Here is a 55,343-nt window from a genome sequence, read left to right as displayed (position 1 = left end):
ACCATGACCTCTCTGAGGGTCGACCAGCAGCACGAGGCCTCCGACGAGGTCACGGGCGAGGGTTACCACCGGGCACTCGGCGCCCGCCAGATCCAGATGATCGCCATCGGCGGAGCCATCGGCACCGGCCTCTTCCTGGGTGCCGGCAAGGGCATCTCCATCGCGGGACCGAGCCTCATCCTCGCGTACGCCGTCGCCGGTCTCGTCATCTTCTTCATCATGCGGGCGCTCGGCGAGCTCCTCATGTACCGCCCGGTCTCGGGCTCCTTCTCCGAGTACGCCCGCGAGTTCATGGGCCCCTTCGCCGGCTTCGTGACCGGATGGACGTACTGGCTCTTCTGGGTCGTCACCGGCATCACCGAGGTCACCGCCGCGGCCACGTACATGACCTACTGGTGGGACATCCCGCAGTGGCTCTCGGCCCTGGTCTTCACGGTCATCCTCTACGGCGCCAACCTGATCTCGGTGAAGCTCTTCGGTGAGCTGGAGTTCTGGTTCTCGATGGTCAAGGTCACCGCGATCATCGGCATGATCCTCATCTGCGCCGGCATCCTGACCTTCGGCTTCTCCGACGCGGGCGACACCGCCTCCGTCACCCACCTGTGGGACCTCGGCGGCTTCTTCGCCGGCAAGGACGGCATCCTCTCCACCCTCATGACCCTCCAGATGGTCATGTTCGCCTTCCTCGCCGTCGAGCTCGTCGGCGTCACCGCGGGCGAGTCCAAGGACCCGAAGACGGTCCTGCCGAAGGCCATCAACACCGTGCCGTGGCGCATCGCCGTCTTCTACGTCGGCGCGCTGATCATGATCCTGTCGGTCGTCCCGTGGACCGAGTTCCAGCCGGGCGTCTCCCCGTTCGTCGCGGCCTTCGAGAAGATGGGCCTGAGCGTCGGCGCCGCCATCGTCAACTTCGTCGTCCTGACGGCCGCGCTCTCCTCCTGCAACTCGGGCATGTACTCCACCGGCCGCATGCTGCGCGACCTCGCGCTCAACGGCCAGGGCCCGAAGGTCTTCACGAAGCTGACCCGCTCCGGCACCCCGCTCATCGGCACCACGGTCTCGGCCGCGCTGATGATGGTCGGCGTCTGGATCAACTACCAGTGGCCGGGCGACGCCTTCAACTACGTCGTCTCCTTCGCGACCATCTCCGGCATGTGGGCCTGGATCGCCATCCTCGTCTGCCACATCCGCTACCGCACCAAGGCCGACCGCGGCGAGCTGCCCGAGTCCTCCTTCAAGGCGCCCGGCGGCATCTGGCTCAGCGCCTTCGCCCTGGCCTTCCTCGCCATGGTGATCGTGACCATGGGCATGGACGCCGGCAACCGGGTCGCGCTGTACGGCGCGCCGGTCTGGGGCCTGGTCCTCGCCGTCTCCTACCTGGTGCTCAAGGCCCGCAACCCCGAGGGCGCCGCCTTCGCCAAGCGCTCCTGACGCTCCTGACACTCCGCTGACCTGCAAGGTCTCAGCATCCGGGCCGCCTTGTACCGATCCTCGGTACGAGGCGGCCCGTCTGCTTATCCTGTCGGCATGCTGACCATCACCCGGGCCCTGTTCGACCAGATCGTGGAACACTCCCGCGCCGACCACCCCGACGAGGCCTGCGGCGTGGTCGCGGGTCCGGTCGGCAGCGGCCGCCCCGAGCGTTTCATCCCCATGCTCAACGCCGCCCGCTCGCCCACCTTCTACGAGTTCGACTCCGCGGACCTGCTCAAGCTCTACCGCGACATGGACGACCGGGACGAGGAGCCCGTGATCGTCTACCACTCGCACACCGCCACCGAGGCGTACCCGTCGCGCACGGACATCACGTACGCCAACGAGCCCCAGGCCCACTACGTCCTGGTCTCCACCGCCGACACCGACGGCGCCGGACCCTTCCAGTTCCGCTCCTTCTCGATCGTCGACGGCGTGGTCACCGAGGAGGAGGTCAAGGTCGTCGAGGCGTACGAGTAGACGTACGAGCAGACGTACGAGCAGACGTACGGGGAGCCGGGCGTCCGGCAGGCGGTCGCCGTCCTTCCATCATGTGAGATCACATTCCGGAACCCGGACCGGGAATCGATACGATGAGCCCATGGTTTCCCACGACGTGAGCGAACAGATGCCGAGCAGCGCCCTGCTCGTGGCGCGCCTCCACGTCGACCTGGGCCGCCTCGCCAGCGCGATGTGTCCCTCTCGCGCTGCGCTCTGAGCGACCCGCGGAGCGCCCCTCACCGTACGACCCCCTCCGCGCGGGGCCACAGCAGCGCGCCCATCACGCCACTTCCCTTCAGGAGCCCACGTCATGGCCATCGAGGTCCGCATCCCGACCATCCTCCGCACCTACACCGACGGCGAGAAGGCCGTCCAGGGCAGCGGCGGCACACTCGCCGAGCTCTTCGCCGACCTGGAGTCCCGCCACAACGGGATCGAGGCCCGCATCGTCGACGACGGCAAGCTCCGCCGCTTCGTCAACGTCTACCTGAACGACGAGGACGTCCGCTTCCTCGACGGCATCGAGACGAAGCTCTCCGACGGCGACAGCGTCACGATCCTGCCGGCCGTCGCCGGTGGCATGGTCTGATCCACATGCGCTACGACTCCCCGCTGGCGGCGGTCGGCAACACCCCGCTGGTCCGGCTTCCCCGGCTCTCGCCCTCGGACGACGTCCGGATCTGGGCGAAGCTGGAGGACCGCAACCCGACCGGCTCGGTCAAGGACCGCCCCGCGCTCCACATGATCGAGCAGGCCGAGAAGGACGGCCGGCTCACCCCCGGCTGCACCATCCTGGAGCCGACCAGCGGCAACACCGGCATCTCGCTGGCCATGGCCGCCAAGCTCAAGGGCTACCGCATCGTCTGCGTCATGCCCGAGAACACCAGCGAGGAGCGGCGCCAGCTGCTCGCCATGTGGGGAGCCGAGATCATCTCGTCCCCCGCGGCGGGCGGGTCGAACACGGCGGTACGGGTCGCCAAGGAGCTCTCCGCGGAGCACCCGGACTGGGTGATGCTCTACCAGTACGGCAACCCGGACAACGCGGGCGCCCACTACGCCACCACGGGCCCCGAACTCCTCGCCGACCTCCCGTCGATCACCCACTTCGTCGCCGGTCTCGGCACGACGGGGACACTCATGGGCGTCGGCCGGTACCTGCGCGAGCAGAAGCCGGACGTGAAGATCGTCGCCGCCGAACCGCGCTACGACGACCTCGTGTACGGCCTGCGGAACCTCGACGAGGGCTTCGTGCCGGAGCTGTACGACCCCTCGGTCCTCACGACCCGCTTCTCGGTCGGCTCGGCCGACGCGGTCACCCGTACCCGCGAACTCCTCCAGCAGGAGGGCATCTTCGCGGGCGTCTCCACCGGCGCGGCCCTGCACGCGGCCATCGGCGTCGGCAACAAGGCGGTCAAGGCGGGGGAGAGCGCGGACATCGCGTTCGTCGTCGCCGACGGCGGCTGGAAGTACCTGTCGACCGGCCTCTACACGGCGGCGACCACGGAGGAAGCGATCGCGGCGGTTCAGGACCAGCTCTGGGCCTGACCGCCTAGGGCTGACGGCTCACCGCGCGAGATGGCGGACCTGGTCCCACACGACCGGGTCCGCCTCTCCCACTCTCCGGCGGAAATCCGCCACGGGAACCTCCCGCAGCTCGTCCGTCTCCAGGAAGCTCGGCCGCCCCTGCGCGTCACCGACCGCGCCCGGCGGCAGCGGGATCACGCCCGGCCGTTCGTCGTGGTACTTGCTGGTGATCTTGGCGACGAGCGCGTTGCCGCCGTGCAGCGACAGGACCAGGCACGGCCGGTCCTTCGACCCCGGCCCGTCCTCGAAGGGCACGTCCGCCCACCAGATCTCGCCCGCCTTCGGCTGCCGCCCGGGCCGAGCGGGCTTCCGCGGTCCGGCCGGTCCGCGCGGCGGCCGGGCGGGCGGCCGGGTCCGGCCCGAGGGGCGGCGGCGCGAGGACCGCTTCCAACCGTCGGCGACCGCCACCACCAGCGCGATCACCACGACCGCGACCAGCGCGGGCCACCATGACGTGTCCATACCGCAAGACGGTACCCGCGCACGGCCCACTTCGCCGTGACGCCTCGCCATCCATCCGAACCGGTGACAGAGCCCGTGAGTTCGCCCACAACGGGCCGCCACGAAGGAGCGACAGGCCCGAGTGCGCCTTACGCTCGACTGACCGCACAGCCTCCCCCTCCCTCAGCGCGTTTCCCGCACCCGTCCCGGAGGTTCACGCTCCATGAAGCTCACCGTCGTCGGTTGCTCCGGGTCGTTCCCGTCCGCGGATTCGGCCTGCTCGAGCTACCTCGTCGAGGCCGACGGCTTCCGGTTGCTCCTCGACATGGGCAATGGCGCCCTCGGCGAGCTGCAACGGCACATCGGTCTGTACGACCTCGACGCGATCTTCCTCAGCCATCTGCACGCGGACCACTGCATCGACATGTGCGGGTACTTCGTCGCCCGTTACTACCGCCACGAGGGCGGACGCTGCCCGGCGATCCCGGTGTACGCACCCGAGGGCGCCGAGCAGCGGCTGACCACCGCGTACGCGGACACGCCGTCACCGTCCTCGATGGGCGAGGTCTTCGACTTCCGCACGCTGACCTCGGGTTCCTTCGAGATCGGCCCGTTCTCGGTCCGTACGCAGAAGGTCGCGCACCCCGTGGAGGCGTACGGCATCCGCGTCGAGCACGGCGGGCGCTCGCTCACGTACTCCGGGGACACCGGGGTCTGCGAGGCGCTCGACGACCTCGCCGAGGGCACCGACCTCTTCCTCTGCGAGGCCTCCTTCACCCACGGCAAGGAGGACATCCCGGACCTCCACCTCAACGGCCGCGAGGCCGGGGCGCAGGCGGAGCGGTCGGGGGCGGGGCGGCTCGTCCTCACCCACATCCCGCCGTGGACGGACGGCGAGCGGAACCTGGAGGACGCGCGCGAGGTGTACGCGGGACCGGCGGAGCTGGCGCGGCCGGGCGCGGTGTACGAGATCTGAGCGCCGCGCCCGTACACGTACGGGAAAAAGGGGGAAGGCCCCGGAACCCTGACGGTTCCGGGGCCTTCCCCCTTGCTGCGGGCGAGGCTCACGCCTTGGTGAGGTCCTCGATCTCCTCCTCGGGCTCGCGGCCCGGGGTGGTGAGGTTGAACTTGGTGATCGCGAAGCGGAAGACCACGTAGTAGATCGCCGCGAAGACGAGACCGATCGGGATGATCAGCCAGGGCTTGGTCGCGAGGTTCCAGTTGAGCAGGTAGTCGATCGCACCGGCGGAGAAGGTGAAGCCGGTGTGGACACCGAACGCCCAGGTGACGGCCATCGAGACGGCGGTCAGGACCGCGTGGATCACGTAGAGGACCGGCGCGATGAACATGAAGGTGAACTCGATCGGCTCGGTGATACCGGTGACGAAGGAGGTCAGCGCGAGCGAGAGCATCATGCCGAGGACGGCCTTGCGGCGCTCGGGGCGAGCGGCGTGGGCGATGGCCAGGGCGGCGGCCGGGAGGCCGAACATCATGATCGGGAAGAAGCCGGTCATGAACATTCCGGCGCTCGGGTCACCGGCGAAGAAGCGGGTCAGGTCGCCGTGGACGACGTCGCCGGCCGCGTTGGTGAAGTCGCCGATCTGGAACCAGGCGACGGAGTTCACGAACTGGTGCATGCCGACGGGGAGCAGACCGCGGTTGATGAGGCCGAAGAGGCCGGCGCCACCGGAGCCGAGGCCGGTCATCCACTCGCCGAAGCTGGAGATGCCGTCGCCGATGGGCTCCCAGACCAGACCGAAGACGACACCGACGGCGGTGCCGACGAAGGCCATGATGATCGGGACGAGACGGCGGCCGTTGAAGAAGCCGAGCCAGTCGACGAGCTTGGTGCGGTGGAACTTCTGCCACAGGACCGCGGAGAGCAGACCCATGATGATGCCGCCGAGGACACCGGGGTTGTTGTACGTCGCGGCGACGTCGACACCCTTGTTGGCGGTCGTGTTGATGACCGCCTCGGTGACCGGGAACGCCTTCAGCACGTTGCTGTAGACCAGGAAGCCGACGAGCGCGGCCAGGGCGGTGGAGCCGTCCGCCTTCTTGGCGAAGCCGATGGCGACACCGATGCAGAAGAGCAGGGGCAGGTTGTCGAAGACCGCGCCACCGGCGGTGGCGAAGACCGACGCGACCTTGCCCCAGGCGAGGCCGTCGGCGCCGAAGACGTCGGGCTGGCCGAGACGGAGCAGAATACCCGCGGCCGGCAGTACGGCGATCGGCAGCTGCAGGCTGCGACCGACCTTCTGCAGGCCCTGGAACAGGCCGGATCCACGCTTCTTCGCGGGAGCCGCGGCCTGGGCGGTGGCCGTACTCATCAACTTCCTCCAGTAAGGCAAGGCGCCGCCAGGGACATGAACACGGGGGGAGGCGACGTCTCAGGGGAACGCGGTGGTCTGGACCGCGTGGTCTACACCAATCAGTGGTGTAGACCAGTTTTAGCACGTGAGACTTAGATAAGGAACCTGCGAATTTTGTGGTCCGAGCCATAGCCGGAAATGCACGACATAAGGCCCCCGGACCGTCAGGTCCAGGGGCCTCAAGAGGGGCTTACGGAGGGGTCTAAAGCCCCGAATCGGACAGGGCCGCAGACCTCGCGGACGGGGTTACGGGACCCGCCGACGCCGCTACTTCACGTTGTCGCGCTCGATCTCCGCCTCCAGTTCGTCGGGCTCGCGGCCCGGGGTCTGGAGATTGAACTTCCTGATCGCGAACGTGAAGATCAGGTAGTAGACGACCGCGAAGGCGAGGCCGATCGGAATGATCATCCAGGGCTTCGTCGCGAGGCTCCAGTTGATCACGTAGTCGATCAGACCGGCCGAGAAGCTGAAGCCGTCCTTGACGCCCAACCCCCAGGTCACCGCCATCGAGACACCGGTGAGCAGCGCGTGGATGCCGTACAGGACCGGGGCGATGAAGAGGAACGAGTACTCGATCGGCTCGGTGATGCCGGTGACGAACGAGGTCAGACCGACCGACAGCATCATGCCGCCGACCGCCTTCTTCCGGTGCGGCTTCGCGCAGTGGTAGATCGCGAGCGCCGCCGCCGGGAGGGCGAACATCATGATCGGGAAGAAGCCCGAGGTGAACTGGCCGGCCGTCGGGTCGCCCGCGAGGAAACGGTTGATGTCACCGTGGACGATCGTGCCGTCCGGCTTCGTGAAGTCGCCGAACTGGAACCAGACGAAGGTGTTCAGGAACTGGTGCAGGCCGACCACGAGCAGCGCGCGGTTGGCGATGCCGAAGATGCCCGAACCCAGGTAGTTGAGGTCGACCAGCCACTCCGAGAAGCTGGTGAGGGCGTCACCGATGGGCGGCCAGATCCAGACGCAGAGCCCGGCGAAGATCAGGCCGACGAAGGACATGATGATCGGGACGAGACGGCGGCCGTTGAAGAAGCCGAGCCAGTCCACCAGCTTGACGCGGTGGTACCGCTGCCAGAACCAGGCGGACAGCAGGCCCATCACGATGCCGCCGAAGACGCCGGGATTCTGGTACGCCGCCTGACTGGACGTCCCGTCCTCCGCCACGCACAGACCGCTCCACATGCCGGCGCCGGAGAAGTTCGCCCCGGGCACGCAGTCCTCGGGGAAGGCGCGCAGCACCGCGTAGTAGACGAGGAAGCCCGCGACCGCGGCGAGCGCCGTCGAGCCGTCCGACTTCTTCGCCATGCCGATCGCGACACCGATGCAGAAGAGCAGCGGCAGACCGAGCGAGGAGTCGAGCAGCGCGCCACCCGCCGCCGCGAACACCTTGGCGAGGTTGTTCCACCCCAGGCCGTCGGCGCCGAAGACGTCTGGCTGGCCCAGCCGGTTCAGGATGCCGGCGGCCGGTAGCACGGCAATGGGGAGCTGGAGGCTGCGCCCCATCTTCTGCAGGCCCTGGAAGAGTCCGTTCCACACGGATTTCTTCGGCGCTGCCGCGGCGCTGCTGGTACTCATCGGCGTCCTCCCTGCCCGGAACAAGCCGGGTCCGCGTTCCGTTGCACACTGGTGTAGACCAGTTGCGGTAGCCTTCGGAGGCCCGCTGAGGACAGGCCGCCGGTGATCGTCATCATTCGCCAGAACGGCGGCAGTCGCGCGCATAGTTGGGCCAACCGTGGGTTACGGTGACAAAGCGGACCTCAGGTGCGCCGAGATTCGCGCCCGCGCGAACAGAACGGACAGGGAGAAACACATGGCCAGCAAGGCTGAGAAGATCATCGCCGGGCTCGGCGGCATCGACAACATCGAAGAGGTCGAGGGCTGCATCACCCGTCTGCGCACCGAGGTCGTCGACGCGTCTCTCGTCGACGAGGCCGCCCTCAAGGCCGCCGGTGCCCACGGCGTCGTGAAGATGGGCACGGCCATCCAGGTCGTCATCGGCACCGACGCCGACCCGATCGCCGCGGAGATCGAAGACCTCATGTGAGCGCGGGCGGCACGACCGCCCCGCTCGCTTCCCGACAAGGGCCCGTTCCGGCAGGGGAACGGGCCCTTCGTCGTACGGCCGCCCGCCCCCTCCCGTACAGATACGCTCGTGACATGTCTCGAATCGACGGCCGTACCCCCGAACAGCTCCGCCCCGTCACCATCGAACGCGGATGGAGCAAGCACGCCGAGGGCTCCGTCCTCATCTCCTTCGGCGACACCAAGGTCTTCTGCACCGCCTCCGTCACCGAAGGCGTCCCGCGCTGGCGCAAGGGCAGCGGCGAAGGCTGGGTGACCGGCGAGTACTCGATGCTCCCCCGCGCCACCAACACCCGCGGCGACCGCGAGTCCGTCCGCGGCAAGATCGGCGGCCGGACCCACGAGATCTCCCGCCTCATCGGCCGCTCGCTCCGCGCCGTCATCGACTACAAGGCCCTCGGCGAGAACACGATCGTCCTCGACTGCGACGTCCTCCAGGCCGACGGCGGCACCCGCACGGCGGCGATCACCGGCGCGTACGTGGCACTCGCCGACGCCGTCTCCTGGGCCCAGGGCAAGAAGCTGATCAAGGCCGGCCGCAAGCCGCTCACCGGCACCGTCGGCGCCGTCTCCGTCGGCATCGTCGACGGCGTCCCCCTCCTCGACCTCTGCTACGAGGAGGACGTCCGCGCCGACACCGACATGAACGTCGTCTGCACCGGCGACGGCCGCTTCGTCGAGGTCCAGGGCACCGCCGAGGCCGAGCCCTTCGATCGCAAGGAGCTCAACGCCCTCCTCGACCTCGCCTCCGGCGGCTGCGCCGAACTGGCCGAGATTCAGCGCAAGGCGCTCGAAGGAACCCTCTAGCCCCCCGGCGGCGTCCTCACGGGCGGGCGGCACGGATAAGCTCCGTGCCGCCCGCCCGTCTCTGTGCCTCTCTGCCTGTACGTACCTGGGGAAGGACCCTCGTGAAGCGACGCCGTCTCGCACTCGCCGTGGCCACCGCCGCCGCGCTCACCACCGCCCTGAGCGGCTGTGCAGCCCTCGACACCGCCATGGACTGCGTCAAGACCGCCGACGCGATAGCCACGTCCGTCGACAAGCTCCAGCAGGCCGTCTCCAACGCCTCGAACGACCCGACGCAGATCGAGGAGTCCCTCAACTCGATCAGCACCGAGCTCGGCAACCTCAAGGACACCACCGACAACGCCGACCTCGCGAAGGCGGTCGACGACCTCACGAAGGGCGTCGACTCGGTCCGTACCGCCGTCAAGAACGGCGACACGACCCCCGACATCCAGCCGATCACGGACGCGGCCGGCGAGGTCGCCAAGGTCTGCACCCCGGGCTGATCCGGAGCCCTGGGCCCGCCCCGGATAATCGGGGGCATGACCCGACAGCGACTGATCCTCGCCACCCGCAACGCGGGCAAGATCACCGAACTACACGCGATCCTCGCCGACGCGGGCCTCGACCTCGAACTCGTCGGCGCGGACGCGTACCCCGAAGTCCCCGACGTCCAGGAAACCGGCGTCACCTTCGCGGAGAACGCGCTCCTCAAGGCCCACGCCCTGGCCCAGGCGACGGGCCTCCCCGCCATCGCCGACGACTCCGGCCTCTGCGTCGACGTCCTCAACGGCGCCCCCGGCATCTTCTCCGCCCGCTGGGCCGGCACCCACGGCGACGACAAGGCCAACCTGAACCTGCTCCTGGCCCAGCTCGGCGACATCGCCGACGAACACCGAGGCGCCCACTTCGCCTGCGCGGCGGCCCTCGCGCTCCCCGACGGCACGGAGCGAGTGGTCGAAGGCCGTATGGAAGGCACCCTCCGCCACGCCCCGACGGGCACGAACGGCTTCGGCTACGACCCGATCCTCCAGCCGAAGGGCCACGAGGTGACCTGCGCGGAACTGACCCCGGCGGAGAAGAACGCGATCAGCCACCGGGGCAAGGCGTTCAGGGCGCTGGTACCGGTGGTGCGGGAGCTGGTGGGCTGAAGCCCGATACGGCGAAGAGCCGCCTGGTGGGCGGCTCTTCGTAGGGTGCGGCCGATGGGATTCGAACCCACATGGGCGAAACGCCCAGAGGCACCTAAAACCTCCGCTTATACCATTCAGCAACGGCCGCTTGCACGACCATGGTAGCGGTCACGCAGTCTCTGTTCCCTGGGTGTGCCGCTGTTTTCCGCGGCACCAGGTCGCGGTCTTCGAGTGGCAGTTGGGGCAGAGGTAGCGAAGGTTCTCCCGGCGGTTGTCGAGCCAGTTCCCGTTGATGTGGTCGATCTGCAGGGTGATGGGCCCACCTCGCCACTGGCCTTCGTTCCCGCACTCGACGCACCGATACGGGACACCCACCTCGGTGAGGGCCCGTTGGAGTCGGTCGCGGTTCTCGCGTGACGATCCGTCCGGGCGTACCCGGAAGACGGCGTCTGCGACGTTTCTCGGTGCCACGGCCCGCACGGCTCCCCAGGTGCGGCGCTTGAAGTGTGCGGTATCGAGGTCCAGCTCGGTTACCCGTCGACGTACCCGGCGGTGGTTCTGGTCGGTCACGGGCAGGTCGAGTGCACGCATGACATCGGCGAAGCTCGTGGCGTTCGACACCGCGCTGCGTAGGCGGTCCTCCGGCATGGCGACCCGACGGTGTGTGAAGTGGGCGATGTCGATTTCCCGCGTGTGGATCATGTGCCTGAGCGCGGCGCGGGATCTGCTGTCATCGCCCACACCCAGCAGGCGGGCCATGGCCCTGACGCTCTGAGTGGCGACGGCGGCGGCCTTGAGCTCGTCCGTGGTGAACGGCAGCTCCGTGGTCGAGCGGTTCATGCCCGGGAACCGGCTCACGTCGATTCCCGCCGCCGCGATCCGTCGGCTGATGTGCGAGAGGGTGCCGGTCGCCGGAGGGACTCCGAGCCTCTGCGCGACCTCGCGGAGGCTCGTAGAGGCGGCGACTGCCTCGGCGATGGCGCTGTCCGTGTACTTGCGCCAGGGGCTCTGCTGCTTGAAGTGGCTGGTGTCGATGCCGTACGTGGCAACTTGCGATTGCAGTGAGCGGCGCCGGCCTCCGCTTGCCGTGACTCCGAGGCGGCGCATGAGATCGGCCCAGCCCCGCGACTCCGCCACAGCGACGCCCAGCCGGTCCCTCGTGTACGGGCTCGTCCGCATCGAATCCCCTCCCCAGTGCGGATCTCGCACGGATCAACGAGTCGAATATCGGACGGTTACGCCATATCGCGTACGGTCGCGACACGGAAAGCGGAACGGCCCGCACCGCCCTTCCGGGGGTGCGGGCCGTTCGGGCCGAGAGGCGGCGGGCCTCAGATGCCCAGGTCGCGGATGATCTTCGCGACGTGGCCGGTCGCCTTCACGTTGTAGAAGGCGTGCTCGACCTTGCCGTTCTCGTCGACGACGACCGTCGAGCGGATGACGCCCGTCACGACCTTGCCGTACAGCTTCTTCTCGCCGAAGGCGCCGTACGCCTCAAGGGTCTCCTTCGACGGGTCGCCGACCAGGGTGACCTTGAGGTTCTCCTTCTCGCGGAACTTCGCGAGCTTCTCCGGCTTGTCGGGCGAGACGCCGATGACGTCGTAGCCGGCGGCCGCCAGCACGTCCAGGTTGTCGGTGAAGTCGCAGGCCTGCTTCGTGCAGCCGGGGGTGAGCGCGGCCGGGTAGAAGTAGACGATGACCTTGCGGCCCTTGTGGTCCGCGAGGGAGACCTCGTTGCCGTCCGCGTCGGGCAGGGTGAAGGCGGGGGCGGTGTCGCCGGGCTGCAGTCGCTCGCTCATGGCTCGCTCTTCCTCGGGGGTAACTTCGCGTACGGGTTCAGAGCCTAATGGGGGTCGGGGGCGGCCCCCCGGCCGTACAGCTGACAGACTGTCCGTCAATGACCGGTTCACGAGATCACGACTACGGAGGCAGCGCGGTGTCGGACGTCAGGACCCCTGCGCAGATCGAGGCGGACATCGTCCGCCGGCGCGAGCAGCTCGCCGTCACTCTCGACGAGATCGGCATTCGGGTGCACCCCAAGACGATCATCGGGGACGCCAAGGCCAAGGTCGCCTCGACGGTCGACGAGACCGCCGGCCGGGCCTTCGTCGCCGTCAACCGCGTCGTCTCGGACGTGAAGGCCCGTTTCACGCACGAGGACGGCGCCCCCCGCCTGGAGCGGGTCGTCCCGGCGGCGATCGTGGCCGTCGCGGTGGTCGGGCTGATCGTTTCCGCGTCCCGCAAGGGCAAGGAGTGACCCCTCCCGGCTACGGGCGACACGTCGGGGCGGGTAGGTTCACCCCGTGAGCGAGAACACGCACGACAAGCTGCCCATCCGGATGCTCCACGACCGGGTCCTCGTCCGTACGGACTCGCCCGAGGGTGAGCGCCGCTCCGGCGGCGGCATCCTGATCCCGGCGACCGCCGCCGTCGGCCGTCGCCTGTCCTGGGCCGAGGTCGTCGCGGTCGGCCAGAACGTCCGGACCGTCGAGATCGGCGACCGGGTCCTGTACGACCCCGAGGACCGCGCCGAGGTCGAGGTGCGCGGCACCGCGTACGTCCTGATGCGGGAGCGCGACCTGCACGCGGTGGCCGCCGACCGTTTCCAGGACACGTCGGACTCGACGGGCCTGTATCTGTAGGCGAGAGGTCTTCCTGAGGCCCTGGTGACCACTGTCACCAGGGCTTTTATCTTTTCTTTGCTACGCTGAAGACACCCGACGAGACGCGCCGTACCGGGATGACGACAAGACGACGCACCCGTTTTCCCGTCCCGTCTCGCGGAGGTTCGTCGTCATGGCCTGGGTTCTTCTGATCATCGCCGGTCTGCTCGAGGTCGGCTGGTCGATCGGTATGAAGTACACCGACGGTTTCACCCGCCTCTGGCCCAGCGTGTTCACCGGTATCGGGATCGTCGCCTCGATGGTGCTGCTGTCGCAGGCCGCCAAGACGCTGCCGATCGGTACGGCGTACGGCGTGTGGGTCGGCATCGGCGCGGCCGGTGCGGCGGTGTTCGGCATGGTGGTGCTCGGTGAGCCGGCGACCGCCGCCCGGATCTTCTTCGTCTGTCTGCTGCTCGTCGCCGTGGTGGGACTCAAGGCGACCTCGGGTCACTGACCCTTCCGGCCCTGCTCCCGCTTCTTCTTGCCGGTCACCGAGGACTTCGGCCCGGCCTCGCCGGCCCACGGCCCCTCGGTCTCCGGCCCGTCCGGTACCGGCGGCACCGCCGACATCTGCTCGGCCCCCGGCATCAGCTGGAGGTCGAAGGCGCGCGGTGCCGCCCCGGCCAGGGCTTCGCGGGTGAACTGCGCCCAGATCTCGGCGGGAGCGCCGCCGCCGTTGATCCGGGGCAGGCCGAGGGCTCCGTACAGCGGTTCCTGCCGCCCCGACTCGGGGTCCTGGCCCATCAGCGCGACCACGGTCGCGAGTTCGGGCGTGTAGCCGGCGAACCAGGCCGCCTTGTCGTCCTCCGCCGTCCCCGTCTTGCCCGCCGATGGCCGTCCGGCGGCCTGCGCCGCCGTGCCCGTGCCGACCTCGACGACGCTCCGGAGGACGGAGGTGGTCGTGTCGGCGGCTTCGCGGGTGACGGCCTGCCGGGCGGGCCGGGACGGCAGGTCCACGGTCCGGCCGCCCTTGGTGACCGCCTCGACGAGGCTGGGCGTCCCGTGCCGGCCGTGCGCGGCGAGGGTGGCGTACGCGGAGGCCATGTCGAGGACGCTCGCGGTGGCGGGGCCGAGCGCGATGGACGGGGAGGCGGTGAGGTCGGGGGTGGAGCCGGGCAGGCCGAGGGCGACGGCCGTGCGGCGTACGTGGGAGGGGCCGACGTCCACGGCCATCTGGGCGTACACGGCGTTGACGGACAGGTCGGTGGCCTCGCCGACCGCGATCTCGCCGTAGCTGGCGTCGTCCTCGTTGGCGGGGTCGTACGGGGCGCCGTTCCAGCCCTCCACGGGGCGGCGGTTGGTCCCGTCGTACAGCGTGTACGGGGTGATGGGCACGCCCTGCTGGGTCTGGGCGCCGGCCTGCACGGCGGCGGTGAAGACGAAGGGCTTGAAGGTGGAGCCGACCTGGTAGTCGCGGCGGGTGGCGTTGTTGACGTACTGCCGCGTGTAGTCGATGCCGCCGTAGAGGGCGAGGACCTTGCCGGTGGCGGGGTCGACGGCGGCGGCGCCGACGCGGACGTACCGGTCGGCGGGGGAGCGGGCGGGGTCGAGCCGGGAGACGACCCGGTCCTCGACGGCCTGGACGAGGGTCTCCTGCTTCGTGCGGTCGAGGGTGGTGGTGATGCGGAAGCCGCCGGCCGCGAGGGTCGTCTCGTCGACGATGCCGTGGCCGGTGAGGTACTCCTCGACGGCCTGGACGAGGTAGCCGCGCTGGCCGGAGAGGCCGGTCGCGGGGCGCGCGGTCTGCGGGACGGGGAAGCGGGCGGCGGCGCGGACGGGCCGGTCGAGCCAGCCCTCGCCGACCATGCCGTCGAGGACGTAGTTCCAGCGGGCGACGGCCTTGGCCCGGTTCTCGGGGTGGGTGGTGACGTCGTAGGCGCTGGGGGCCTTGAGGAGCGAGGCGAGGTACGCGCCTTCGGCGGTGTCGAGCTGCTCGACGTCCTTGCCGTAGTAGGCGCGGGCGGCGGCCTGGATGCCGTACGCGTTCCGGCCGAAGTAGCTGGTGTTGAGGTAGCCCTCGAAGATGTCGTCCTTGGTGGTCTCGCGTTCCAGCTTGATCGCGATGAAGAACTCCTTGGCCTTGCGGGAGAGGGTCTGTTCCTGCCCGAGGTAGTAGTTCTTCACGTACTGCTGGGTGATGGTGGAGCCGGACTGGCGGCCCTTCCCGGTGACCGTGTTCCAGGCGGCGCGGACCATGGCCTTGGGGTCGACGGCGCGCGAGGTGTGGAAGTCGCGGTCCTCGGCGGCGAGGACGGCCTGCCGTACCGCGAGGGGGATCTGTTCGAGCCGCACGTTCTCGCGGTTGACCTCGCCGTCGCGGGCGATCGGGGTCCCGTCGCGGTAGAGGTAGACGTTCGACTGGGCGAGGGCGGCGGCGTTGGCGGGCGGGATCTCCACGAGGAGGTAGCCGGCGGCGAAGGCGCCGCCGAGGAGCAGGACGCCGAGGAGGGCGAGGCCGGTGAGGATCCGCAGGACGCGCCGGGGACGGCGCTTCTTCGCGGGGGGTGGCGGGGCGTCGAGGGTGGGGTCCCTCGGCTCCCAGCTGCCGGAGGAGCGACCGGAGGAGCGACCGGAGGAGCTGCCGGAGGGGCCACCGGAGAAGCTACCGGATGAAGGGGGCATGGCACCTGATATTGCCTCATATCGCCCATTTCTTTCCGTTCTTCTTGAAGGTGACGGAAAAACGGGTCGCGGGGCGACGGCGGGCATCGCTAGGGTCGTGGGTTTCCCGGCGGCGCCCAAGGGAGGAGCGATGGTGTGCGGCTCTACATGACGGTGGCCGCGGGTGGCTTCCGACGCCATGCGACGTACCGCGTGGCGACGATGGCGGGGCTCTTCACCAACACCGTCTTCGGGTTCGTCCTGTCGTACACGTACATCGCCCTGTGGGACGAACGGCCGCACCTCGGCGGCTACTCGATGGACGACGCCCTCGCGTACGTGTGGATCGGGCAGGGACTGATCGCCGTCTGCGGCCTGATGGGCGGCGGCTTCGAGGACGAGCTGATGGAACGGATCAGGACCGGCGACATCGCCGTCGACCTGTACCGCCCCGCCGACCTCCAGACCTGGTGGTTCGCCGGCCACGTCGGCCGCTCCGCCTACCTGTTCCTCGGCCGCGGCATCGTCCCGATGGCGATCGGCGCCCTCGCCTTCCGCTTCACCCTCCCCGCGGGCCCGGGCGGCTGGCTCGCGTTCCTCGTGTCGGTGGCGCTCGGCTCGGTGGTGGGCTTCGCGCTCTGGTACCTCGTGGCGCTCAGCGCGTTCTGGCTGCTCGACGGCCAGGGAGTCGTGCAGATGGCGTGGCTGAGCGGGATGTTCTTCTCGGGGATGCTGCTCCCGCTGAACGTCTTCCCCGGCGGCCTCGGCGAGGTGGCGCGGGCGCTGCCGTGGGCCTCGCTGCTCCAGGTGCCGGCGGACGTGTACCTGGGGAAGTACGGGGACGGCTGGGGCCTGACACGGGCGTACGCCTTCCAGGGATGCTGGGCGCTGGCCCTGCTGGGGGCGGGCAGGGCCGTACAGAAGGCGGCGGAACGCAAGGTGGTGGTGCAGGGTGGGTAGGGGCCCGCGCGCGTTGCGGGGATTCCTGGACGGGTGGCGCACGTACCGGCTCCTGGCGGGGATGTGGATCCGCTCGACCCTCGCCTACCGGGCGTCCTTCGCCCTGACCCTGGCCACCGGCTTCCTCATCACCTTCTTCGACTTCGTCGTGATCCTGCTGATGTTCGGCCAGGTGAAGGGCCTCGGCGGCTTCTCGTTCGCCGAGGTGGCGCTGCTGTACGGGATGACGGGCGTGTCGTTCGGGCTCGCGGACCTGATGGTCGGCCCGGTGCACCGGGTGGGGCGGCGGGTGCGGGACGGCTCGCTCGACGTGTTCCTGCTGCGCCCGGCCTCGCTCCTCGCGCAGGTGGCGGCGGACCACTTCGCGCTGCGCAGGTTCGGCCGGATCGCGCAGGCGCTCCTGGTGATCGTCTGGGCGGTGTTCCGCCTCGACGTCGCGTGGACGCCGGTCAAGGCGGTGCTGCTGCCGGTCGCGATGGTGTGCGGGGCGCTGCTGTTCGGCGCGGTGATGGTGGCGGGGGCGGCGGTGCAGTTCTGGCTCCAGGACGCGGCGGAGGTCACGAACTCGTTCACGTACGGCGGGAACACGATGCTCCAGTACCCGCCGACGGTCTTCTCGCAGGACCTGGTGCGAGGGGTGGTGTACGTGCTGCCGCTGGCGTTCGTGAACTGGCTGCCCGCGCTGTACGTCCTGGACCGGCCGGTGCCGGCGGGGGTGCCGGACTGGGCGGTGTTCGCGTCGCCGCTGGTGGCGGCGGTGTGCTGCGGGGCGGCGGGGCTGGTGTGGCGGGCGGGGACGAGAGCGTACAGATCGACGGGAAGCTGAGAGGTGAGCGTGGTGATGCCGTCCGACGAACCCTTCATCGAGGTGGAGGCCCTGGAGAAGACCTTCACGGTCCGCAGGAAACCGGAGAAGGGCGGAGGGAGAGGCCTCCGCCGTACGCGCCACGAGGTGAAGGCGGTCGACGGCATCACCTTCCGGGTGGGCCGGGGCGAGATGGTCGGCTACATCGGCCCGAACGGCGCGGGAAAGTCGACGACGATCAAGATGCTGACGGGCATCCTGACCCCGAGCGGCGGCCGGGTACGGGTCGGGGGCATCGACCCGGTGCGGGAGCGGGTGCGGCTCGCCCAGCGGATGGGAGTGGTCTTCGGCCAGCGGACGACGCTGTGGTGGGACCTGCCGCTGAGGGACTCGTACCGCCTGATGCACCGCATGTACCGCATCCCCGACGCCCGCTACGCGGAGAACCTGGACCGCTGCGTGGACCTCCTCGACCTGGGGGACCTCCTCGACGTCCCCGTACGGCAGCTCTCCCTCGGCCAGCGGATGCGCGGGGACATCGCGGCGGCGCTGCTGCACGACCCGGACGTGCTGTACCTGGACGAGCCGACGATCGGCCTGGACGTGGTGTCGAAGGCGAAGGTGCGCGAGTTCCTGCGGGACCTGAACAGGACAAGGTCGACGACCGTCCTGTTGACGACCCACGACCTCACGGACATCGAACACCTCTGCTCGCGGGTGATGGTGATCGACCACGGCCGGCTGATGTACGACGGTGAACTCGCCGGCCTGCACGAGGCCGGCGAGAGCGAACGCCTGCTGATCGTCGACCTGGCCCACGCCCACGCCCCCATCACCGACGTCCCGGGAGCCCGCTTCCTCCGCGCCGAGGGCCCGCGCCAGTGGCTCGCCTTCCCGGCGACGGCCTCGGCGGCACCACTGGTGTCGGAGGTGGCCTCCCGCTACCCGCTCGTCGACCTGTCGGTGCGGGAGCCGGACATCGAGGCGGTGATCGCGAAGATGTACGGGGGAACTCAGGGAGAGCGCCGGGAGTCCCTGAGATAGGAGGTCGAGCACAGATGGTGAGTTTCTCGTACACGGCGGCGGACGAGGAGAAGAGCAGAGGCGTCCGGCGCATGAAGACGCTGGCGACGTCGCTGCTCCTCGTGGTGGCCGTGATCTACGGCCTGGCGACCTGGGCGGAGAACGCCGGAGCGGGCCCGTGGGCCGGATACGTGGCCGCGGCGGCGGAGGCCGGCATGGTCGGCGCGCTGGCGGACTGGTTCGCGGTGACGGCGCTCTTCCGGCGCCCGCTGGGACTCCCCATCCCGCACACCGCGATCATCCCCACCAAGAAGGACCAGCTGGGCGCCTCCCTGGGCTCCTTCGTGGGCGAGAACTTCCTCTCCGCCGACGTCGTACGGGGCAGGCTGCGGGCCTTCGGGATCGGCGGCCGACTGGGGGCGTGGCTCGCGGACCCGGCGCACGCGGACCGGGTGACGGCGGAGGCGTCGACGGCCCTGCGGGGCGCGCTCACGGTCCTGCGGGACTCGGACGTGCAGGCGGTGGTCGGCGAGGCCATCACCCGCCGCGCGGAGACGGCGGAGATCGCCCCCGGCATCGGCAAGACCCTGGAGAAGATCGTCGCGGACAACGCCCACCGCAGAGCCGTGGACCTGATCTGCACCCGGGCCCACGACTGGCTGGTCACGCACGGCGACTCGGTCATGGACGCGGTCCAGGGCGGAGCCCCGGGCTGGACGCCCCGCTTCGTGGACCGGCGCATCGGCGAGAAGGTCTACAAGGAACTCCTCCGCTTCGTCACGGAGATGAGGGACATGCCGTCCCACCCGGCGCGGGGCGCCATCGACCGCTTCCTGACGGACTTCGCGGCCGACCTCCAGGCCGACACCGACACCCGGGCACGCGTCGAACGCCTGAAGTCCGAGCTCCTGGCCCGCCCGGAGGTCCAGGACATCATCGCCTCGGCCTGGTCCTCGGTCCGCTCCCTGATCATCGCCGCCGCCGACGACGACCGCAGCCAGCTCCGCCTCCGCGCCCGCGCGTCCCTGATCTCCCTGGGCAACCGCCTGGCGACGGACACCCGCCTCCAGGAGAAGGTCGACGGCTGGGCCGAAGACGCCGCCACATACGTGGTCACCACGTACCGCCACGAGATCACCTCCCTGATCACCGACACGGTCGCCGGCTGGGACGCCACCCAGACCTCGAAGAAGATCGAGGCGAACATCGGCCGCGACCTCCAGTTCATCCGCATCAACGGCACGGTGGTAGGCGCCCTGGCCGGCCTCCTGATCTACACGGTGAGCCACGCGGCAGGCGGCTGACGCTCCCTCTCGGGACTCCTACTTCCCGCGAGTGACGGCCCAGGAAGCAGCCGCCATCCCCCCGGCGACGGAGAACACGGCGGGCCAGGCCCCGATCTTCTTGGCGAGCGGATGGGACCCGGCAAAGGCGGCGACATACCCGGCGGTCAGCCCCACGGCAGCCCGGGTCCCCCCAACCCGCTGCCACTCCTTCGCCGCAACCCCACCGGCCACGGCCAACACCACCCCACCCAGCGGCCGCTTCTTGGTCCACCGAGCAGTCGCGTAACCCCCGACGAGCCCGGCGGCGGCTATGGCGGGGGAGGGGATGTGGGGCATGGGGGTGGCCTTTCGTCTGGCGCGGTATCGATACGACGAGCGTAACGAGCGCACAGAAAGCCCCTGGCGTACCCCCGCGTACCTCTGCGCGGTCCTACGAGGCCGGCGTATCTGACAGAGCGGCTGCCGCGCGAATCGCCTGACGGATGGCGCTGGGCGTACGCCAGGTTTCCCCCGCGTAGTTCCTGTGGCACATGCGGTGGCAGTTCGCGCACAGGAGCGCGAGGTCCTCCAGCCGGGTCTGGCTCGGGCCGGATACGTGAAGGGGCGTGACGTGGTGCACCTCGATGTAGTCGGTGCCGAGGGGGCCGTAGGCGGCACCGAAGTCGAACGTGCACGCCTCGCACCGAATGGGCTGGTTCAGCTTCCGCGCCTGGTTGAGCTTGCGGCCGCGGAGCCCGCGGTCCCGCTCGCGATGGAGGGCCAGACGGACCAGCAGACGTCCCTCGCGGGCGGACGTCTCGCCGTCCTCGTCTACCTCGTCGGGCTGGACGGGGGTGCTGTGGAGCTCGCCACTGGCGATCCCCGCGCGCAGGGCGTGCGCTGTAGCCGCCATTCCCTGCGGATCGGCCAGGAAGTCCGTGACGATCTGCCGGGTGGGCCGGCCGCCCTTGGTCGGGGTGCCCTGGTGGCCGGGGTGGGCGGTGGCGATATCCGTGGTTTTCCGGCTGACACTGTTCGGTGACCGGAAGCGGGGGTCAGAGCTGGCGTTCTCGTGAAGCGGCAGCGAACGGAGCAGGTCGGACAGCTCCAGGACCCGCACGTCACCCTGGCGCAGCTCACGCCAGCCGTTCTCCATGACGAGCGCGCACGCAAGCAGCAGCTCATCCCTTGCCCACGAGATCTGTGCCATGCAGCGGAGCGTACAAGTGTTCCCTGCGCGCGTGGAGTGTCTGAGGATGGCACGGGATGGCGCACACTTGGAGGACGTTTGCCGGTTGGAGGGCGTTGTCAGTGGGGTCTGTCACTCTCTGTTATGTCTGGCGGGCAAGGCGCCAGCGAGGCACGTGGTCGAAGGAGGGTGCATGACCAGCACTGAGGCGGAGTTCACTTCCATCGAGATCTGCGCTGGAGCCGGCGGGCAGGCCATCGGGCTGCATGCCGCCGGTTTCAGGCATCTTGCGCTCGTTGAAATCGACAAGCACGCGAGGGAAACGCTTCGGCGGAACATCGAGAAGCGGCCCGACTGGTCCTGGGAGCAGCAGCACTGTGACCTCCGCCATGCGGACGTCAAGGAGTTCGAGCCGCTGGAGGCCGTGAAGAAGAACGGGAAGCTGATCGAGCCTGGGGAACTCGACCTCCTCGCTGGCGGGGTACCGTGCCCGCCTTTCTCTCACGCAGGGAAGCAGCTCGGGAAAGACGACGAGAGGGATCTCTTCCCGCGCATGCTGTATCTCGTCGATCGCCTGAAGCCACGCGCTGTGATGATCGAGAACGTGCGAGGCATCCTGGACCCGAAGTTCTCGGACTACAGGGACTTCATCGAAGCCAGGCTGGAAGGCGGCACGTACCGCGGGGAAGACGGCAACCTCGTAACCGAGGACGGCCTGGGCTACGTCGTGTGCCACTGGGGGATCCTGGAGGCCAGCAACTTCGGCGTTCCGCAGCTCCGGCCCCGGGCGATTCTTGTTGCCATCCGACGGGACGTCCTCGAGGACGTGAAGTACGAGTGGCCTACATCGACCCACGAGGACGAGGTGAGCGTCGTCGAGGCGCTTAAGGCGTCGATGGAGCAGCGCTACGAGGCCTTTTATGGCGGGCCGCGCGACCGGGAGGCCCGTGAGGCCTACCAGCGGTGGCACGCCAAGGCCACCGCGCGCCACGCGGAGCTGAAGGCCAAGGACAGCGCCGGCATTGCGCCCACGCTCGTGGGCGGCTCGAAGAAGCACGGTGGTGCCGACCTCGGTCCGAGCAGGGCGAAGGCGGCCTGGAAGCAACTGGGCGTCTCGGGTCTTGGCGTCGCGAACGACATCGAGATGTGCAAGAAGAAGGGGTCCGAGGACCGGGACCTCTTCGGCGTTGACGGGCCGATGCTGACTGTCGAGCAGGCGGCGATCATCCAGGGCTTCCCCGGGGACTGGATTTTCGACGGGGGGAAGACCGCGCAGTACCGGCAGGTCGGAAACGCTTTCCCGCCCCCGGTTGCTGCGGCCGTCGGCCGGTCGATCATGGATGTCCTGAAGGCCGCCCGGGAGCGCGACGCCCAGAACTCCTGATCAGCCCTTCCCGTCTCCGGCCGTGCCCTTGCCTCGCGCAAGGGCACGGCGCTTTTCTACCTCAGCGGCGATGCGTGCGGCGCATTCCCCCGAGGGCTCGTGCTCCCAGAAGCGGAGCACCAGCCAGCCTGCTTCTTTCAGACGCTGGTTCGTATCCTCGTCACGGGCCATGTTCCGGGCGACCTTCTCGGACCAGTAACCGGGGTTGGTCTTCGGTGCCACGTAATGCTCGGGACAGCCATGCCAGTAACAGCCATCGATGAAGACGGCCAGCTTCACAGGGCGGAACACGATGTCTGCGGTCCGGCGAAGACCAGGCAATGGCTTGGCGGCGATCCGGTAGCGCAGACCTTGGGCGTGCAGAATCCGGCGGACCTGCTGCTCTGGCTGGGTATCCCTGCTGCGGATCGCCTGCATGTTCCGGCGCCGGGCAGCTGAGGATGCCCACGAGCCTTCTGGTGGTGACCAGTCCGCGCCACTGTCTTGCTGGATCATCGAGTGCAGTCCTCCGGCTACCAGCCTGCCAGAGTGTCGGCCAGCCTTTCGTAGGGCAGGACCCTGCCCTGCTCGACGCACTCCTGCCAGTCGTCCTTCTGCTGGCTGCTGCCCAGGTCCTGGACAGCCTTCGCCAGCGAGTCGAAGGCGATGTGGTAAACCGCATCGACCTCGCCAGTTCCCCGGGCGATGGCTGCGATCCGGCTGGGCATCGGCTCTGCTGTCACTGCGACGAGGTGAGGCAGCCGGCCGCGCCGATGCTTGATCATCTGAAGGAACTCATGCCTGATGTTCTGGACGCGGTCGGACCGGATCGTCCACTTGCATGACACTGCTGCGTGGAGGAATGGCTGGGAGTCGCCGAGAAGTGGCGAGTCCTCGACACCGACAGTCACGTCCGGCTTGATGAGGTAGTCGCGCCCCAGCTCCGTCCTCAGCTCGGGGTACTTCTTCAGGAGCTTGGTCAGCTTGGCGAGGTGGCTGTACTGGCCGAAGGCCGTGACGACTTGCTTGTGGTCGACCTGCCAGTTCCTCTTGCCGTCCACCTGGCTGAGCGTGTCAGCGAGGTCGTTACGTACAGCAAGTTCGAGCGCGGAGCCCGGATCGGATGGCGTGGATGGGTTGATTGAGCAGGGAATTCCCAGATCCTCGAGTATGGCGGCGGCCAGCTTCTTCGACGGTGAACTGCTCGTGTCGGCACTATTGGCCACGAGAGCTCCGGATTTGAGCGGCTTCCAGCCGAGGAGCTGGGCGGCGAAGAGTGCACTCATCAGGCTGGCCTACTTGCTGTGGGACGGAAGCGACGGAGCAGTAGTGACGGCCTCGTCGGCTGAGGCGCATGCCCAGAGTCGGCCGTCCAGTACGACGCTGCGGCGGTTGCTCTGGGGCGAGACCTCGACGACACGCGTGCTCACGAACTCTCCCTCCTGGGGCACAGGAACCCCGAGCTCCGAAGCGATCCGCTGGTGACTGCCGTAGTCGCCCATGATGAGGATTCCCTCGCCGCGCAATGCCGAGCGCGAGCCGCCGTTGCCGCGGACCCGCTTCATGTAGTCCTTCTGCTGGGCAACCGTGCGTACGACGTTCCGGCCGATGCGCCGGTTCTGTACTCGACGGAACAGCTCGTTGAGCTTTGCCTGCCCGGACTTCTGGGCGAAGACGGCGTCCCGGTCAGCATCGGGCATGTGCAGGAGGACGTTCTCCGGAAGCTCGGCATCCCGCCAAAGCCAGGCGATCTTGTCGCGATGGTCGGCCTTCACGGTCAGTTTCAGGTCGCGGTTGTTTCCCCGGTTGAGCCATTCCTCTTTGACGCGGAAGAGTCCTGCGCTCCACCGGCTCTTCCTGTCATCTGCCCAGACCAGCAGGCACAGGTGATCCCGGGCCTCTGGAGGGATCATCCAGCCGCCGAACTGCTGTGAGTATTTGCAGTCCACGTCAATTCCGGCGATCCGGTAATCCATGTCGACGCCGTCATCGAACTTGAACTCGCGCTGGAGCTTGATTTCCACCAGCGTGCCTGCGTGGGTTTTCTCGGTCTTGTACAGGGACTTCCAGTCGTAACGGCCTGTGTCTTCGCCATTGAGCAGTTGATCGATCGTGTCGCGGAGGGACCGGGCGAAACGCTGTTCGGCGAAGTCGATCTCCTGCAGGTGCTTCCATACGGCAGCGAGCTCGGGATCTCCCTGGAGCAGCGCATGGTTCTGGATGTTGAGAGCAGCGGAGACATCCATGGGGAGCAAGGGCCGGTCCTGTCTGTGACCACGGTGTGACGAAGGCAGAGTGACGGGAGTTCCCGCGGAGTGTCATTGCGGAGGCCTGCACTATGTCAGCTCCGCCCGTCCCTTTGCCGAGTGAGCGATCGCTAAAGCAGATCCGCCCCGTGGCACTCCCCATATGTCCGGTCCGAGCCGCACCAGCACGGGGCGTCGTGGGGTGGTGGCCAGGGGGTGGCTCGGGCTCGGGAGGCCAAGGTGGTCGCGTATTGGGGGAGGAGGGCCGGGGTGGAGGGTGGGGTGGATTCCGCGGCTGCGAAGGCTTCGTAGGAGGGGACCGTGGCGCGGACGATGCCGAGGTTGCGGGTGCCTGCCTGGAACAGTTCGCGGAGGGAGGCCTCGATGTCCGTGAGGTGGGCTCGGTAGGTGGGGTATTCGGCTTCCAGTTCCGGGTACGCGGCCAGGAGCTCGTCAAGTTCGCGTTCCGGCCAGTGCAGGACCGCGACCGGGAAGGGGCGGGAGAGGGCCGTGCGGTAGGTGCCCAGTTCCGAGCGGAGGCGGGCGATCTCGGCCTGGAGTTCCGCGGGGTCCTCCGAGCCGAGGGACCAGAGGCGTTTCGGGTCGTGGAGTTCGTCCAGGGGGACCGCCGCCGGGTGGAGGCGGTCGGCCAGGGTGTCCCAGTCGTCGTGCGGGAGCGCCAGCATCCTGCGGATCCTGTGGCGGGTCGTGATCAGGGAGTGGGTGGGGTGGGGGAGGTCGTCCCCCGGAGGGGAGGGCACGAGGGCGGTGGCCGCTTCGGTGAGGGTTTGCTCCGCCGCTTCCAGTTCGTCGTGGGCCTCCAGCGTCTCCGCCGTCGTCTCCCACGCCGCCGCGTCCGACGGTGTCGCCTGCCGGATGCCGGCGATGATCGCCCTGGCCTCCGCCTCGTGGCCGTACTCCCACAGGTTCGCCGCCTTCAGCGCCCTGATCAGGTGGGGGTTCGCGGGGGAGCCCGTCAGGAGTTCGTCGTACAGGGCCGTCGCGCCTTCGCGGTCGCCCGCCAGTTCCCGGTGGGCCGCGGCCTGGAGGTAGAGGGATTCCCGGTCTCCCGGGTACTGCGCTGCGGTACGCAGCAGACGCTCGGCTTCGGTGGTGTGGGCGGCAGGGGTGTCGGGGCGCATGTTCTCCACCGTACTGCTGTACGGGCCTGGAGAGTTGGCACCTCTGCGCCTATCGTGCCCCGCGTGCGGGACAGGGCGCGAGACAGCGGTCGGGATCGGGTGCCGGTCGTCGTCCAGGGGCGACGGCGGGGCCGTACGCGCGCGCGTGTCCTGTGGGTCGGGGCCGAGACCGTCGTCACCTGCGGGGTGCTCGTCCTCCTTCTCGTCGTCCATCAGCTCTGGTGGACCAACCGTGAGGCCCGTGCCGACGCCCTTGAGCAGGTGAGTGTGCTGGAGAGGGAGTGGGGGGCTCCTTCGGCGGGACTCGGGGGAGGGGGAGAAGGAGGGGGTGGAGTAGCCGAGGGGGAGGGCGCGGCTGAGTTCGAGGACGGCGTGGCGGCGGAGGGCGAGGGGGATGTCGTGGGTGGTGGTGAGGGGGGTGCGGTTCCGGGCGGCGGTACTCCCTCTGCTCGTGCGGCGCGTCCTTCCTCGGCGGGCGCGTACTCCCGTGCCTTCGCCGTCATCCGCATTCCCCGCATCGGGCTCACCGCGCCCGTCGCCGCCGGCGTCTCCAAGCGGTCCGTCCTCGACAAGGGGTACGTCGGGCACTATCCCGGCACCGCCGGGCCCGGGCAGGTCGGGAACTTCGCGCTCGCCGGGCATCGGAACACCCACGGCGAGCCCTTCCGGTACATCAACCGGCTCGTCCTCGGGGACCGCATCGTCGTGCGGACCCGGCAGCGCACGTACACCTACCGGGTCGATCGGATTCTCTCGCGCACCTCTCCCCGTGACGTCGGGGTCGTCCGCGATGTCCCGCGGTCCGTCGTCAAGCCTTCGTACGGGTACACCGCTCCCGGCTCCTATCTGACCCTCACCACCTGTACCCCCGAGTTCAGCAGCGCCTATCGGCTCGTCGTCTGGGCGAAGCTCGAAATTTCTTCGGGGAGCGGGAACTCCTGATCGAGGCCGTGCGTCCTCACTGTGAGTAGCAGGATCAGAGAGAGAAGAAGGGGGTGGTCGGTGTGGAGACGCGAAGGGTTCTGCTGCGCGTGCTCACTCCGCTCTTCTTCCTTCTCGCCCTCGCCGACCTTCTGCTCTCCGACGGCGCCGGCGTTTCCGCCGCCGTCGCCTTCGCCGCGGCGACCGTCGTCTGTGCCCTGATCGGTGCCCGCGTGGCCCCGGTCGTTCCCTCCGCCGCCGTCCGTACGGCGATACGCGAGCGGGAGCGGCGTACCGCCTTCCTGCCGCAGCGCGACCCCGACGCCGCCGGTCGTCGCAGACCCCGAGCTCCCGGCCGTCTCCTCCCGACGGCCGCATAGGGAGCCCGCCCGAGCAAGCTTCGGACCGTTGAGTTCCCTCGCGGATCCGTCATGCCGAGAAACCGCACCACTTCTCTTCCGGCACGACGAGACCCCACGGAGGGCTCCCTTGTCCGTCATCGCTTCCCTGGTCGAGCGGCTCGCCGACCTGCTCCAGCCGCTCTTCGCGACCACCGCCACCGCCGCCGCGATCATCCTCGTCACGATGCTCGTACGGCTCGCCATCCACCCCCTCTCCCGGGCCTCCGCGCGCGGTCAGAAGGCCCGCACCCGGATCGCCCCGCAGCTCGCCGCGCTGCGCAAGAAGCACGCCAAGAACCCCGAGAAGCTCAGGAAGGAGATGCAGGAGCTGCACGCCAGGGAGAAGGTCTCGCCCTTCGCCGGCATCCTGCCGAGCCTGCTCCAGGCGCCCGCGTTCTTCGTCCTCTACCACCTGTTCTCCGGCGACCGCATGACCGGGCACACGCTCTTCGCCGCTCCTCTCGGTGACCACTGGGCCGACGCCCTCGCCGACGGCGGCGTCTTCGGTCCGGCGGGGCTGGTCTACCTCGTCCTCTTCGCGGTCGTCGCCGTCGTGGCCACGTTCACCTACCGCCGTACGAAGCGGCAGCTCGCCGCCCAGCCCCTCGACCTGGGTCAGCCCGGGCAGCCCGGTCAGCCCACGCCCGGTGCCGGGATGATCACGCGGGTCATGCCGCTCATGTCCTTCGCCACCCTCGTCACCGTCGCCGTCGTTCCCCTCGCCGCCGCGCTCTACGTCGTCACCAGCACCACCTGGAGCGCCGTCGAGCGGGCCTTCCTCTTCCGTGAGAGCGCGGAGGAGGGGGCCGTAGGGGCCCTTGCTACTCGCGCGTAAGGGTCCAGGGTGTGAACGGGGTCTTGCAGAGTGAACCGTTCTCTTGGAGGATCGAACAATCCTCCGATGGCCGCACTCCATCGGCCGGGGTACCTCAGGGCCCGACCGGGCCCACCTCGACCACAGGGAGCAAGACCATGAAGCTGCTGCGTGTCGGCCCTCCGGGAGCCGAGCGTCCCGCCCTGCTCGACCAGGACGGAACGCTCCGCGACCTGTCCGCCCTCGTCGACGACATCGACGGCAGTCTCCTCGCCGACGCCTCCGCCCTCGACCGGATCCGGGCCGCCGCCGGCGCCGGAGTGCTGCCCCCGCTCGACGCGACCGGGCTGCGCGTCGGCCCGCCGCTCGGCCGGATCGGCAAGGTCGTGTGCATCGGGCTGAACTACCACGGTCACGCCGCGGAGATCGGTGCCGCGATCCCCGAGGAGCCCGTCGTCTTCCTGAAGGCCGCGGACACGGTCGTCGGCCCCGACGACACCGTGCTCGTACCGCGCGGTTCGGTGAAGACCGACTGGGAGGTGGAGCTCGCCATCGTCATCGGCCGCACCGCCCGCTACCTGGAGACCGACGAGCAGGCCCTGGCGCACGTCGCGGGGTACGCGCTCGCCCACGACGTCTCCGAGCGCGAGTTCCAGATCGAGCGCGGGGGCACCTGGGACAAGGGCAAGAACTGCGAGACCTTCAACCCCCTCGGCCCGTGGCTGGTCACCGCCGACGAGATCCCCGACCCGCAGGACCTCGGCCTGCGCCTCTGGGTCAACGGCGAGCTCAAGCAGGACGGTCACACCTCCGACCAGATCTTCCCGGTCGCGGAGGTCGTCCGGTACGTCAGCCGGTTCATGACCCTCTACCCCGGCGACGTCATCAACACCGGCACGCCCGGCGGTGTCGCGATGGGGCAGCCGGATCCCAAGCCGTACCTGCGCCCCGGTGACGTCGTCGAGCTGGAGATCGACGGGCTCGGGCGGCAGCGGCAGGAGCTCAAGCCTGCCTGATTGATATCGATTGATGTCAGTTGGTGTCGGTTGGTGAACGAAAACGGCGACGCGCCGCGTGGAGCGTCGCCATTTTCGTATGGTTTTTGCATATTGCCGGGTATGGAACGTACTGCGCTCGGTCGTCGTCGTCTTGCCCTCATCGCCGCCGCCACGGTCGGTGCCACCGCCCTCGTCGGCACGCTCGCCGTCACCGGCTTCGCCGATCCCCTGCCCGGCGGTCTCGGTCCCTGCAAACCCGGTAACTGCCCCCCGTCGGGGTACCCCGACATCGGCAACGGCACCGTCGTCTTCCGCGACGACAACATCAACGTCTTCGTCGGCGGCGACTTCCTCGTCCGCGAGGCCGCGGCCGAGGCCGAGGGCAAGGTCGTGGTCCTCGGCGCGTTCGACCAGAACAAGCGCGCCGGTGTCTCGGGCGTGTACAACGTCGGCGTCGCGGGCGTCGGTTCGCGCGTCCCGCCCTCCAACGGCACCGACTTCCTCACCGTCGGCAAGGACCTGACGGTGGCGGCCGGGCAGAGCCTCCTCACGGAGGAGGGCACGGTCAAGGGCAGGACGGTGTACGGGGGAACGCTCTCCGGCACCGTGACCCCCGCGGCCGTCCACGAAGCCGACGCGGCCGACCCGTACACCGCCCTGCGGGATCAGCTCACCGACGCCAGCCAGTGCTACGCGTACGTGAACGGGGCCTCCCGCACCCCCACGGGCACCGCCGTCAACAACAACACCGAGACCCTCTTCACGGGTGACGGCACCTCGGCGCTCCAGGTCTTCAACGTGAACTTCGACCTGGAGTCCGCCAGCGGCGGCCAGCAGGGGATCACCTTCGCCCAGATCCCCGCCGACGCGACCGTCCTCATCAACGTCCTCGGCGCCGACCGCACCATCGACACCTACATCGCCGGACTGCCGGACGGTATGCGCGACCGGACGCTGTGGAACTTCCCGGACGCGACGACGGTCAAGTTCGAGGGGACGGCCCAGTTCGCGGGCAGCGTGCTCGTCGGCAACCAGGGCAGTTCGACGACGATCACCCTGCCCGGCATGAACGGCCGCTTCTTCACCACCGGAAACCTGACGCACGCGTCGGAGCCGACGGGGGGTGGTGGGCAGGAGATCCACGCGTACCCGTTCAACGGGGACCTGCCGTCGTGCACGGATCCGACGCCGACGCCGACGGACTCGACGCCGACGCCCACGCCGACGGACCCCACCCCGACGCCGACGGAGCCCACTCCGACGCCGACGGAGCCCACCCCCACCCCGACGGAGCCGACCCCGACCCCCACGGACCCGACGCCCACGCCGACGAAGCCCACTCCGACGCCTGACGGGCCGACTCCGCCGCACCCGACCCCGACCCCCACCCCCACGGACCCGACGGCCGGCGGAGTCACGGGCGGCGGATCCAGCGGCTCGGGCGGGTCCAACGGATCGGGCGGATCGGGAGGGTCGGGCGGCTCCGGCGGTTCCGGTGGGCCGAACGGTTCCGGTAGCACCGGAGGCAACCACGGCGGCGGCGGCGAGCTGCCCGACACCGGCGCCGGCACCGGGAACGTCGTCCTGGGCCTCACCGCCGCCGGCCTCGCCGTCGGAGGCGGAACCCTCGTGCTCCTCAGCCGCCGCCGGCGCCGTACCGACGACGGAGCCTAGAGCGCGACCACGGCCCCCTCGTTCGCCGACCGCCTCGCCGCCTCCAGGACGTCGAGGGCGGCGGCGGCCTCGTGGGCGGTGACCGGGTTCGGGCCGGTGCCGCGCACGGCGGCGGCGACGGCCGCGTAGTACGCCGGGTAGTCGCCCGGCACCGACGGGATCGGGACGCCGCCGCCGGTCGCCGGGGACTCCCCGGAGCCGAGGCGGCCCCACAGCCGTTCCGGCTCCTCGCCCCAGGGTGTGCCCGGGACCGGGCGGAGGCCCTCGCGGAGGGCGGCCTCCTGGGGGTCGAGCCCGTACTTCACGAAGCCCGCGTGCTGCCCGAGGACGCGGAAGCGGGGGCCGAGCTGGGCGGTGGTGGCGCTGACGTACAGGTGCGAGCGGACGCCGTTCGCGTGCGTGATCGCGAGGAACGTGTCGTCGTCGGCGGCGGCGCCGGGGCGGCGGACGTCCGTCTCGGCGTAGACGGAGGCGGCCGGACCGAAGAGGACGAGGGCCTGGTCGACGACGTGGCTGCCGAGGTCGTAGAGGAGCCCGCCGACCTCCTCGGGCGCGCCGGACTCGCGCCAGCCGCCCTTGAGCTGCGGGCGCCAGCGCTCGAAGCGGGACTCGAAGCGCTGGACCTCGCCGAGGGCGCCCTCGGCGAGGAGACCGCGGAGGGTGAGGAAGTCGCTGTCCCAGCGGCGGTTCTGGAAGACGGAGAGGACCAGGCCCCGGTCCTCGGCGAGGGCGGCGAGTGCGCGGGCCTCGGCGGCGGTGGCGGCGAGCGGCTTGTCGACGACGACGTGGAGGCCGGCTTCGAGGGCGGCGGTGGCGACGGAGACGTGCGTCTTGTTGGGGGAGGCGACGACGACCAGGTCGAGTTCGCCGGCCGCGCCCCGCTCCCACAGCTCCTCGGCGGTGGCCGCGACCCGGACGCCGGGGTAGGTGGTGCGGGCCTCGGCGGCGCGTTCCGGGTTGCCGGTGGTGACGGCGGTGAGGAAGAGGTGCTCGGAGGCGGCGATCAGCGGGGCGTGGAAGACGGAGCCCGCGAGGCCGTAGCCGACGAGTCCGACGCGGAGGGGGCGGATGGGGGTCGTGGTCGTCATGGACTTCACTTAAGCAACGCTGTTGCCAAAGTGCAAGCGAGGGCGACAATGGGGGCGTGACGGGAGTGACGAGGGACCTGGGGCCCGGTGGAGTGAACGTGCCGGCGCTGCGCAGCCACAACGCGGCGCTCGTGCTCGATCTGCTGCGGACGGCGGGGGAGACGGGGATCAGCCGTCTGGAGCTGGCGGAACGGACGGGGCTCACGCCGCAGGCCGTCAGCAAGATCACCGCACGGCTGCGGGCGGAGGGGCTGGCGGCGGAGGCGGGGCACCGGGCGTCGACGGGCGGCAAGCCCCGTACGGTGCTGCGGCTCGCGCCCGAGGCGGGGTACGCGGTCGGGGTCCACCTCGACCGCGACGAGCTGACGACGGTCCTGACGGACCTGGCGGGTGCCGTGGTGGCCTCCCGCCGCCGCCCGCTGCACCTCGGCGCGGGCGCGTCACGCGTCCTCGACGCGGTGGCGGAGGAGGTCGGCGCCCTCCTCGCGGACCTCTCTCCAGGGGTACGAGCTCCGCACCCCCACCCCACTCCTCCGAGCCGGGCCCTCCCCCCACACGTCCCCCCGGGTTCCACCCAGCCCCCGGCCCCCGACCGGGAGGCCCAGACCGACCACCACGAGCCCCTCGCCCGTGACCGGGAGTCCCTGGCCTCCGGCCGGGAGGCCCAGACCGACGACCACGAGCCCCTCGCCCGTGACCGGGAGTCCCTGGCCTCCGGCCGGGAGTCCCTGTCCTCCGGCCGGGAGTTCCCGGCTCCCGACCGGGCGGCCCCGGCCCCCCACCCGGCGGCCCCCGCGGATGTCCCCGCCGAGGCCCCCGCTCCCGCCCCCGCCCCCCTCCTCGGCGTAGGCGTCGCCATGCCCGGGCCGCTCGATCACCGGGCCGGGCGGCCTGGGCGGGTGACCGGGTTTCCCGAGTGGGACGGGTATCCCGTGCGGGAGGAGTTGGCGCGGCGGCTCGGGCTGCCCGTCGTGCTCGACAAGGACACGAACGCCGCCGCCCTCGCCCTCACCCTGCGTCCCGACGCCCCCGGTTCCTTCGCCTACGTGCACCTCGGCACGGGGCTCGGTGCCGGGATCGTGCTCGGCGGTGCGCCGCTGCGCGGGGAGCGGACCGGTGCGGGCGAGCTCGGCCATCAGACCGTCCTGCTCGACGGTCCCCCGTGCGACTGCGGCGGCCGGGGCTGCCTGGAGGTCCTCTGTCTCGCCGCCGTCGCGCGCGGCGAACTTTCCGAGGCCGCGCGCATCCTCGGCGCGGGCGCCGTCACCCTCGTACGGCTGCTCGACGTCGACCAGGTGCTCCTCGGCGGGCGGACGGTGCTCGGCGCCCCGGACGTGTTCGAGGACGGCGTCCGGAACGTCCTCGCCGGGCTCGGTCTCCCGACGGCCGTCGCCGTGGCCTCGGCCCCGCAGGCCGTCGCCGTGGGGGCGGCCTGGCTCGTGCTCGCTCCGATCTTCGGACAATAGGCTGATCGGGCGGATTCCTCGGGCCGACCGGGGCCGCCCACGGTGTCGCTCCCGTGTCCGCCCCCGCCGGCATGGCAGCGTCGCGGCCGACCCGTACGCCCGCGACCACCAAAGGCAGCCACCCCATGGCCCCTGCCCTCCTGCGCCAGCGCAAGACCTCCGCCTCCGCCACCCGGTCGGCCCGGCCCGCCCGGTCCACTGTCCCCGCCGTGAAGGGGACCAAGGCGGCCAGAACGGTGCGGGCGGAGCGAGCGGCCAGAGGGGCGCGCGCCGCCCGGGTCGCGCGCGTGGCCCGGGTGGCCGCGCGGACGGCGACACGGACCGCCGCGAAGGTCGTGGCGATGGCCGCCGCGGCCGCCGCCGTCTCCACCGTCACGGTCGCCGCCACACCCGCCGCCCCCGCCCGCGCGGCGACGGCTTCCGGCGCCTTCCCTTCCGCCCCCGCCCCCGACCCGCCCGCCACCACCTGCGCCGGAAGCGGTTCCGGCAGCGGCGGCACCGCCGCCGAGTTCCCCCTCGGCATCCGGCTCCACGGCGGCCCGGACGGTGGCGCGTATCCCGCCGGCGGGCCCCTCCAGGACCTGACGCTCGACCTCACCAACACCACCGACGCCTCCTGCGTCGGCGTCCACCCCGTCCTCGTCCTCGCCGACCAGGACAGGGAGACCGCGCTCCGGCCCGACCAGATCCGCCTGGAGTTCTACGACGGCGGGGCGTCCCGCTGGCGCCCGGTCGCCTTGGAGGCGACCCAGGAGGCCGAGAACGTCGGCGCGTTCACCGAGTCCGGCGGCTTCGGCGGCTTCACCGTGCTTCCCGGCCGCACCCTCACCGTTCCCGTGCGCCTCGGTTTCCGCGCCGACGCCGACCCGGACGAGGTCGTCGTGACGGCGGCGGCCGTCCAGCGCCGCGGCGCCGACGGCGACTGGATCGGCGAATCCGGTGCGACCGGCGGCTACCGCCTGACCGTCGGCCCCGCCGAGGCGGGTGACGGGCCGGGCACGTCCACGGAGCCCGGCGGCAGGCCCCGTCCCGCGGACCCCGCCGACCCCGCCGCCCCTCCGGGCAAGGAGAGGCCGAGCGGGCCGGGCACCTCCGTCGGCCGGCCCGAACTCGCCCACACCGGCGCGGAGTCCGGCGAGGACGCGGCCCTCGCCCTCGCCCCCTTCTCCGCCGCCCTGATCCTCGTCGGCGCGGGGCTCGTCCGTACGGTCCGGAGGCACCGACGCGCCGCCGACGGCGTCCCGCACCCCTGAGCGGGGCCGACGCGCCGCGTCCCGCACCCCTGAGCGGGGCCGGCGAGCCGTACCAGCGAGCCGCGCCAGCGAGCCGCCCCTGAGCGCCATGCGCCGTACACCTTCCCGTTCATCCCCGTCTGCGACGATCCGGCGGTGAACTCCGTGAAACACCCCACCGACCCCGGCGCTCCCGTCCGTTCCGGCGTCCCCGAGCACGGCCGGGTCCCCAAGTACTACGCGGTGAAGTCCCGACTCTCCCTCCTTGTCGACGAGTTGGGGGAGGGGGAGGCGCTGCCCACCGAGCGCGATCTCGCCGTCCGGTACGAGGTGTCCCGCGAGACCCTCCGGCAGGCGCTGCGCGACCTCCTCCTGGAGGGGCGGCTGCGCCGCCAGGGCCGGGGCACGGTCGTCGCGGGCCCCAAGCTCGAACAGCCCCTCTCGCTCGCCAGTTACACCGAGGGCGTCCGGCGCCAGGGCCGCCGTCCCGGCCGCAGTCTGATCTCCCTCGACCGTTTCCCCTGCCCCGAGGCCCTCGCGCCCGAGATCGGCGCCCGGGTCGGCGCGCCCGTCTGGCACATGGAGCGGGTGCTGCTCGCCGACGACGAGCGGGTCGGCCTGGAGAGCACGTACGTCTCCGAGGCCCGCGCCCCGCGCCTGGACGTCGAGTTCGACCCGGACTCCTCCTTCTACGCCTACCTCCGCGACCGTCTCGGCGTGACCTTCGGCGACGCCGACGAGCGCATCGAGACCGTCCTGGCGACCCCGCGCGAGGCCCTCCTCGTCGGCACCCCGCCGGCCCTTCCGATGCTGCTGCTCCACCGCGTCTCGCGGGACACGGACGGGCTGCCCCTGGAGCGGGTCAGGACCCTTTACCGGGGGGACCGGTTCAGCTTCACCGCCCACCTGGGCCGCCAGGGCTGAAAGCCCCTCCTCCGGAACGCCTTTTCCCCGGAGCGCCCCTCCTCCGGACCACCCCGCCAGATAACAGAACGATAACGGGTCTGGTCCAAGCTTGGCGGGCCGTTCATCATCCCGTCGCCCACCCGATCCGTCCAAGCCACCCACCCCCACGACCGTTTCGGCCATGAAGGTGATCGTCGTAGGAGCCGGCGTGGTGGGAACCATGCACGCCTGGCACGCAGTGGAACGCGGCCACGAGGTCGTACACATCGAGCGCGAGGCCGAGGCGCGCGGAGCGTCCCTCCGCAACTTCGGCCAGATCTGGGTCAGCGGCCGCGCCGGGGGAGAGGAGCTCGACACCGCCCTGCGCGCCCGCGAGCTGTGGGAGGGCATCGGCGCCCGCGTCCCCGGCCTCGGGTTCCGGGCCATCGGCTCGCTGACCCCCGTACGCAACGACCTCGAACGGGCCGTCGCCGAGGCGGCCGTGGCCCGCCCCGACGCCGCCGCCCGCGGCTACAAGCTGCTCACGGCCGGCGAGGCACGTGCGGTCAACCCCGCCCTGCGCGGCGAGTTCGAGGCGGCGCTATGGTGCGAACGGGATGCCGCCGTCGAGCCGCGCCTCGCCCAACTCGCCCTCCGCGAGGCCCTCCTCGCCTCCGGCCGCTACACCTTCCTCCCGAACCGCGAGGTCCGCGACCTCGTCAGGGGCGCCGCCGGGTCCGGCGTCCGCGACGACCGCGGCGAGATCCACACCGGCGACGCCGTCGTCCTGTGCACCGGAGCCTGGCTCTCCGGCCTCGTCCGCGAGATCGCGGGCGAGATACCGGTCCGCCGCGTCCGGCTCCAGATGATGCAGACCGAGCCGCTCGGCGAGCCCCTCACCACCTCCGTCGCCGACGCCGACTCCTTCCGCTACTACCCGGCGTACGCGTCCCCGGCCCTCGACGCCCTCAGCGCCGGGCAGCCCCAGGACCCGACCGCCGCCGCCCACAAGATGCAGCTGCTCATGGTCCAGCGGCTCGACGGCGGGCTGACGATCGGCGACACCCACGAGTACGAGCACCCCTTCGCCTTCGACACCCTCGAAGACCCCTACGAGCACCTCACCCGCGTCGTCGAGTCCTTCCTCGGCCGCCCGCTGCCGAAGATCCGGCGCCGCTGGGCCGGCGTGTACGCGCAGTGCGTCGACACCAGCCGGGTCGTGCACCGGCAGCGCGTCGACGACGGCGTGTGGCTGGTGACCGGGCCCGGCGGGCGCGGCATGACCTGCTCGCCCGCCATCGCCGAGACGACCGCGAACGAACTGGGCTGGTGACCGACATGGACAACCCGAGCAACCCGAGCAACCCGAACAACCCGAACAGGTACGACCTCGTCGTCCTCGACATGGCCGGCACCACCGTCGCCGACGGCGGCCTCGTCGAGCAGGCCTTCACCGCCGCCGCCGAGCGCCTCGGCGAGGACCCGGCCACGATGATCGACTACGTCCGCGCCACCATGGGCGAGTCCAAGATCTCCGTCTTCCGCCACCTCCTCGGCGGCGACGAGACCCGCGCCCGGCAGGCCAACCTCGCCTTCGAGGAGGCGTACGGAGAGCTGGTCGCCGACGGCCGGATCGCGCCGGTCCCCGGCGCGGCCGAGGCCATCGCCGCCCTCCGCGAGCAGGGCCGTACCGTCGTCCTCACCACCGGCTTCGCCCGCGTCACCCAGGACGCCATCCTCGACGCCCTCGGCTGGCGCGACCTCGTCGAACTGACCCTCTGCCCGGCGGACGCGGGCGGCCGGGGCCGCCCGTACCCGGACATGGTCCTCGCGGCCCTCCTCCGTACCGCCGCCGTGGACGACGTCCGCCGGATCGCGGTCGCGGGCGACACCTCGTACGACATGCTCAGCGGCTCCCGCGCGGGCGCCGGGATCGTCGCGGGCGTCCGCACCGGCGCCCACGGCGAACCGGCCCTCCGGCAGCACGGCGCCACCCACGTCCTGGCCTCGGTCGCCGAACTCCCCTCCCTGGTGAGCGAGTGCGAGGCATGAGCAGTGGCATCCGCTTCGACGGCGTCTCCGTCGCCTACGGCGGCACCACCGTCCTCGACCGGCTCGACCTGACCGTCGAGCCCGGCGAGGTCATGGCCCTCCTCGGCCCCTCCGGCTCCGGCAAGACGACCGCGCTGCGGGCCGTCGCCGGATTCGTCACCCCCGCCTCCGGCCGCGTGTACATCGGAGGCCGGGACGTCACCGCCCTCCCCCCGTACAAGCGGGGCATCGGCATGGTCGTCCAGCAGTACGCCCTCTTCCCCCATCTGCGCGTCGACGCCAACGTGGCCTTCGGCCTCAAGGCCCGCAAGGACCCCAGGACCCCGAAGGCCGAGATCCCCGCCCGGGTCGCCGAGGCCCTGGAGATGACGGGCATGGCCGCGTACGCCCGCCGCTACCCCCGGGAGCTCTCCGGCGGCCAGCAGCAGCGCGTCGCCATCGCCCGCGCCCTCGCGATCCGCCCGGACGTCCTCCTCCTCGACGAACCGCTCTCCGCCCTCGACGCCCAGCTCCGCTCCGGCATGCTCGCCGAACTCGCGCGGCTCCACCGCGAGCTGCCGGACGTGTCGATCCTGTACGTCACCCACGACCAGGTCGAGGCCCTCACCCTCGCCGACCGGATCGCCGTCATGGACAAGGCCCGGCTCCAGGACTGCGGCACCCCGCAGGACCTCTACCGGCGCCCCCGTACGGAGTTCACGGCCTCGTTCGTCGGCAACGCCAACCTCCTCCCGGTGACCGTGGAGAGCGGCCACGTGACCCTCGGGGACACCGCGCTCCGTCTCCCCACCCCGTCCGGCGCCGCGCCCGGCTCCACCGCCACCCTCTGCGTACGCCCCCACCTCGTCGGCCTCGGCGAGGGCCCGAACGCCCTCCGGGGCCGCATCGCCGAGGTCCAGTGGCGGGGCTCCACCCACCGCCTGTACGTCGACGTCGACGGCCACCGCGTGAAGGCGGACGTCCGGGAGCTGCGGGAGACCCCGGCGCTCGGCACCGAGGTCACGCTGCACTTCGCGCCCGAGGACGCGGTGCTGCTCGCCGCGGGGGTGAACGGTGAGTAGCGGGGCCGGGTCCGCGGGTCTCGTCCGGGAACGCCCGGCACCGGCGGTCGTGCCCACCCGCACCGGCCCCGCCGCCGCCCCCGCCGCCCGCAGGCGGTCGACGGTCTGGCTCTGGGCCCTGCCCCCCGTCGCCGTCCTCGCGCTCGTCTTCCTCTACCCGCTGGCCCTCGTCGTCCAGGAGTCCCTGGCCCCCGGCGCGTACGCCCGGGTCCTCGCATCCGCCTCCTTCCGCGACGCGCTGTTCACCACCGTCTGGATCGCCGTCGCCGCCACCGCCGGCTGTCTCGTCCTCGGCTTCGTCCTCGCGCTCGTCATCGCGTTCGTGCCCTTCCCCGGCGGGAAGGCGGTGGCGAAGTTCGTCGACGTCTTCCTCTCCTTCCCCTCCTTCCTCGTCACGCTCGCCCTCCTCTTCGTCTACGGGACGGTGGGCATGGCCAACGGCGTCTGGACGGACGTGACCGGTGCCGCCACCGGCCCCTTCGCCTTCCTGACGACCCCCTGGGGCGTCCTCCTCGCCGAGATCACCTACTTCACGCCGTTCGTGATGCGCCCGCTCCTCGCCGCCTTCTCCCAGATGGAGACGGCCCAGCTGGAAGTGGCGTCCTCGCTCGGCGCCCGGCCCCTGCGGATCGTCCGGCAGGTGATCCTCCCCGAGGCGCTGCCCGCGCTCGCCGCCGGCGGCAGCCTCGTCCTCGTCCTCTGCCTCAACGAGTTCGGGATCGTCCTCTTCACCGGCGCCAAGGGCGTCACGACGCTCCCGATGCTCGTCTACGGCAAGGCGATCCTCGAATCCGACTACGCCGCCGCCTGCGTCGTCGCCGTCGTCAACGTGGTGCTCTCCGTGGGCCTCTACGTCCTCTACCGGGGGGTCAGCCGCCGTGCTGGTGCATAGCCGTACGGGCAGGTGGACGGCGTGGGCGCTGTTCGCGGTCCTCTTCGTCCCGCTCTTCGCCCTGCCCCTGCTCGTCATCGTCGCCGCGTCCTTCGCCACCCACTGGTCGGGCGCCTTCCCCTCGGGACCCACCACCGCCCACTACGCGGCGGCCGTCCGCGGCGAGTCCCTCCAGGCCCTCACCACCAGCCTGGTCACGGCCCTCACCGCGAGCCTCGTCGCCCTGACCGTCGGCACGTGGGCGGCGCTCGCCGGTGACGCCCTCGGCCGCGCGGGCGGGCGCGGCCACCGGGCCCTCAAGCGGACCCTCGACGCGCTGTTCATGCTGCCCGTCGCCGTGCCGTCCGTGGTCGTCGGCCTCGCCGTCCTCGTCGCCTTCTCGCAGCCGCCGGTCCTCCTCAACGGCACGCGCTGGATCGTGATCCTCGCCCACACCGTCCTCGTCACCGCCTTCGCGCACCAGTCGGTCTCGGCCGCGATCCGGCGCCTCGACCCGATGTACGAGCAGGCGGCGGCCGGACTCGGCGCCCGCCCCTCGTCCGTACTCCTCAGGGTCAAGCTCCCGCTCCTGCTGCCGTCCCTCACCGCGGCGGCCGGGCTCTGTTTCGCCCTCTCCATGGGCGAGCTGAGCGCCACGATGATGCTCTACCCGCCGGACTGGCTGCCCCTGCCGGTCCTCATCTTCACGGCCACCGACCGGGGTTCGCTCTTCACCGGCTCGGCGCTCGCCGTGGTCCTCATGACGGCGACCCTGCTCGCCCTGCTCGCGGTCTCCCGCATCCGTACCAAAGCGTCCTACCGCTGAAGCGTCCTACCGCCAAGCCTCCCCCCCGTCCCAGGAGAGAACAACGCCATGCCTACGTACGCCCGCACCCACCTCCGGCCGATCGCCGCCGTCACCGGCGCCCTCGCCCTCGCCGCCTCCCTCACCGCCTGCGGCGGCGCGTCCGCCGCCTCCGACGAGAAGGTCGTCACCGTCTACAGCGCCGACGGCCTCAAGGGCGAGAAGGGCGACGGCTGGTACGACAAGGTCTTCGCCGACTTCGAGAAGGAGACCGGCATCAAGGTGAAGTACGTCGAGGGCGGCTCCGGCGAGATGGTGCAGCGCGCCCTGCGCGAGAAGAGCAACACCCAGGCCGACGTGCTCGTCACCCTCCCGCCCTTCATCCAGCAGGCCGACTCCAAGGGCCTCCTCCAGGCGTACGCCCCCCAGGGCGCCGACCGGGTCGGCGGCGGCGACAAGGCGGCCGACGGCAAGTGGACCTCGGTCGTCAACAACTACTTCGGCTTCGTCCACAACAAGAAGGAGCTCCCCGCCGCCCCCAAGAGCTGGGAGGAGCTGCTCGACGCCACGTACAAGAACCGGATCCAGTACTCGACCCCCGGCGTCGCGGGCGACGGCACCGCCGTCCTCATCAAGGCGATGCACGACTTCGGCGGGCAGGAGCCGGCCCTCGACTACCTGAAGAAGCTCCAGGCCAACAACGTCGGCCCGTCCTCCTCCACCTCCAAGCTCGCGCCGAAGGTCGACAAGGGCGAGCTGCTCGTCGCCAACGGCGACGTCCAGATGAACTACGCCCAGGCCCGCTCCATGCCGAACCTCGGCATCTGGTTCCCGGCGAAGGGCGCGGGCAGGCCGACCACCTTCGCCCTGCCGTACGCGGCCGGGCTCGTCGACAAGGCCCCGCACACCGAGAACGGCAAGAAGCTCCTCGACTTCCTGCTGAGCGAGAAGGCCCAGCGCGAGGTGAGCGCGATCGGCGGCGGCTTCCCGGCCCGCGAGGACGTCAAGCCGACGGACGCGAACGCGGTCGCGCTCGCGAAGCTCATGGACGGCGTCGAGATCTTCCAGCCGGACTGGGCGGACATCGACAAGAACCTCACGACGTACGTGGACGCGTGGAAGTCCGCGACCGGAAGCTGACGGACCGTCGGGCGAAAGTCCATGGATCGCCGAGTGAAAATCCATCGGCGGCCAAGAGTTCACCCCATCACCCTGGAACACCCCCGCTGATCGCGGAAAGGTAACAGGTATAGCCCAACGCCCCTGAAGTATCAGGGGCGTTGGTGTGCGCACACCCCCTGCCACGAACCTTCACGGAGGACTCCGTCATGCCGACGACCACCCCCGGCATTCCCCGCCGCACCCTGCTCGCCGCCGCGGGCGCCACCGCCGCCGTCGCCGCGACCGGCGCGCTCGCCGCCCCCGCCGCCCACGCGGCCACCACCGCCGCCCCCACCCTCCCGAACGGCACCAGCAAGGACAAGGTGCTCGTCGTCGGCATGGACGGCCTGCGCCACGACCGCATCGACGCCGCCAAGGCGCCGAACCTCAAGTCCCTCATGGCGAACGGCACGTACGGCCGCTCGCTGCTCTACGCCAACCCGATGGCCGCGACCTCCTCCGGCCCCGGCTGGTCCACGATCTCCACCGGCGTCTGGCCCGACAAGCACGGCGTGAAGGACAACACCTTCACCGGCAAGAACTACGCCAAGTACCCCGGCTTCCTGGCCCGCCTGCACCAGGTCCGGCCCGAGCTCTCGCTCTTCGCCGCCGTCGACTGGCCGGAACTCGACACCCACGGCACGGTGACGCCCGGCGCCGACGCCAAGCTCGTCTACGACAACAACTACGCCGTCAACGACCTCGTGATCACCGAGGCGACCGAGGACGTCCTCCGCAACCAGAACCCCGACGTCCTCTTCGTCTACTTCGGCGAGACCGACGAGATCGGCCACGGCTACGGCGCCGCGTCCCCCAAGTACCTCGACGCCATCGACGTCCAGGACGCCTACCTCGGCCGCCTCCTCGCCGCGATCCAGGCGCGGCCCTCGTACGCCACCGAGCGCTGGACGGTCATCGTCGCCACCGACCACGGCCACACCGACGGCGGCGGCCACGGCGGCTCCAGCATCGAGGAGCGCCGCACCTTCGTCCTCGCCCAGGGCCCCGGCATCGCCGCCGGCGCCCGCCCGATCGACACCCGGCTCGTCGACGTCGCCGCGACCGTCTTCCGGCAGCTCGGCATCGTCCCCGACCCGGCCTGGGGCCTCGACGGCAAGCCGATCCAGACCCGCTCCACCGACCCCTTCGACGCGCTGTACGGGTCCCTGTCCGGCCGCGTCGACGAGACCGGCATCCCCGCCGGCGTCCTCGGCTTCACGCACACCGCGCCCACCGGCTGGTCGGTGATCAACAGCGCCATGGGCACGGGCGGCGTGAGCGAGTGGCGCGGCTGGTCGTTCGCGACCGACGAGTTCTGGTCCCGCACCCAGCGCGACCAGTCCCGCGAGCTCAACGTCCGCGCGCGGGGCGTCTTCGCCGTCGCCGACTCCGACGAGTGGGCGGACAAGTCCTTCTCGGGGACGTACGACTCCACGCTGGTCACCCCGGCGTACAGCGTCTCGGGCGCCTCCACGGTGAACCTCGGTTTCACCACCCACTACCTCCAGGAGGGCTCCCAGGTCGCCCAGGTCCTGGTGAGCTTCAACGGCGGCACGCCGACCCAGGTGAAGAGCTACACCTCCGACGTGATCTCCCAGCCCCAGTCCCTCGCGGTCGCCGTCCCCTCCGGCGCCTCCAGCGTGAGCTTCCGCTTCCGGTACACGGGGTCCAACAACTGGTACTGGACGATCGACGACGTGAAGATCACGACCTCCTGAACCGGGCAGGGCCTACCCTGGGGGCGTCGCCACAGCGCTGTCGCGGCGCCCCCAGAACACCGCACGTCTGTACGGCAGGAGTCCCGCACCCATGGCAGAGCGCAAGCCGATCGAATCCTGGCTGACCGACATGGACGGCGTCCTCATCCACGAGGGCGTTCCGATCCCCGGCGCCGACGCGTTCATCAAGAAGCTGCGGGAGACCGGGAAGCCGTTCCTGGTCCTCACGAACAACTCGATCTACACCGCCCGCGACCTGCACGCGCGCCTCGCCCGCATGGGCCTCGAAGTCCCCGTCGAGAACATCTGGACCTCGGCCCTCGCGACCGCGAAGTTCCTCGACGACCAGCGCCCCGGCGGCACCGCGTACGTCATCGGCGAGGCCGGCCTCACCACCGCCCTCCACGACATCGGGTACGTCCTGACGGACCACGACCCGGACTACGTGGTGCTCGGCGAGACCCGGACGTACTCCTTCGAGGCGATGACGAAGGCGGTCCGCCTGATCAACGCGGGCGCCCGCTTCATCTGCACCAACCCCGACGAGACCGGCCCGTCCCTGGAGGGCCCGCTCCCGGCCACGGGTTCGGTGGCGGCGCTCATCACCAAGGCGACGGGCAAGGAGCCGTACTTCGCGGGCAAGCCGAACCCGCTGATGATGCGGACCGGCCTCAACGCGATCGGCGCGCACTCGGAGTCGAGCGCGATGATCGGCGACCGCATGGACACGGACATCCTGGCGGGCCTGGAGGCGGGCATGCAGACCTTCCTCGTCCTCACCGGCCTGACCTCCCAGGCGGAGATCGACCGCTTCCCGTTCCGCCCGTCGAAGATCGTCGACTCGATCGCGGACATCGTCGACCGCGTGTGAGACGCCCTCCTGGACGTCCTTGATCGCCCCCTGCGGATGCGAGCCGGGCCGAATCGGGTGACCCTGCCAGTACCAGGAGGTCACGATGCGTTCAGGTCCCATTGCTCTCCGTGCCGCAGGGGCGGCTCTCGTACTCGTACTGGCACCCACGGCCGGTAGCGCGTACGCCCACGACGGGGTGAAGGTCACCGTCACCCCGTCCACCGCCTCGCCCGGCGCCGACGTCGACGTCCGCGTCCAGGGCTGCAAGGGCACCACCGGCGCCGCGAAGTCCCAGGCGTTCGTCGCCGACGCGGAGCTCACCGGCCGGGACGGCGGGGACTACCCGCTGTTCGGCGACACCACGGTCAAGTCCGGACTCGAGGACGGTACGTACAAGGTCAGCGTGACCTGCGACGGCCACGACCATCCGGACGTCGGCACCGTGCAGGTCCGGCACCACCAGCCCACGCACGAGCCGACCTCGCGACCCGTCCCGGTCGCCCCGGTCCGCGCGGGCGGCGGCGGCACGGCCGCGTTCGCGGCCCCGGCCGCGCCCGGGGTCGCCGAGACGACGGGCGACAGCGGCCTCGGCACGCCGTACACGCTGCTCGGCCTCGGCATGGCGGCGCTCGCGGCCGTGGCCGTCGCCTTCCGCAGCGCCCGCCGCCGCTCCGAGTGACGTGGCGACGACCTCGGGTCACGGGCGGCTCGTCACCGGCGTGACGTGGGCGCTGCTGCTCCTCGGGCTCTGGCTCTGGGGCCGCGAGGCCACGGAGGGCCCGGGCGGCAGCTCGGCGCCGACCCACGGCGACATCGCCGCCGTGGGCCGCCCCCTCGGGGTGTCCCTGCCGCCGGCCCACGCGCCGCTGACGCGTGAGGCCGAACCCCGGCGGGTGGAGATCCCGTCGCTCGGCATCGCGGCGCCCGTCGTGGCGCGCGGCCTGGACGCGGACGGGGCGATCGACCCGCCGCCGTTCGAGATGCCCCAGACGGTCGGCTGGTTCGGTCCGGGCACCCAGCCGGGCGCGGACGGCGCCGCGCTCCTGGTCGGCCACGTCGACACGGAGACCCGCCCGGCCGTCTTCTACGGCCTGAGCGCGGCCCGCCCCGGCGCGAAGGTCCGCGTCACCCGGACGGACGGTACGGTCGCCGAGTTCACGATCGACGACGTCCAGGTCCTGCCCCGCACCGCCTTCGACCCGTCCCGGGCCTATGGCCAGCACCACCCCCACCGGGCGGAACTACGCCTGATCACCTGCGGCGGGACCTTCGACCGCGCGGCGGGCACGTACTCGGCGAACGTGGTGGTGTCGGCGTACCTGACGGGTACAGGCCGGGCAGTCTGAGGCGTACATGACTGAAGCCCCTCACCGATGGTGAGGGGCTTCAGTCTGTCTGTGCGCCGCCAGGGACTCGAACCCCGGACCCGCTGATTAAGAGTCAGCTGCTCTAACCAACTGAGCTAGCGGCGCCTGCTGACAGAGATAACTCTACCTGACCTGGAGGTGTGCTCCTGACCAATACCCGTCGGTCCCGGCCTGTCGGATGGTCGTATGAGGGCTTCGATCCGTCAAAATGCGACTTGTCCAGACAGTTGAGACACTGGCGCCCGAAACCAGGGTCAAAAGATCTTGACGAGTGTGGAGGGGAAGCGCATGAGCGTGCCGGTCTTCGAGGAGTTCGAACCCGCGGCCGACTGCGGCTGCCCGGGCTGCGCCCAGCAGCGACGTGATCTCGCCCTCGGTCTGCCCGTCCGCGCGGGCGGCCATCCGGCCGCGCACGGCGCCCGCCGCGCGCTGGTCCTGGTGACGGCGGCCGGTGTCGTCCTTGGTGGGGGAGGTACGGGAGTGGCCTCGGCCCTGTCCGGCCCGGCGGGCCCGCCGGTTCCGGCGACCGACGAGACGCCCGGCGCCGGCGCGGGTGCCGGCACCCGCATGAACACGGCCGACCTCCAGGTCCCTGCCCCGGCCGCCGCCCCGGCCGACCGTGCCGTCACTCCCGCTACTCCCGCCACTCCCGCCACTCCCGTCACGCCCTGGCCCGGGCCGGAGACCCCCCAGGGCGGCCGCGGTCCGCTGCACGGCACGCCGGGCCCCCAGTCCTCGGCGCCGAAACCGCCCGCGACCACGACCCCCGCGACCACGAACCCGGGCACCGGTGTGACCCCGGTCACCCAGACCGCCACCGACGAACTGCGGAAGACCACCCGCGCCGAGATCATCAACCGCGCCAAGCTGTGGGTGGCCGCCCAAGTCCCGTACTCCATGGACAAGTACTGGTCCGACGGCTACCGCCAGGACTGCTCCGGCTACATCTCCATGGCCTGGAACCTGCGCGGCAACGAGTGGACCGGCAGCCTCGACCGCTACGCCGACCGCATCGACCGCGAGGACCTCCAGCCCGGCGACATCCTCCTCTTCCACAACCCCACGAGCCCGACGCGCGGCTCGCACGTCACCATGTTCGGCGGCTGGACCGACTACACGCACACCTCGTACATCGCGTACGAGCAGACGAGGCCGCGCACCCGCAAGCAGGCGACGCCCATGGCGTACTGGGAGAACTCCGACCGGTACGTGGCCTACCGCTACAAGGGCGTGGTCAGCGGGACGACCGGCGGCGGCTCGAACCCCGACAAGCCCACGACCCCCACCAACCCCACGACGCCCTCCACCCCCTACCCCGGGGCGGACAAGTTCGGCCCCGGCGCCAACAACAAGTACGTCACCCAGCTCGGCCGGCTCCTCGTCGAGCGCGGCGGCAAGAAGTACTACAGCGAGGGCCCCGGCCCGAAGTGGGGCGAGGCGGACCGGCGCGCGACCCGGGCGTTCCAGCAGGCGCAGGGCTGGAAGGGCAAGGAAGCGGACGGCCTGCCCGGCCCGGAGACGTGGAAGCTCCTCGTCACCGGCAAGGGCAAGAACATCGGCGGTTCGGGTGGTTCGGGAGGCCCCAGCGCGGAAACGCCGGGGTATCCCGGGCGTGGCTACTTCCGTCCGGGCCAGTCCAACGCATATGTGGAGAAGCTGGGCAAGCAACTGGTGAAGCGGGGCTTCGGCAAGCACTACCTGTCGGGACCCGGTCCGCAGTGGTCGGAAGCGGACCGCCGCAACGTCGAGGCGTTCCAGCGGGCTCAGGGCTGGCGCGGCGGTGAAGCCGACGGCTACCCGGGCCCGGAGACCTGGCGGCGCTTGTTCCGATGACCCCGAGAGCATGAGGTGGACCTGAATGACGGCATCGAACCCGAACCCCGCGGACTCCGGCGCGGCGGCCTCGCGAGACGCGGCCCGCACGGCCAGACGTCTGACGGACGGCACCCTCCCCCGCACGTCCCCACCCCAGGGCACGGGCCAGGGATCGCCTCCACCCGCCCCGACACCGGCCCCGACGAGGCCCGGGACCACGGGCACGGACATGGGTACGGGTACGAGTGTGGGCGCGGCCGCGGCTACGGACACGGGCACGCCTCCGCCCGCGCCCGCCCCCACCATCGGTCCGACTGAAGCCGAGGCGCCGGCCCAGGCCGAGGCCCAGGCCCAGGGTCAGGGTCAGACTCCGGCCCAGGCCCAGGCCCAGGCTCTGGCTCTGGCTCTGCCTCAGGGTTTGACCCCGGCTCAGGCTTTGGCTCAGGGGCAGGCCCAGGCTCCGGCTTCGGCCCAGGGGCTGACCCAGGATCAGACTCCGGCCCAGTCCCAGTCCCAGTCCCAGGGCCGGGCTTCGGCTTCGGGGGCGGGCCAGGCCCAAGCTCCGGCTCAGGCCGAGTCCCAGGTCCAGGTCCAGGACCCGACCCCGGCCCCGGGCGTTGACCGGCCCGCCCCCACCGCTGACCGGCCCGCCCCGGCGGCCGCGCGGCCGGGCGGCATCGTCCTGGAGGACCCGGCCGCCCACGTCCGCAAGGTCGGTGCCCCGCCGGCGGGTACGGCGGGCGCCGCCCAGGCGGGCAGGCCCGTCGAGGTCCGCACGGTCGCACCCGACGGCGTCCGGCCCCGGGCGACGACGTCCCCCGTCCGCGACGGGGCCGCCGACGCGCGGACGGCCGGTTCCGTACCGACGGACGCGAGCGCCGCCGGCCGGGCGGCCGACCCCCGGTCGGGGATGCTCGCCCCGACCGAGGGGGTCGGCTCCGCCGCGCAGGCCGGTGGTGCCTCCCCGGCGGCCCGGGCTGCTGACGTCCGGCTGTCCGGTTCCGTACCGACGGGCGCGAGCGCCACTGGCCGGGCGGCCGATCCCTGGCCGGGGACGTCGCCTTCGGCGCACGCGACCGCCGCCACGCAGGCGGCGCGGACCGCCGAAGTCCGGGCGGGGGCGCTCCCGTCCGCGTCCGCCCCCGTGGGTGTGAACATCGCCAACGAGGCGGGCGGCTCCGCCCCGACTGCCGCCGCGCAGACCGGTGGTGTCTCTCCCTCAGCCCGGTTTGCTGACGTACGGGCGACGGGTTCCGTCCCGGTCGACGGGGGCGCCGCCGAGGCGGGCGTCTCTCCCTCGGCGCGCCGGACGGCCGAGCCGTGGGCGAGCTCGGCTGCGGGCGCGCAGGCGGGCGTTTCCTCCTCGTCGGCTCGGGAGGCCGAGCCCCCGGCAGGGGCTGCTGCTGCCGCGCAGGCGGCAGGTGTGTCCACGTCGGTCCGGGCCGCCGACGTGCGGACGGCCGGTGCCGGCCCGGCGGGCGCGAGCGCCGCCGACGGTGCGCAGGCGGGCGCCGCTCCCACGCCCTCGGTGAGGCGGGGCTCCACCGCCCTGTCGGCGTCGGCGTCGCCCCAGACGGGTCGGGCTGACGAAGCCCGTGAGGCCTCGGCAACGGCGTCGGCGTCGCCTTCAGCCGGTGGGCCCGCCGTCGCGGGACCGGGTGCTGATGGCCGGAGGGGCGGAGCCGAAGCCCGTACGGAGACGGCATCTGCGGGCGCGGTCTCCGCCGCGCAGGCGGGAGCGTCCCCGGCGGCGGGCGCGGTTGCCACGCCCCCGGCGGGCGCCGTCTCCGCCGTTCCGGCGGGCGGGTCGGTTCCGTCGGGCCGGGCTGACGAAGCCCGTGCGGCGGCGGGCACTGTCTCCGCCGCTCAGACGGGCGCGGTCTCCGCCGCGCAGGCGGGAGCGTCCCCGGCGGCGGGCGCGTTTGCCACGCCTCCGGCGGGCGCCGTCTCCGCCGTTCCGGCGGGCGGGTCGGTTCCGTCGGGCCGGGCTGACGAAGCCCGTGCGGCGGCGGGTACTGTCTCCGCCGCTCAGACGGGCGCCGTCTCCGCCGCTCCGGCGGGCGGTGGGTCCGCTGTCGCGGGACCGGGTGCCGATGCCCGGAGGGGCGGGTCGGTTCCGGCGGGCCGGGCCGACGAAGCCGAAGCCCGTACGGAGGCGGCATCCGCGGGCGCCGTCTCCGCCGTTCCGGCGGGTGCCGGGGCCTCCGACCCGGCCGTGGGGCGGGGTGCCGGGGTCCGGACCGTCGGGTTCGTTCCCGAGGGTGCGGCCGCCGCTGCCGAGACCGGCGGGGCCTCCGCCGCCCGGGGCGCGGAGACGGCCGCCGGCGGGGCCAAGGCTGCCGCTCGGCCCACCGCCACCGGCAAGGTCGCCGTCGTCAAGGAGCCCGTCGGCGTGCCCGACTTCGGGCAGATCACGGGGGCGAAGATCGGTTCGCTCGCCGTGCCCGTCGCCGGAGTCGTCCGTGTCGGCCGCCGTAAGAACGTGATCGGTTCCGAGACCACCGGCTCCATCCCCGTACACCTGCTCTTCCGCGACGAGCCGGACACGACCGGCGGCACTCCCGGCGCCACCCCCGGCGCCGGGGACGACGGCGGTCCCGACACCGTCGCCATCCCCGCTCCCGCGAAGTCGCAGGGCAGGGGGCACGCCGGGAGCAATCCCCACCTCAACCCCAACCCCAATCCCAGCCCTCACCCTCACCCCTCGCGCCCCGCCGCCACCAAGGCCCGTCCCGCCCCCACCGCCGACCCCGGTCTCGTCGAGCGGCCCGGCAAGGTGCTGCCCGGCTGGGTCGGGGTGGTCGGCGCGCTGCTCTCGCTGGCGGGCTGCGCGGCGGTCCTGTGGTGGGTCGGTGTCGTGCCCGCCGAGGTCACGCGGATGCTGCGGCTGCCGGCACGGCCGTACGACGGCATCCGGATCAGTGAGTGGGCGGGCCTCGCCCTCGGCGTGGCCGTGACCCTCTTCGCGCTCGGCGGTCTCGGCCGCGGCCGGGTCGGCTACGCCTGGGTCCTGACCTTGTTCGGCGACTACCGGGGCACGGTCCGCAGGACCGGCCTGGTCTGGATGAGCCCGCTCCTGCTCCGCCGCCGCGTCGACGTCCGGCTCCGGCACTGGCGCAGCGAGCCGCTGCCCGCGGTCGACGCGAAGGGGACGGCCCTCGATGTCGTCGTGCTCGTCGTCTGGCGGGTGCGGGACACGGTCCGTGCCGCGCTCGGCGTCGACGGCCACGAGGAGTACCTGCGCGAGCAGGTGGAGGCGGCGATGGCCCGGGTGCTGTCCCAGCTTCCGGCGGACGCCTTCCACGAGGACGCTCCGACGCTCCGGGACGCGGAGGCGGTCGGCGAGGCGTTGACGCGGATGCTGTCGGCGGACTGCGTGCCGGTCGGTGTGGACGTCTTCTCGGCGCAGCCGACGCGGATCGAGTACGCCCCCGAGGTCGCGGCGGCGATGCAGCGGCGCCGTATCGCGGCGATCGACGCGAAGCACCGGGACAGTGTCCTGACGTCGGTGGTGGACGCGGTAGACGACGTGGTCCACCGGCTGACCAGTCGTGGTCTGGTGGAGCTCGACGACTATGAGCGCAAGTCGCTGGTCAAGGACCTGACGGTGGCGTTCTACACGGGAAGGACGTCGCCGAACGAGGGCGCCTGAGCATCCGGCGAGCCATCCCCTCGGCGCCCGGTGGGTCATCCCCTCCGGCATGCGCCGAGGGGATGGACATGTTCAAGTCAGGTCCATACCTTGGTACTTGGTCCAGACCAAAGTGAGTCACGTACGTCACGTGCTCACGTACCACCACGCACGCGTGCGGCACGACCCCACAGAACTCCCCACGTTCTCCTGGAGTGACAGCATGCGCAAAAGAACGACCGTCGGGGCGGCGGTGGTGGCGCTCGGCGTCGCCGGTGCCTCCCTGCTCGCCACCGGCAGCGCCGGCAGCCACGGCTACACCGACTCGCCGATCAGCCGCCAGAAGCTCTGTGCCAACGGCACCGTGACCAACTGCGGCCCCATCCAGTGGGAGCCGCAGTCGGTCGAGGGTCCGAAGGGCTTCCCGGCCGCCGGCCCCGCCGACGGCAAGATCTGCTCGGCCGGGCTCTCGCAGTTCGCCCAGCTCGACGACCCCCGGGGCGGCGCCTGGCCGACGACGGGTCTCGTCGCCGGCCAGAGCTACAGCTTCCGCTGGCAGTTCACGGCCCGGCACCGCACCACCGACTTCAAGTACTACATCACCAAGAACGGCTGGGACCCGACGCAGAAGCTGACGCGGGCCGCGCTCGACCCGCAGCCGTTCCTGACGGTCCCGTACAACAACCAGCAGCCGCCGGCGACGCTCTCGCACTCCGGGACGATCCCGGCGGGCAAGACGGGCCGGCATCTGATCCTGGCGGTGTGGACGATCGCGGACACGGCGAACGCGTTCTACGCCTGCTCGGACGTCAAGTTCTGACGGGCTGATTCCGGGCGTCCGGGCGTTCAATTCTGATGGGCCGTCAGTTACAGTCCGGCCCATGAGGAGCAGCAGCGCGGACACCGTCGCGGAGCTCGTACGACGCCAGTGGGGCGACCACCGGACCGGACTGAGGGACGAGCACCACACCCTCACCCACCACCAGGTCGCCGCGGGCGCCGCCGCGCGGGCCGCGCTGCTCGTGGAACTGATGCCACCCCTGCCGGGGCGCGAGCCGCACCTCGGCATCCTGCTGGACAACACGCCGGAGTACCCGCTCTGGCTGGGCGCGGCGGCCCTCGCGGGGGCCGCCGTCGCCGGGATCAACCCGACCCGGCGCGGCGCCGAACTCGCCCGGGACATCCGGCACACGGCCTGCCGGATCGTGGTCACCCAGCGCGCGCACCTGCCGCTGCTCGACGGCCTCGACCTGCCCGGCGTACGGATCCTGGTCACGGACACCGACGCGTACGAGGAGCTCCTCGCCCCGTACGCCGACGCCCGCCCCGGCGACGCGAGCCTCGGGCCCGTCCGCCCCGACAGCCGCTTCCTCCTCTCCTTCACCTCGGGGTCGACGGGCGCGCCGAAGGCCGCGCTGTGCAGCCAGGGCCGCCTCGCCGCCGCCGGCGCCTCCCTGGCCACCCACTTCTCCGTCCGCCCCGACGACGTCCACTACATCTGCATGCCGATGTTCCACGGCAACGCCGTGATCGCGGACTGGGCACCGGCGATGGTCGCGGGCGCGGGCATCGCGCTCCGGGCCCGCTTCTCGGCGTCCCGGTTCCTCCCCGACGTACGCCGTTACGGGGCGACGTACTTCACGTACGTGGGACGGGCGGTCCAGTACCTCCTGGCCACCCCGCCCGGCCCCGACGACCGCGCGCACTCCCTCCGCCTCGGCTTCGGCACGGAGGCGGGGGCGGTGGACGCGGCGCGCTTCCGGGAACGGTTCGGGGTGCCGCTCGTCGAGGGGTACGGCTCCTCCGAGGGCGGCGCCGCGATCCAACGCACCCCGGACACGCCCACCGGAGCGATCGGACGGGCCGCGCCCACGGACGACCTGGCGGTCCTCGACCAGGAGACCGGCAAGGAATGCGCACCGGCCCGCTTCTCGCCCGAGGGCCGGCTCCTCAACGCGGCCGAGGCCGTCGGCGAACTCGTCAACCGGGGCCGCTCGCCCTTCGAGGGATACTGGCGCAACCCGGAAGCGGAGGCGGCGCGGCTGCGCGGGGGCTGGTACTGGACGGGCGACCTCTTCTACCGCGACGAGGCAGGCTTCCTCTACTTCGCGGGACGCACGGACGACCGGCTGCGAGTCGACAGCGAGAACCTCGCGGCGGCGATGATCGAGGGCATCCTCGCGCGGTGGGACCGGGCGGCGGGGGTGGCGGTGTACGCGATACCGGACCCGGTGGCGGGGGACCAGGTGATGGCCGCGCTGGCGCTCCGCGACGGCGAGTCCTTCTCCCCCTCGGCCTTCGCCGCCTTCCTGGCCGCGCAGCCGGACCTGGGCACGAAGATGCCGCCGCGCTTCGTCCGCGTGATGCCCGAACTCCCCCTCACGGCCACCAACAAAATCCACCGAGCGGCCCTCCGCCAGGCGTCCTTCCTCTCCGACGACCCGACGTGGTGGCGCCCCACCCCCACGTCCCCCTACGAGCTCCTCACCCCCGAGACAACCAACGCCCTGACGTCCCTCTACAAAACCCACGGCCGCACGCCGACACCCTGAGGCGGGGCATCGCCCCGGTGGAGGGTGGCCCCGGGGGTGGGGGCCGCTTAGCGTAGGCCCGTATGGGATCTCGTACCGCGTGGCAGGCGCTCGCCCGGCGCCGGTTTCTTCTCGGGCCGTGGCCGTGGCGCGCCGGTACCTACCTCGCCACCGGGGTGGCAGTCGGAGCGGCCGCCGCCCTCGGGATGGTCGTACTCGGGGTCTTCTCCCTGTTCCTCGTCGGCCTGCCGCTGCTCCTCCTCTCCGGCCCCGCCCTCGCCGCCCTCGAACGCCGCCGTCTCCGTCTCGTCGATCTCGACCCCGCCCCCGACCCTCACCGCACCCCCGCCGCCCCCGGTCTCGCCGCCTGGCTGCGGCTGCGGATGGGGGAGCAGGCGACGTGGCGGGAGTTCGGGTACGCGCTGCTGCTCGCGACCGTCCTGGGCCCGCTCGACCTCCTCGCGCTCGCGGCCTGCGTGGGCCTGCCGGCCGCCCTCCTCACCGCCCCCGCCCAGCTCGCGGCGGACGGCCACGAGGCCAAGGTCGTGAAGGCGTACCTGGTCACCACCTACCCCGAGGCGTTCGCCGCCGCCCTGCTCGGCGCGGTCCTCCTGGTGGCCCTCGCCTACCCGCTCACCGCCGTCGCCGGGGCCCGCGCCGCCCTCGCGCGGGCGCTCCTCGCGCCCCGCGAGGCCGACGGGCCGGGCGGCGCGATCGGCGAGGTCATCGCCTCCCGCGCCCGGCTCGTCGACGCCTTCGAGGCCGAGCGCCGCCGCATCGAGCGGGACCTCCACGACGGGGCCCAGCAGCGTCTGGTCGCGCTGACCATGACCCTCGGCCTGGCCCGTCTCGACGCCCCGCCCGGCGGCCCCCTCGCCGAGCAGCTGGCCAAGGCCCACGGGGAGGCCGGGCAGGTCCTGACCGAGCTGCGCGAACTGATCCACGGCATCCACCCGCAGGTCCTCGCCGACTACGGCCTCGCCGCCGCCCTCGCGGACGCCGCCGACCGGTCGGCCGTCCCCGTCACCACCGAGGAGGTCGACGACTGCCTGCCCCGGCTGCCGCCCGCCGTCGAGAGCGCCGCGTACTTCGCCGTCCGCGAGGCGCTCGCCAACATCGGCAAGCACAGCGGCGCCGACCGGGCCCGTGTCGCCGCCCGCCACGCGGACGGCGTCCTGCGGATCGACGTCGAGGACGACGGCCGGGGCGCCGCAGACCCGGCCCGTGGCTCCGGCCTCACGGGGCTCGCCGACCGGATCGCCGTCCTCGATGGCACACTGACGATCATGAGCCCGCCGGGCGGGCCGACCCTCCTCCGAGTGGAGATCCCGTGCAGCCCAGCGTCCGCAAGCTCCGCGTCGTCCTCGCCGAGGACAGCGTCCTCCTCAGGGAGGGGCTGATCGGACTCCTCGCCCGCTTCGGCCACGAGGTCGTCGCCGCCGTCGGTGACGCCGACGCCCTCCGCGAGGCGGTCGCCGCCCACGACCCGGACGTGGTCGTGACGGACGTCCGCATGCCCCCCGCTTTCCAGGACGAGGGGCTGCGCGCCGCCGTCGCGCTCCGCGCCGAGCGGCCCGGCCTGCCGGTCCTCGTCCTCAGCCAGTACGTGCAGCGCAGCTACGCCGCCGACCTGCTCGACGCGGGCGACGGCACCGGCGTCGGCTACCTCCTGAAGGACCGGGTCGGGCAGGTGGAGGAGTTCGCCGAGGCCCTCGCCCGGGTCGCCGACGGCGGCACGGTCGTCGACCCGGAGGTCGTACGGCAGCTCCTGCGCCGCCACCGCGACCCGCTGGGCGCGCTGACGCCGCGCGAGCGGGAGGTCCTGGGCCTGGTCGCGGAGGGCCATTCGAACGGGGCGATCGCCCGTCGGCTGGTGGTGACGGAGGCCGCCGTCGGCAAACACATCGGCAACATCCTCGCCAAGCTGGACCTGCCCCCGGCGGAGGACACCCACCGCCGGGTCCTCGCGGTCCTGACCTACCTGCGGGCCTGACCAGGCGGGCACGACAAGAAAGCCCCCCACCGAAGTGAGGGGCTTTCTCTGTCTGTGCGCCGCCAGGGACTCGAACCCCGGACCCGCTGATTAAGAGTCAGCTGCTCTAACCAACTGAGCTAGCGGCGCTTGCTGACAGAGAAAATACTACCTGGTCCTGAGGGGTGCTCGTGACCACGCCGGTAGGGGTGGGGCGTGGGGGCCGCTGCGCGGGGCTTTCACCCCACCCCGCCCCTTCCCGAAACCGGGGGCAGGCCCCCGGACCCCGTACGGCCTGCGGCCGTGCCCTCAAACGCCGGGCGGGCTGGAAAATCCAGCCCCGCCGGCGTTTGAGGCGCGGGGTCCGGGGCGGAGCCCCGAACGCTTCAGCC

General features: G+C 71.4%; 55 protein-coding genes, 3 tRNA genes and 1 riboswitch. Of the genes, 42 read left to right on the top strand and 16 right to left on the bottom strand.

Annotated features, from left to right (window positions below; genetic code table 11):
• Nucleotides 1-3: 3 nt before the first annotated feature.
• From ACFC0Z_RS32385 to ACFC0Z_RS32365, 5 genes are all read left to right on the top strand, one after another.
• A complete protein-coding gene (locus ACFC0Z_RS32385) occupies nucleotides 4-1,431 on the top strand; it encodes an amino acid permease (protein WP_376445592.1) in 1,428 nt (475 codons plus the stop codon).
• Between the two features lie 96 nt (nucleotides 1,432-1,527).
• Entirely contained in the window at nucleotides 1,528-1,953 is a 426-nt protein-coding gene (locus tag ACFC0Z_RS32380) for a Mov34/MPN/PAD-1 family protein (protein WP_376445590.1), read from the top strand.
• 121 nt (nucleotides 1,954-2,074) lie between these two features.
• The gene (locus tag ACFC0Z_RS32375) at nucleotides 2,075-2,191 is read left to right on the top strand and encodes a putative leader peptide (protein WP_360800839.1); all 117 of its coding nucleotides are present in this window, start codon (nucleotides 2,075-2,077) and stop codon (nucleotides 2,189-2,191) included.
• Between the two features lie 93 nt (nucleotides 2,192-2,284).
• On the top strand, nucleotides 2,285-2,563 hold the full coding sequence (locus tag ACFC0Z_RS32370; RefSeq protein ID WP_360800842.1) for a MoaD/ThiS family protein: 279 nt from the start codon (nucleotides 2,285-2,287) through the stop codon (nucleotides 2,561-2,563).
• 5 nt (nucleotides 2,564-2,568) lie between these two features.
• The gene (locus ACFC0Z_RS32365) at nucleotides 2,569-3,519 is read left to right on the top strand and encodes a PLP-dependent cysteine synthase family protein (RefSeq protein WP_376445586.1); all 951 of its coding nucleotides are present in this window, start codon (nucleotides 2,569-2,571) and stop codon (nucleotides 3,517-3,519) included.
• Between the two features lie 18 nt (nucleotides 3,520-3,537).
• Here the strand turns inward: ACFC0Z_RS32365 and ACFC0Z_RS32360 are convergent, their stop codons facing one another.
• Nucleotides 3,538-4,020 carry a type II toxin-antitoxin system PemK/MazF family toxin gene (locus tag ACFC0Z_RS32360; protein ID WP_376445584.1) on the bottom strand — a complete coding sequence of 161 codons (483 nt, stop codon included), beginning with the start codon at nucleotides 4,018-4,020 and terminating at the stop codon, nucleotides 3,538-3,540.
• Nucleotides 4,021-4,222: 202 nt separating this feature from the next.
• Here ACFC0Z_RS32360 and ACFC0Z_RS32355 point away from each other — a divergent pair, with 202 nt between their 5' ends.
• A complete protein-coding gene (locus ACFC0Z_RS32355) occupies nucleotides 4,223-4,975 on the top strand; it encodes an MBL fold metallo-hydrolase (protein ID WP_376445581.1) in 753 nt (250 codons plus the stop codon).
• Between the two features lie 88 nt (nucleotides 4,976-5,063).
• On the opposite strand, the gene ACFC0Z_RS32350 is transcribed toward ACFC0Z_RS32355, so the two are convergent.
• Nucleotides 5,064-6,329 (bottom strand): PTS transporter subunit EIIC, encoded by a 1,266-nt coding sequence (locus ACFC0Z_RS32350; protein ID WP_376445578.1) that lies wholly within the window; start codon nucleotides 6,327-6,329, stop codon nucleotides 5,064-5,066.
• Nucleotides 6,330-6,638: 309 nt separating this feature from the next.
• On the bottom strand, nucleotides 6,639-7,952 hold the full coding sequence (locus ACFC0Z_RS32345) for a PTS transporter subunit EIIC (RefSeq protein WP_376445575.1): 1,314 nt from the start codon (nucleotides 7,950-7,952) through the stop codon (nucleotides 6,639-6,641).
• 196 nt (nucleotides 7,953-8,148) lie between these two features.
• Between ACFC0Z_RS32345 and ACFC0Z_RS32340 the strand changes: the two genes are divergently transcribed.
• From ACFC0Z_RS32340 to rdgB, 4 genes are all read left to right on the top strand, one after another.
• Nucleotides 8,149-8,421 carry a glucose PTS transporter subunit EIIB gene (locus tag ACFC0Z_RS32340; RefSeq protein ID WP_376445800.1) on the top strand — a complete coding sequence of 91 codons (273 nt, stop codon included), beginning with the start codon at nucleotides 8,149-8,151 and terminating at the stop codon, nucleotides 8,419-8,421.
• Between the two features lie 113 nt (nucleotides 8,422-8,534).
• Complete coding sequence (gene rph / locus ACFC0Z_RS32335) at nucleotides 8,535-9,266, top strand: ribonuclease PH (RefSeq protein WP_376445572.1); 732 nt, start codon at nucleotides 8,535-8,537, stop codon at nucleotides 9,264-9,266.
• Nucleotides 9,267-9,367: 101 nt separating this feature from the next.
• Nucleotides 9,368-9,751 carry a hypothetical protein gene (locus tag ACFC0Z_RS32330; RefSeq protein WP_376445569.1) on the top strand — a complete coding sequence of 128 codons (384 nt, stop codon included), beginning with the start codon at nucleotides 9,368-9,370 and terminating at the stop codon, nucleotides 9,749-9,751.
• A 36-nt stretch (nucleotides 9,752-9,787) separates the two neighbouring features.
• A complete protein-coding gene (gene rdgB, locus ACFC0Z_RS32325) occupies nucleotides 9,788-10,396 on the top strand; it encodes an RdgB/HAM1 family non-canonical purine NTP pyrophosphatase (RefSeq protein ID WP_376445567.1) in 609 nt (202 codons plus the stop codon).
• 46 nt (nucleotides 10,397-10,442) lie between these two features.
• Here rdgB and ACFC0Z_RS32320 read toward each other — a convergent pair.
• From ACFC0Z_RS32320 to bcp, 3 genes are all read right to left on the bottom strand, one after another.
• Nucleotides 10,443-10,526, bottom strand: a tRNA-Leu gene (locus ACFC0Z_RS32320).
• Between the two features lie 20 nt (nucleotides 10,527-10,546).
• Entirely contained in the window at nucleotides 10,547-11,557 is a 1,011-nt protein-coding gene (locus ACFC0Z_RS32315) for an HNH endonuclease signature motif containing protein (RefSeq protein WP_376445564.1), read from the bottom strand.
• A gap of 152 nt (nucleotides 11,558-11,709) precedes the next feature.
• Nucleotides 11,710-12,177: a thioredoxin-dependent thiol peroxidase gene (bcp, locus tag ACFC0Z_RS32310; protein WP_376445561.1), complete on the bottom strand. Its 468-nt coding sequence runs from the start codon at nucleotides 12,175-12,177 to the stop codon at nucleotides 11,710-11,712.
• 137 nt (nucleotides 12,178-12,314) lie between these two features.
• Here bcp and ACFC0Z_RS32305 point away from each other — a divergent pair, with 137 nt between their 5' ends.
• From ACFC0Z_RS32305 to ACFC0Z_RS32295, 3 genes are all read left to right on the top strand, one after another.
• Entirely contained in the window at nucleotides 12,315-12,635 is a 321-nt protein-coding gene (locus ACFC0Z_RS32305) for a DUF3618 domain-containing protein (protein ID WP_376445798.1), read from the top strand.
• A 46-nt stretch (nucleotides 12,636-12,681) separates the two neighbouring features.
• Complete coding sequence (locus ACFC0Z_RS32300) at nucleotides 12,682-13,020, top strand: GroES family chaperonin (RefSeq protein WP_376445559.1); 339 nt, start codon at nucleotides 12,682-12,684, stop codon at nucleotides 13,018-13,020.
• Nucleotides 13,021-13,069: 49 nt separating this feature from the next.
• Nucleotides 13,070-13,139: riboswitch (guanidine-III (ykkC-III) riboswitch) on the top strand.
• A 35-nt stretch (nucleotides 13,140-13,174) separates the two neighbouring features.
• A complete protein-coding gene (locus tag ACFC0Z_RS32295; protein WP_376445556.1) occupies nucleotides 13,175-13,495 on the top strand; it encodes a DMT family transporter in 321 nt (106 codons plus the stop codon).
• Here ACFC0Z_RS32295 and ACFC0Z_RS32290 read toward each other — a convergent pair.
• Nucleotides 13,489-15,663, bottom strand: a complete 2,175-nt coding sequence (locus tag ACFC0Z_RS32290; protein ID WP_376445554.1) for a transglycosylase domain-containing protein — start codon at nucleotides 15,661-15,663, stop codon at nucleotides 13,489-13,491. The genes ACFC0Z_RS32295 and ACFC0Z_RS32290 overlap by 7 nt on opposite strands.
• A 135-nt stretch (nucleotides 15,664-15,798) precedes the next feature.
• Here ACFC0Z_RS32290 and ACFC0Z_RS32285 point away from each other — a divergent pair, with 135 nt between their 5' ends.
• From ACFC0Z_RS32285 to ACFC0Z_RS32270, 4 genes are read left to right on the top strand one after another with little or no spacing between them, the layout of a single operon-like run.
• Nucleotides 15,799-16,602, top strand: a complete 804-nt coding sequence (locus tag ACFC0Z_RS32285) for an ABC transporter permease (protein WP_376445551.1) — start codon at nucleotides 15,799-15,801, stop codon at nucleotides 16,600-16,602.
• Nucleotides 16,595-17,428 carry an ABC transporter permease gene (locus ACFC0Z_RS32280; protein WP_376445549.1) on the top strand — a complete coding sequence of 278 codons (834 nt, stop codon included), beginning with the start codon at nucleotides 16,595-16,597 and terminating at the stop codon, nucleotides 17,426-17,428. The genes ACFC0Z_RS32285 and ACFC0Z_RS32280 overlap by 8 nt, the downstream gene beginning before the upstream one ends.
• A gap of 15 nt (nucleotides 17,429-17,443) precedes the next feature.
• Nucleotides 17,444-18,451, top strand: coding sequence for an ATP-binding cassette domain-containing protein (locus ACFC0Z_RS32275; RefSeq protein WP_376445546.1), 1,008 nt, complete (start codon nucleotides 17,444-17,446; stop codon nucleotides 18,449-18,451).
• A 14-nt stretch (nucleotides 18,452-18,465) separates the two neighbouring features.
• Nucleotides 18,466-19,734 carry a DUF445 domain-containing protein gene (locus tag ACFC0Z_RS32270; protein ID WP_376445544.1) on the top strand — a complete coding sequence of 423 codons (1,269 nt, stop codon included), beginning with the start codon at nucleotides 18,466-18,468 and terminating at the stop codon, nucleotides 19,732-19,734.
• Between the two features lie 18 nt (nucleotides 19,735-19,752).
• On the opposite strand, the gene ACFC0Z_RS32265 is transcribed toward ACFC0Z_RS32270, so the two are convergent.
• Nucleotides 19,753-20,052 (bottom strand): hypothetical protein, encoded by a 300-nt coding sequence (locus ACFC0Z_RS32265; protein ID WP_376445541.1) that lies wholly within the window; start codon nucleotides 20,050-20,052, stop codon nucleotides 19,753-19,755.
• A 94-nt stretch (nucleotides 20,053-20,146) separates the two neighbouring features.
• Nucleotides 20,147-20,905, bottom strand: a complete 759-nt coding sequence (locus tag ACFC0Z_RS32260; protein ID WP_376445538.1) for an HNH endonuclease — start codon at nucleotides 20,903-20,905, stop codon at nucleotides 20,147-20,149.
• 172 nt (nucleotides 20,906-21,077) lie between these two features.
• Between ACFC0Z_RS32260 and ACFC0Z_RS32255 the strand changes: the two genes are divergently transcribed.
• Nucleotides 21,078-22,268 carry a DNA cytosine methyltransferase gene (locus ACFC0Z_RS32255; protein ID WP_376445535.1) on the top strand — a complete coding sequence of 397 codons (1,191 nt, stop codon included), beginning with the start codon at nucleotides 21,078-21,080 and terminating at the stop codon, nucleotides 22,266-22,268.
• On the opposite strand, the gene ACFC0Z_RS32250 is transcribed toward ACFC0Z_RS32255, so the two are convergent.
• The 4 genes from ACFC0Z_RS32250 to ACFC0Z_RS32235 all read right to left on the bottom strand — a co-directional run bounded on the left by ACFC0Z_RS32250 (nucleotide 22,269) and on the right by ACFC0Z_RS32235 (nucleotide 25,635).
• Nucleotides 22,269-22,763: a very short patch repair endonuclease gene (locus ACFC0Z_RS32250; protein ID WP_376445533.1), complete on the bottom strand. Its 495-nt coding sequence runs from the start codon at nucleotides 22,761-22,763 to the stop codon at nucleotides 22,269-22,271.
• 17 nt (nucleotides 22,764-22,780) lie between these two features.
• Nucleotides 22,781-23,533: an NgoMIV family type II restriction endonuclease gene (locus tag ACFC0Z_RS32245; RefSeq protein ID WP_376445530.1), complete on the bottom strand. Its 753-nt coding sequence runs from the start codon at nucleotides 23,531-23,533 to the stop codon at nucleotides 22,781-22,783.
• Nucleotides 23,534-23,542: 9 nt separating this feature from the next.
• Entirely contained in the window at nucleotides 23,543-24,493 is a 951-nt protein-coding gene (locus tag ACFC0Z_RS32240) for a NaeI family type II restriction endonuclease (RefSeq protein WP_376445796.1), read from the bottom strand.
• Between the two features lie 131 nt (nucleotides 24,494-24,624).
• Nucleotides 24,625-25,635 (bottom strand): SEC-C metal-binding domain-containing protein, encoded by a 1,011-nt coding sequence (locus tag ACFC0Z_RS32235; protein WP_376445527.1) that lies wholly within the window; start codon nucleotides 25,633-25,635, stop codon nucleotides 24,625-24,627.
• Between the two features lie 63 nt (nucleotides 25,636-25,698).
• Between ACFC0Z_RS32235 and ACFC0Z_RS32230 the strand changes: the two genes are divergently transcribed.
• From ACFC0Z_RS32230 to ACFC0Z_RS32210, 5 genes are all read left to right on the top strand, one after another.
• Entirely contained in the window at nucleotides 25,699-26,577 is an 879-nt protein-coding gene (locus ACFC0Z_RS32230) for a class E sortase (protein ID WP_376445525.1), read from the top strand.
• A 62-nt stretch (nucleotides 26,578-26,639) separates the two neighbouring features.
• Complete coding sequence (locus tag ACFC0Z_RS32225) at nucleotides 26,640-26,936, top strand: DUF6412 domain-containing protein (protein ID WP_376445523.1); 297 nt, start codon at nucleotides 26,640-26,642, stop codon at nucleotides 26,934-26,936.
• 109 nt (nucleotides 26,937-27,045) lie between these two features.
• Complete coding sequence (locus ACFC0Z_RS32220) at nucleotides 27,046-27,792, top strand: YidC/Oxa1 family membrane protein insertase (protein WP_376445520.1); 747 nt, start codon at nucleotides 27,046-27,048, stop codon at nucleotides 27,790-27,792.
• A 137-nt stretch (nucleotides 27,793-27,929) separates the two neighbouring features.
• On the top strand, nucleotides 27,930-28,787 hold the full coding sequence (locus ACFC0Z_RS32215) for a fumarylacetoacetate hydrolase family protein (protein WP_376445518.1): 858 nt from the start codon (nucleotides 27,930-27,932) through the stop codon (nucleotides 28,785-28,787).
• A gap of 102 nt (nucleotides 28,788-28,889) precedes the next feature.
• Complete coding sequence (locus tag ACFC0Z_RS32210; protein WP_376445515.1) at nucleotides 28,890-30,443, top strand: choice-of-anchor A family protein; 1,554 nt, start codon at nucleotides 28,890-28,892, stop codon at nucleotides 30,441-30,443.
• Here the strand turns inward: ACFC0Z_RS32210 and ACFC0Z_RS32205 are convergent.
• Nucleotides 30,440-31,531 carry a Gfo/Idh/MocA family oxidoreductase gene (locus ACFC0Z_RS32205; RefSeq protein WP_376445513.1) on the bottom strand — a complete coding sequence of 364 codons (1,092 nt, stop codon included), beginning with the start codon at nucleotides 31,529-31,531 and terminating at the stop codon, nucleotides 30,440-30,442. The genes ACFC0Z_RS32210 and ACFC0Z_RS32205 overlap by 4 nt on opposite strands.
• A gap of 56 nt (nucleotides 31,532-31,587) precedes the next feature.
• Between ACFC0Z_RS32205 and ACFC0Z_RS32200 the strand changes: the two genes are divergently transcribed.
• From ACFC0Z_RS32200 to ACFC0Z_RS32140, 13 genes are all read left to right on the top strand, one after another.
• A complete protein-coding gene (locus tag ACFC0Z_RS32200) occupies nucleotides 31,588-32,997 on the top strand; it encodes an ROK family protein (protein WP_376445510.1) in 1,410 nt (469 codons plus the stop codon).
• Nucleotides 32,998-33,122: 125 nt separating this feature from the next.
• Nucleotides 33,123-34,250: a hypothetical protein gene (locus ACFC0Z_RS32195; protein ID WP_376445507.1), complete on the top strand. Its 1,128-nt coding sequence runs from the start codon at nucleotides 33,123-33,125 to the stop codon at nucleotides 34,248-34,250.
• A 135-nt stretch (nucleotides 34,251-34,385) separates the two neighbouring features.
• Nucleotides 34,386-35,153 (top strand): GntR family transcriptional regulator, encoded by a 768-nt coding sequence (locus ACFC0Z_RS32190; protein ID WP_376445505.1) that lies wholly within the window; start codon nucleotides 34,386-34,388, stop codon nucleotides 35,151-35,153.
• A gap of 163 nt (nucleotides 35,154-35,316) precedes the next feature.
• Nucleotides 35,317-36,447, top strand: a complete 1,131-nt coding sequence (locus ACFC0Z_RS32185) for a TIGR03364 family FAD-dependent oxidoreductase (RefSeq protein ID WP_376445502.1) — start codon at nucleotides 35,317-35,319, stop codon at nucleotides 36,445-36,447.
• A 5-nt stretch (nucleotides 36,448-36,452) separates the two neighbouring features.
• Nucleotides 36,453-37,166: a phosphonatase-like hydrolase gene (locus tag ACFC0Z_RS32180; RefSeq protein ID WP_376445794.1), complete on the top strand. Its 714-nt coding sequence runs from the start codon at nucleotides 36,453-36,455 to the stop codon at nucleotides 37,164-37,166.
• Nucleotides 37,163-38,227, top strand: coding sequence for an ABC transporter ATP-binding protein (locus ACFC0Z_RS32175; protein WP_376445500.1), 1,065 nt, complete (start codon nucleotides 37,163-37,165; stop codon nucleotides 38,225-38,227). Before ACFC0Z_RS32180 ends, ACFC0Z_RS32175 begins: the two co-directional genes overlap by 4 nt.
• A 49-nt stretch (nucleotides 38,228-38,276) precedes the next feature.
• On the top strand, nucleotides 38,277-39,119 hold the full coding sequence (locus ACFC0Z_RS32170) for a 2-aminoethylphosphonate ABC transporter permease subunit (protein ID WP_376445497.1): 843 nt from the start codon (nucleotides 38,277-38,279) through the stop codon (nucleotides 39,117-39,119).
• Nucleotides 39,106-39,924: an ABC transporter permease gene (locus ACFC0Z_RS32165; protein WP_376445495.1), complete on the top strand. Its 819-nt coding sequence runs from the start codon at nucleotides 39,106-39,108 to the stop codon at nucleotides 39,922-39,924. Before ACFC0Z_RS32170 ends, ACFC0Z_RS32165 begins: the two co-directional genes overlap by 14 nt.
• 48 nt (nucleotides 39,925-39,972) lie before the next feature.
• Entirely contained in the window at nucleotides 39,973-41,043 is a 1,071-nt protein-coding gene (locus tag ACFC0Z_RS32160) for a 2-aminoethylphosphonate ABC transporter substrate-binding protein (RefSeq protein WP_376445492.1), read from the top strand.
• Between the two features lie 188 nt (nucleotides 41,044-41,231).
• Nucleotides 41,232-42,782, top strand: coding sequence for an alkaline phosphatase family protein (locus ACFC0Z_RS32155; RefSeq protein WP_376445489.1), 1,551 nt, complete (start codon nucleotides 41,232-41,234; stop codon nucleotides 42,780-42,782).
• A 91-nt stretch (nucleotides 42,783-42,873) separates the two neighbouring features.
• Nucleotides 42,874-43,653 carry an HAD-IIA family hydrolase gene (locus ACFC0Z_RS32150; protein WP_055643299.1) on the top strand — a complete coding sequence of 260 codons (780 nt, stop codon included), beginning with the start codon at nucleotides 42,874-42,876 and terminating at the stop codon, nucleotides 43,651-43,653.
• An 85-nt stretch (nucleotides 43,654-43,738) separates the two neighbouring features.
• Entirely contained in the window at nucleotides 43,739-44,314 is a 576-nt protein-coding gene (locus tag ACFC0Z_RS32145; protein WP_376445486.1) for a hypothetical protein, read from the top strand.
• Between the two features lies 1 nt (nucleotide 44,315).
• Complete coding sequence (locus ACFC0Z_RS32140) at nucleotides 44,316-44,981, top strand: class F sortase (protein WP_376445483.1); 666 nt, start codon at nucleotides 44,316-44,318, stop codon at nucleotides 44,979-44,981.
• A gap of 52 nt (nucleotides 44,982-45,033) precedes the next feature.
• On the opposite strand, the gene ACFC0Z_RS32135 is transcribed toward ACFC0Z_RS32140, so the two are convergent.
• Nucleotides 45,034-45,107: transfer RNA gene (locus tag ACFC0Z_RS32135), tRNA-Lys, on the bottom strand.
• Between the two features lie 183 nt (nucleotides 45,108-45,290).
• On the opposite strand from ACFC0Z_RS32135, the gene ACFC0Z_RS32130 reads away from it, so the two are divergent.
• The 6 genes from ACFC0Z_RS32130 (at nucleotide 45,291) to ACFC0Z_RS32105 (ending at nucleotide 54,972) form a co-directional block, all read left to right on the top strand.
• The gene (locus tag ACFC0Z_RS32130) at nucleotides 45,291-46,835 is read left to right on the top strand and encodes a peptidoglycan-binding protein (RefSeq protein ID WP_376445480.1); all 1,545 of its coding nucleotides are present in this window, start codon (nucleotides 45,291-45,293) and stop codon (nucleotides 46,833-46,835) included.
• Between the two features lie 418 nt (nucleotides 46,836-47,253).
• Nucleotides 47,254-50,469, top strand: a complete 3,216-nt coding sequence (locus ACFC0Z_RS32125; RefSeq protein WP_376445477.1) for an SPFH domain-containing protein — start codon at nucleotides 47,254-47,256, stop codon at nucleotides 50,467-50,469.
• Between the two features lie 202 nt (nucleotides 50,470-50,671).
• Nucleotides 50,672-51,268: a lytic polysaccharide monooxygenase gene (locus tag ACFC0Z_RS32120; protein WP_376445474.1), complete on the top strand. Its 597-nt coding sequence runs from the start codon at nucleotides 50,672-50,674 to the stop codon at nucleotides 51,266-51,268.
• 61 nt (nucleotides 51,269-51,329) lie between these two features.
• The gene (locus ACFC0Z_RS32115; RefSeq protein ID WP_376445471.1) at nucleotides 51,330-53,000 is read left to right on the top strand and encodes an AMP-binding protein; all 1,671 of its coding nucleotides are present in this window, start codon (nucleotides 51,330-51,332) and stop codon (nucleotides 52,998-53,000) included.
• Between the two features lie 62 nt (nucleotides 53,001-53,062).
• Nucleotides 53,063-54,379: a sensor domain-containing protein gene (locus ACFC0Z_RS32110; RefSeq protein WP_376445469.1), complete on the top strand. Its 1,317-nt coding sequence runs from the start codon at nucleotides 53,063-53,065 to the stop codon at nucleotides 54,377-54,379.
• On the top strand, nucleotides 54,310-54,972 hold the full coding sequence (locus ACFC0Z_RS32105) for a response regulator (RefSeq protein WP_376445467.1): 663 nt from the start codon (nucleotides 54,310-54,312) through the stop codon (nucleotides 54,970-54,972). The genes ACFC0Z_RS32110 and ACFC0Z_RS32105 overlap by 70 nt, the downstream gene beginning before the upstream one ends.
• Before the next feature lie 55 nt (nucleotides 54,973-55,027).
• Here ACFC0Z_RS32105 and ACFC0Z_RS32100 read toward each other — a convergent pair.
• A tRNA-Lys gene (locus tag ACFC0Z_RS32100) sits at nucleotides 55,028-55,101 on the bottom strand.
• Nucleotides 55,102-55,343: the final 242 nt, after the last annotated feature.

The sequence above is a fragment of the Streptomyces sp. NPDC056144 genome, assembly GCF_042264145.1.
GTDB lineage: Bacteria > Actinomycetota > Actinomycetes > Streptomycetales > Streptomycetaceae > Streptomyces.
Note: the sequence above shows the minus strand (reverse complement) of the source record. Positions and strands in the feature narration are given on the sequence as shown.

Coding starts and splice junctions, on each gene's coding strand:
- ACFC0Z_RS32385 (WP_376445592.1), top strand. CDS start 4: ATGACCTCTCTGAGGGTCGACCAGCAGCACGAGGCCTCCGACGAGGTC.
- ACFC0Z_RS32380 (WP_376445590.1), top strand. CDS start 1,528: ATGCTGACCATCACCCGGGCCCTGTTCGACCAGATCGTGGAACACTCC.
- ACFC0Z_RS32375 (WP_360800839.1), top strand. CDS start 2,075: ATGGTTTCCCACGACGTGAGCGAACAGATGCCGAGCAGCGCCCTGCTC.
- ACFC0Z_RS32370 (WP_360800842.1), top strand. CDS start 2,285: ATGGCCATCGAGGTCCGCATCCCGACCATCCTCCGCACCTACACCGAC.
- ACFC0Z_RS32365 (WP_376445586.1), top strand. CDS start 2,569: ATGCGCTACGACTCCCCGCTGGCGGCGGTCGGCAACACCCCGCTGGTC.
- ACFC0Z_RS32360 (WP_376445584.1), bottom strand. CDS start 4,020: ATGGACACGTCATGGTGGCCCGCGCTGGTCGCGGTCGTGGTGATCGCG.
- ACFC0Z_RS32355 (WP_376445581.1), top strand. CDS start 4,223: ATGAAGCTCACCGTCGTCGGTTGCTCCGGGTCGTTCCCGTCCGCGGAT.
- ACFC0Z_RS32350 (WP_376445578.1), bottom strand. CDS start 6,329: ATGAGTACGGCCACCGCCCAGGCCGCGGCTCCCGCGAAGAAGCGTGGA.
- ACFC0Z_RS32345 (WP_376445575.1), bottom strand. CDS start 7,952: ATGAGTACCAGCAGCGCCGCGGCAGCGCCGAAGAAATCCGTGTGGAAC.
- rph (WP_376445572.1), top strand. CDS start 8,535: ATGTCTCGAATCGACGGCCGTACCCCCGAACAGCTCCGCCCCGTCACC.
- rdgB (WP_376445567.1), top strand. CDS start 9,788: ATGACCCGACAGCGACTGATCCTCGCCACCCGCAACGCGGGCAAGATC.
- ACFC0Z_RS32315 (WP_376445564.1), bottom strand. CDS start 11,557: ATGCGGACGAGCCCGTACACGAGGGACCGGCTGGGCGTCGCTGTGGCG.
- bcp (WP_376445561.1), bottom strand. CDS start 12,177: ATGAGCGAGCGACTGCAGCCCGGCGACACCGCCCCCGCCTTCACCCTG.
- ACFC0Z_RS32295 (WP_376445556.1), top strand. CDS start 13,175: ATGGCCTGGGTTCTTCTGATCATCGCCGGTCTGCTCGAGGTCGGCTGG.
- ACFC0Z_RS32290 (WP_376445554.1), bottom strand. CDS start 15,663: ATGCCCCCTTCATCCGGTAGCTTCTCCGGTGGCCCCTCCGGCAGCTCC.
- ACFC0Z_RS32275 (WP_376445546.1), top strand. CDS start 17,444: ATGCCGTCCGACGAACCCTTCATCGAGGTGGAGGCCCTGGAGAAGACC.
- ACFC0Z_RS32270 (WP_376445544.1), top strand. CDS start 18,466: ATGGTGAGTTTCTCGTACACGGCGGCGGACGAGGAGAAGAGCAGAGGC.
- ACFC0Z_RS32265 (WP_376445541.1), bottom strand. CDS start 20,052: ATGCCCCACATCCCCTCCCCCGCCATAGCCGCCGCCGGGCTCGTCGGG.
- ACFC0Z_RS32260 (WP_376445538.1), bottom strand. CDS start 20,905: ATGGCACAGATCTCGTGGGCAAGGGATGAGCTGCTGCTTGCGTGCGCG.
- ACFC0Z_RS32255 (WP_376445535.1), top strand. CDS start 21,078: ATGACCAGCACTGAGGCGGAGTTCACTTCCATCGAGATCTGCGCTGGA.
- ACFC0Z_RS32250 (WP_376445533.1), bottom strand. CDS start 22,763: ATGATCCAGCAAGACAGTGGCGCGGACTGGTCACCACCAGAAGGCTCG.
- ACFC0Z_RS32245 (WP_376445530.1), bottom strand. CDS start 23,533: ATGAGTGCACTCTTCGCCGCCCAGCTCCTCGGCTGGAAGCCGCTCAAA.
- ACFC0Z_RS32240 (WP_376445796.1), bottom strand. CDS start 24,493: ATGGATGTCTCCGCTGCTCTCAACATCCAGAACCATGCGCTGCTCCAG.
- ACFC0Z_RS32235 (WP_376445527.1), bottom strand. CDS start 25,635: ATGCGCCCCGACACCCCTGCCGCCCACACCACCGAAGCCGAGCGTCTG.
- ACFC0Z_RS32215 (WP_376445518.1), top strand. CDS start 27,930: ATGAAGCTGCTGCGTGTCGGCCCTCCGGGAGCCGAGCGTCCCGCCCTG.
- ACFC0Z_RS32210 (WP_376445515.1), top strand. CDS start 28,890: ATGGAACGTACTGCGCTCGGTCGTCGTCGTCTTGCCCTCATCGCCGCC.
- ACFC0Z_RS32205 (WP_376445513.1), bottom strand. CDS start 31,531: ATGACGACCACGACCCCCATCCGCCCCCTCCGCGTCGGACTCGTCGGC.
- ACFC0Z_RS32195 (WP_376445507.1), top strand. CDS start 33,123: ATGGCCCCTGCCCTCCTGCGCCAGCGCAAGACCTCCGCCTCCGCCACC.
- ACFC0Z_RS32185 (WP_376445502.1), top strand. CDS start 35,317: ATGAAGGTGATCGTCGTAGGAGCCGGCGTGGTGGGAACCATGCACGCC.
- ACFC0Z_RS32180 (WP_376445794.1), top strand. CDS start 36,453: ATGGACAACCCGAGCAACCCGAGCAACCCGAACAACCCGAACAGGTAC.
- ACFC0Z_RS32175 (WP_376445500.1), top strand. CDS start 37,163: ATGAGCAGTGGCATCCGCTTCGACGGCGTCTCCGTCGCCTACGGCGGC.
- ACFC0Z_RS32160 (WP_376445492.1), top strand. CDS start 39,973: ATGCCTACGTACGCCCGCACCCACCTCCGGCCGATCGCCGCCGTCACC.
- ACFC0Z_RS32155 (WP_376445489.1), top strand. CDS start 41,232: ATGCCGACGACCACCCCCGGCATTCCCCGCCGCACCCTGCTCGCCGCC.
- ACFC0Z_RS32150 (WP_055643299.1), top strand. CDS start 42,874: ATGGCAGAGCGCAAGCCGATCGAATCCTGGCTGACCGACATGGACGGC.
- ACFC0Z_RS32145 (WP_376445486.1), top strand. CDS start 43,739: ATGCGTTCAGGTCCCATTGCTCTCCGTGCCGCAGGGGCGGCTCTCGTA.
- ACFC0Z_RS32130 (WP_376445480.1), top strand. CDS start 45,291: ATGAGCGTGCCGGTCTTCGAGGAGTTCGAACCCGCGGCCGACTGCGGC.
- ACFC0Z_RS32120 (WP_376445474.1), top strand. CDS start 50,672: ATGCGCAAAAGAACGACCGTCGGGGCGGCGGTGGTGGCGCTCGGCGTC.
- ACFC0Z_RS32115 (WP_376445471.1), top strand. CDS start 51,330: ATGAGGAGCAGCAGCGCGGACACCGTCGCGGAGCTCGTACGACGCCAG.
- ACFC0Z_RS32110 (WP_376445469.1), top strand. CDS start 53,063: ATGGGATCTCGTACCGCGTGGCAGGCGCTCGCCCGGCGCCGGTTTCTT.